We start from the raw sequence: 57671 nt of genomic DNA on the forward strand, positions 1-57671 counted from the left end.
ATGATCTAGTTTTTCCTGACTGAGAGCCAAGACCAAGACACGTGAACCTCTCTCCAAGGCCTCTCTAGCTTCAGGGACTTCAGAGTCCAACAACATCTCAGGTGCACCTAAGAAAATCGTTCCCAAACCTTCCAACTCCATAGCTCCCCACTTGCGGTCGCTAGAGAAAGGAAGATTGGAAAGCATGGGATAAGCTACCTGTCCTTGGAAACGCTGGCGAATGGCTTGAGCTGTAGGATTTTTATCCTCACTATGAGATATATAGCTGGTCAGAATGCTTGCAATAGTCTCTTCACCATAAGTTTCTGTCAGTGGAAGAACAGCCTCCACCTGCATCTTTCCTTGGGTGATGGTGCCCGTCTTGTCCAGACAGAGCATATCCACGCGCGCCAAGGTCTCAACAGAGTACATCTCCTGAACCAAGACCTTTTTCAAACCCAGCTTAATCACCGCTGTCAAGAGCGAAGTGATGGTCAAAAGGGCAATTCCCTTGGGTAACATTCCCAAAAGGGCTGTCGACGAATTTACAACGGACGACTTAAGAGGCAAACCTTTTAACATCAAGGCTTCTAGCAGGAGAGCCAGACCAAAGGGAATGATAATCTTCCCAGTAAAACCTGCTAGCTTGTCCAGCGATTTCATGATACGAGAGTTGATCGGTTTAACGGTCTTGGCTTCCAGCATGAGTTTGGAAGCATAGTTTTCTGCCCCGACATGATGGACACGAGCCAAAACTGACCCACTGGCTAAGAAACTTCCTGACAAAAGCAAGGCGTCAACTTCCTTTTGCACCAAATCACTTTCCCCCGTTAACATGGCTTCATTGACCTCCGCAAAGCCTTCCAAAACCAAGGCATCACTGGGAATCTGCTCTCCAGCAGACAGACGAATCACATCTCCTAACACCAATTCTTCTGGATCGAGGGCAACTTCCTGACCATCACGGATGGTTTTGACCTTTTCCTTGGTCATGAGATTGAGCTTATCCACCATGTGTTTAGCTCGCAGCTCGGTCACAATTCCAGAAAAAGCGTTAAAGCAGATAACAGCAAAGAAGACCAGATTGCTCCAAGCCTGCACAAAGGCTAGTGCCAAAGCAATGGCAAAGTTCAAAGCGTTAAAAAGGGTAAAGACATTTCGTTTAACGATTTGCCAAGTGCTAGTACTGGCCGATGCAGTAAAATCATTGACCAAGCCCTTAGTCTGTCTTTCCTTGACTTCTCTTTGGGTTAATCCCATAATCTTATTTTTATCCATAAATTCTATCATATCATTTTTTCTAAAAGAATTCTAATCTCATCCCAAATATGCACCTAGTCAAGGGAAAAGTTTGCCAGCCCTCCTTTGATAAGGTATAATAATAACAAGAAAATAATCGAAGGAGATCGCATGTTTTATACTTATTTACGTGGATTAGTTGTATTGCTCCTATGGTCCATCAATGGCAATGCCCATTATCATAATACTGATAAAATCCCTAGTAAAGATGAAAACTATATCCTGGTCGCACCTCACCGTACCTGGTGGGATCCTGTATATATGGCCTTTGCGACCAAACCAAAACAATTCATCTTTATGGCCAAAAAAGAACTTTTTAACAACCGCATCTTTGGCTGGTGGATCCGTATGTGTGGGGCCTTTCCTATCGACCGGGAAAATCCTAGCGCTTCTGCTATCAAATACCCTATCAATGTCCTCAAAAAAAGTGACCGTTCCCTTATCATGTTTCCTAGTGGTAGTCGCCACTCGACAGATGTCAAAGGCGGAGTTGCTCTGATTGCCAAGATGGCTAAGGTCCGTATCATGCCAGTTACCTATACTGGTCCCATGACCTTGAAAGGTTTGGTTAGCCGTGAACGTGTGGATATGAACTTTGGAAATCCTATCGATATCTCAGACATCAAGAAAATGAATGATGAAGGAATCGAAATGGTTGCAGACCGTATCCAAGCAGAATTCCAACGTTTGGACGAGGAAACCAAGCAATGGCACAATGATAAAAAACCAAACCCACTCTGGTGGTTTGTCCGCATCCCTGCCCTCATTCTTGCTGTGATTGTTGGTATCCTAACGATTATCTTTACTTTCGTCGCAAGCTTTATCTGGAATCCAGATAAGAAGAGAGAAGCTCTTGGTTAAAAAATACAATTATCCCTTGGCTTTTGCCAAGGGATATTTCTTTTATTCAATTTTCCATTTTTGGGCTAACCAGTTGGAAAAGGCTAGGAATCGTTCAGCTACTTGTTCATGATGCCCATAGGGATCAAAGACAAACTGACCATTCGGATAGCGTTTCTGAAGACTGGTATGGATCTGCGCAGCATAGACTAGTGCTTGAGCCAAGCGATTGGTATGATTAGCTCCTTCTGTTTGGCCATTCTGTAAATACAGTAAACAGTCCAAATTTTTCACCTTTTCTTCCCTGCAATAAGTCGTAAAATCAGGATACCAAAAGGAACCGCAGATAGAGAAGATACAGGAGACCTTATCAAAACGGAAAAGACTGTATACTGCCGCCAAACCACCTAGTGAGTATCCTCCATAGGCAAGGCGATTTTTGTCCAGGCGATAAAGCGACTGCAACTTGTCTAAAAGACCTCCAAATAAATGACCATGATAGGCATTTGCCTGACCGCCAAAATCTTGAGCTCCATCTCTCAGAGCAGCTGCCTTCCATGGAGTGTAGTCGTCTAGGCGATTTTTAGAGGTCAAGCCCACTAAAATCACAGATTCTGAAAGGGATGATAGGAAATCCAAGTTTCCATCATTCAAGAGAATAACTGGATAGGTTTGACTGGGATCATAGGTCGAAGGAAGGCTGACCTTGACTTGGATCCCTTCCCAATCAAACTCATTATTTATTGATAAAGTCATTGATTTTCTCAAGAGAATCAATCACTGCTGGACCATAGTCCATCAACTCATCGTAAGAAATGGTCATGATTTTTTGATTCTTAATTGCAGGAACGTTTTCTAAAACTTCATTTGCCTTCATCAACTCTACTGCATTGGCATCCAATTTTTTATTGCGGTCGCTGGTCACATAGATAATCAACTCAGGATCCATTGACACGAGATTTTCCAAGGTCAAGCCTGATGTTCCCGTTGCAACGTTGGTATAACCAAGTTGATTCAACAAGCTCTCTTGCAAAGCAGACTTGTAAGCACCGAAGGTTTCGTCATTATAAGCAACCATAATCAAAGCCTTTTTCTTTTCACCTTGGATTGCTGGGTTTGCTTTCTTAACAGCGTCAATTTTAGCTTGTAATTGGGTTGCGTATTCATTAGCCTTGTCCTGAACATTGAAAATCATTCCAAGATTTTTAACATCTTCTACAATATTTCCCAAATCTTGCTGAATCGTTGAAAGAGAAGCTTTTTGCGTATAGACTGGGATTTTGTTTTCATTCCAAGTGCTAACTGTTCCCAAGGATTTTTCAGAAAACATCATGTTTCGACCCATTACTGCGTCCGGTTCATAAGAAAGGACTGTCTCTTGTGAGACTGTTTTTTTATCACCGATTTGAGGAATCGTCGCAATCGCGTCCTTGTATTTGTCCGTCACAGCATTATCAGGGTTAAGCATGCCAGCAATTTTATCCTTCAAGCCTAACTCCAATAAGATTTCAGTGGTTGACAGATTGTTGGTGATAACTTTTTCAGGTGCCTTCTCAAAAACTTGTTCGACTTCATTCCCCTTAGCATCATAGGTCTTGACCGTTAACGGATAAGTCGTCTCTGTGCTGGCTTTTTGACTTGTTTCTGTGCTAGACTGTGTGGTAGTTTTTTCTGTAGTAGTATTTCCACAAGCCGCCATGGTTAGGGTAGCTACTGTTACGAGTAAAATGCTTAGTGTTTTTTTCATCTTGTTTTCCTTTTCATTCTTATAAATAGTGAATCATAGCTTGCTGATCCTCGGTCCAAGTAACCTGACTTTGAACTCCGTATACAGTTTGCAATGACTCAGGGGTGATGGTCTCTTTTGGAGTCCCTTGGTAAAGGATTTCTCCCTCTTTCATCAGATAGAGATAATCCGAATAGCGACAAGCAAGTTGAATATCATGTAGGACAGCTAAAACATTGACCTTGAGATTCTTCACAATGGCCAACAAGTCTAGCTGATACTTGATATCCAGGTGATTGGTTGGTTCGTCCAGGAGCAAGAGAGTCGGTTCTTGCGCCAAGGCGCGGGCTAATAAGACTCGTTGTTTCTCCCCCCCTGACAGGGACGAATAGAGACGAGTTTTCTTCTCAAGCATATCCACCTTGACGAGAGCATCTTGAACGAGGGCATAATCCCTTTCCTTTTCCTTCTGTAAAAAAGAGAGGTGGGGAGTTCTTCCCAGCAAGACGATTTCCTCAACTGTACAATCAAACTGCAATTGATTAAACTGGGTGACAACTGCCATTTGCTTGGCTGTTTCTTTGAGTGACCAATGCTCCAGTGGCTTTCCATCTAGGCTTATCAAGCCTTTGTCCGCCTTTTCCTGACGATAGAGGAGTTTAAGCAGGCTGGTTTTTCCACTTCCATTTGGTCCTAGTATCGTGTGAAATTGATGCCCTTCAACCTTAAGAGAAACTCCCTTGAGGATTTTTTTCTCTCCTATTCCAAAATGGATATCCTGACAAATCAAGTCCATATCAGACCCTCACCTCCCTTCGCCTACCTCCAACAATGTAGATAAAGAAAGGAGCACCTACTAAGGCTGTGAAAATACCAATAGGCAACTCAGCATTTGGAATGATGATACGGGAGAGTACATCGGCCCAGATGACAAAGAGGGCACCCAGCAAGGTTGCAACGGGAAAAAGTCTCCTGTAATTTGTTCCTACTAACCCTCGAGCTAAATGTGGAGTAATCAGACCGACAAATCCAATAATCCCACAAGTTGCCACTAAGACAGCTGTCAGTACAGCCACAACGGTCACGTAAAGATACCAATAGAAGCGTAAGGGAATTCCCAAAGTTAAAGCAGCCTCATCTCCCATCATCATCGCATTGAAAACACGATACTGGGTAGCGAAAAATAGAAAGGCTATTCCTACCACCATAGTTGGCAAGAATAAGTCAGACCAGGTAGTCCCTGCAAGCGAACCCATGGTCCAAAACTTAATGGTCATCACACTGTCCGCATTAGCGCCAACAGAGATAATAAAGTTGGAAAATGCCAGAAAGAGAGCGTTGACCACCGTTCCTGATAAAATCAGACTGGAAGTCGTCATCCTTCCCTGCATAGAGGCAATGATAAGGACAGCGATTGTTGCCAAAATAGCTCCAAGGAAAGCTCCAAGGCTAATCACCAATTTTAAACCAAGAATGATGCTCAAAGTTGCCCCTAGAGTTGCACCCGCAGAAATTCCTAAGACATAAGGCTCTGCGATGGGATTGTTCACTGTAGACTGCATCACGCTACCACACATAGAAAGACCAGCCCCTACTATCAGACCTAACAATACTCGGGGGAATCTCATGTTCCATACAATGGCAAGAGTGGACTTGGAAACCTCTCCTATCTCAAGAGGAAATCCCAACCTGCTCAAAATGATCCGATAGGTATCTCCTAAGTCAATTGCTACGGACCCCATAGAAACAGCTAAAAAAAGTGAAATTCCTAAAACACTTAGCAAAACACCCAAAAACAACACAAATTGCAAATCTTGTCGGCTTCCAGAAAATTTGGAAAGCATGCAATCCTCCTTTGATAGAATCTTAAAAATTTAGAAAATTCTCATGAAAAGTATACCATATTTTCAACAATGGAACAAGATGAGAAAAATAAATATAGTTGGTCTTACAGTGCTAATAATCGTAACCGAAGATTATACTTGGGTATATCGAGGTAAAGTGACAACATAAAAAGCCCTCTAAAATTAGAGAGCTGATTTGAGCCCGGGCTAAAATCCTAGTGAAACAAAAAAATCTACACAATCAGAAAAGTCTCTATCGTGCCATTTTCATACATGATGTATAGTCCAAGTAGAATGAATACTATGGGCACAATGATTCGCTCGTATTTTTCAATTGTCTCGAATATTAACGGAATAGAGGATAACATCCGACTAATCTCGCAAAAGATAATTATGCCGATTACAAACACAAGCAACGCCACGAGGGTCTGTGACCAATCTAACGAAGCAAAATAAGGTATATAGATACCTAAATTATCTCCGCCAGACGCAATTGTCAGCAATGTAACTGTCCAAAACAGTTGATTTGCCTTGCTTTGTTCTAATCTTTCAATAATTTCTTCCTCTTCTTCCTCACCTTCTCCAACAATTGCAAAGCGAATCCCTAAATAGATAGGGATTAAACCAAGCAATCCAACCATCCATTCTTCAGGCACGAAATTAACGACATAAGCAGCAACTAAACTCGCCCCTACAAGTAAGCCTGTGCCTAGATATTGCCCCGCATAAATATGCCATTTCTGTTTATTCTGTGATAGCTGTGCAAATAAAATAATTAAAATAATTAAATAATCGATACTGGTGGAAATATAAACACCAATAGCAGATATGATTGTCTGTCCCATAAAAACCTCCTGTATTAGTCAGTAATAAATCAGCAGATTTTAGGAGAGCACAGACACATTAATTTAGCTATCGCTAGTGGGTAATGTCGAACGTAAGAAAGCATTTTACTCCTCCTCAAAACGTAGTTACAAAGTAATTTCTAACTGGAATTCGGTGACTACTTCCATGTAGAGTATAACATACTATACTTTACTTCGTAAAGTGTGGGCTCTCCGAGGGGGCTTGCAGACAGTTACTCGGCTTGAAAAGCCGAGTAACTGCGCACCTTTATGGTGTAATTAGCTGATACCATTTGAGGTTTTTGTAGTCTCCAAAATTGTGACCGATAAAACCGGTGTAGGAATTGATTGAATATCTTGTAGGTTTTTGTAGTCTCCAAAATTGTGACCGATAAAACCCAACAATAGTGGGTAGCGTTCATGACAATGTTTTTGTAGTCTCCAAAATTGTGACCGATAAAACCTCAATAAAAAAGCCCTCTGAAATCTGAGAGCTTGATTTGAGCTCGGGCTATAATCCTAGTGAAAAAGATGAAACTCCTTGTGTTCATCGAACACTGCGTCGTTTCCCTATTTTCATACGGATTTTTGGCGCCCTTAGCATCATAATTCTTGTTGGATAAAACGTTTATAGACAAGGCGACAAGCCGAAGATTGTACAAAAATTTTAGTGAAACAAAAAATCTCCCCGAAGGGAGATCATCCTGGTTTATTTTACCTTACAGTGCTAGGAACCGTAACCGAAGATTATACTTGAGTATATCGGGGTAAGGTGACAACATAAAAATACCTCTAAAGTCCGAGAGCTGATTTGAGATTGGGATAAAATCCATACAAAAAAGCTACCCAATGGAGTAGCTTCATTATCAAGATATACTTAATTGAACACGGACTAAGTAAATTGATAAAACAAAAAAGCCCTCTGAGATCAGAGAGCTGATTTGAGCTCGGGCTAAAATCCTAGTGAAAAAGATGAAACTCCTTGTGTTCATCGAACACTGTGTCGTTTCCCTATTTTCATACGGTTTTTTAACGCCCTTAGCATCATGATTAACGACGAAGTCCTAGAGAGTTGATTAACTCACGGTAACGGTTAACGTCGTTCTTACGCAAGTATGCAAGCAAGTTACGACGGCGACCGATTTTTTTCATCAATCCACGGTAAGTAGCGTGGTCTTTTTTGTGTTGTTTGATGTGTTCGTTAAGGTGGTTGATTTCCCAAGTAAGGACAGCAACTTGAACCTCTACTGAACCTGTATCACCTTCGTGACGTGCATATTGTGCGATGATTTCATTTTTTTTCTCTTTTGAGATTGCCATGATGTTTCTCCTTTTTATTTGGCTTCATCCGAGTGACAGGTTGGCATGCCTGCAACCAAGAAGAAGTTATTTGTCTTTACGACAGTTCTTATTCTACCAAGAAGCAGAGACTTTGTCAACTGATTTACTGTTTAAAACCTTGAATTACTCTACTGATTTCAGGGCTTCGAGCATATCCACCTTTCTCAAGTGGTGATTGACAAAGAGGCCCAGTAAGGCTAAGATTACAGTCACTGCTACGATTGGAAGAGCATAGACTTCCCAGCTGACTTGTGGATAAAAAAGTATGGTGGCCGGTGAAATCATTTGAATCAAAAATTGATGTAAATAGTGGCCAGCTACCAAACCGAGAGCAATTCCCACAAGGGACAGCACCATAGTCTCACGGTAGATATAGAGGGTCACTTCTTTATTATGGAAACCGAGAACCTTGATAGTGGAAAGTTCACGGATACGTTCTGCCACATTGATATTGGTGAGATTGTAAAGAATGACAATGGCTAGTAAAACGGAAACAAGGACAAGGATGGCCATGGTTTTATTGAGCGAACTAGCTACGGATTCAAAGAGATGGATGGCCGTCGCATTTTGGACGACCCCAGAAACAGCTGCTTTTTCCATAAAGATAGCAGCTTCTTTCTCCGTATTGGAAGGTGTTGGATCTTTTAATTTTACTAGGTAGGTATTGTCTTGTGGACTGGTACCGTAGACTTGTTCGTATGTCGCTCGGTTGAGATAAACAAAGTGTCCAACATAGTTTTCAGAAATAGCTGCGACCTTGATTTCCTTCCCATCAAGCTCCAGCTCGTCCCCAACCTTAACATTTGCTAGTTGAGCTAGTTTTTGACTCACGACCGCTCCAGCAGTAATCTCCACCTCTTGGCCATTTTCCTCTAATGCGATAAAGGGCTTGAAGTCTTCTCCACTAGTAACCATCATGGTGATGGTTTGAAGTCCTGCTTTTCCTTTGAAATCTTTTTCAACGGATTTTGAGTAAATCTTTTGATAAGCATGGATAGATTCAGACTGCAAGGCACTTTCCAGATCTGCTTTTTCTTGCTCCGTCGCACTGCTCTTTTCCGCTACAATCATCTGGTATTGCTGGATTTGTTCAAATTGACGATCGACAACTCCTCCTACAGAAGACCGAATGCCAAGACCTGCAAATAGGAGAGCAACCGAACCCGCAACTCCAAAAATGGTCATCAACATCCGTTGCTTATAACGGAAAATATTTCGCGCCGTAACCTTATGAGTAAAACTCAAACGACTCCAAATAAAGCTCAGTCGTTCCAGCAAAATCTTTGATCCCTTAACGGGAGGTTTGGGAAGTAAGAGTTGGGCTGCTTCATCGTGTAATTCCCTCCGCGCTACCAGATAAGCCGGCAAAACGCTGGATATCCAACTTAAAGCTAGGGCAAGGAGACTATAAGACCAATAGAAATACTCGTGACTTTTTCCAACAACCATCCCAGCTGTTATAACATCCGAAATCACGCCTGCAAGGAGATAATGTCCTAGAAGCGTTCCTAAAATGGTTCCTACAGTTCCTGCAAGAAAACCATAGAGGACAAACTTGGCAATTATATCTTGATTCCGGTAACCTAGGGCCTTGAAAATACCGGCATTGGTACGTTCTTCATCCACAAAGCGAGTCATAGTTGTAAAGGTCACCATTGCAGCGACCATATAAAGCACAACAGGGAAGATATTCCCGACAGAACGAATGCTTGCTGAAGCGTTACTGTACATGAGATAGCCTTGACCCCCTGGCATGGTTTGGCGATTGTATACGTGATATTTCGGCTCTGCCAGTTCATCAAGCTCTTTCTGACGCTGTTCAAGCTTCTCTTTTTCCTTGGCTAGATTACTCTCTGTCTGAGCCAGTTTTTCTTTTTCTGTAGCCAATTCTTCCTTAGCTTTTGTCAATTGCTCCGTGACTTGACTCTTTTGAGGCTCAGGCAAAACAGTCGCTTGTTCTTCTTGGGTTTTCAAGCGACTTTCAGCCTGCTCTAACTGACTATTGCCATTTTGAAAGTTGCTTTCAGCAGTTTGGAGCTGTTCTTTCCCCTCTTCCAAGCTCTTTTGCCCATTTGCTTTGATACCTGCCAATCTTTTTTGACCATTATCGGCTAGTAAATCTTGCAACTCTTCCTGATGTTGGGTTCGTTTGGTCTTATAGTCTGATGAAAAAGCATCCAGATTTTTTAAATCATCATAGCGCACACGCGCAATACTATAAACATCTGAATCAAACTGGCTGGGCAAAATCACTCCATAGCCAGCCAAGCTTCCATTTCCACTGCTAGCACTCCCTAAGTCTTTTTGAGAAAGCATCTCACCCGACTGAACAAATCCAGTAATTGTAAAAGTTTGGGATTTTAGGACGGACTTCCCTTCTTCTTTCTTAGTAAAGGTAATGGTCTGCCCAATCTGATAGCGGTCTTTCCAGAAGTCGGCTAGGGCAATTTCCTCATCAGCCTCTGGCAGTCGCCCTTCTGTCACTTGGAAGGTTGAAATCCCCTCTGGCTTGGAATAAAGTCGAACCGCTTCTTCACTATTTTCAACGGTTAGGTCTGCCATATAACCAAACTCAACACTTGCTCCTTGAAGGGCCTTTAATTCGTCTTGGTCTTCTTTGTCCAAGCCATAATCAGCTATCACTGCCAGATCTAGGGTATTGGCTTTACGGAGATAATCCCCTGCCGTACGTTCCATATTTGGACTGGCCACTTTGAGACCAACAAGGGCTAAAGAACCCAGCATCATCAAGGTCAGGATAGAAACAAAGCGTCCCTTTGAAGCCGTCACTGACTGAAATAGGTCTTTCCGATACGTTTTTTTCATGCTAATACTCCAATGTATCGATATCCTGCGGATGCTCATTGACCGTCATGCTCTTAACCGTGGCATCGCGCATGTGAATCACCCGATCTGCAATAGGGGCTAGCGCGCCATTGTGGGTCACGATAATCACCGTTGCTCCTTTTTGACGAGACATGTCTTGGAGAATCTTCAAGACTTGCTTCCCCGTCTGGTAATCCAAGGCACCTGTTGGTTCATCACAGAGGAGAATCTTAGGATTTTTGGCTACAGCGCGTGCAATGGAGACTCGCTGTTGCTCCCCTCCAGAAAGCTGGGCTGGAAAATTATTAAGACGATGAGCCAGACCTACATCTGTCAAAACCTGCTCAGGATCCAAGGCATCTGTCACGATTTCTGAAGCCAGTTCCACATTTTCCTTGGCCGTCAGATTAGAGACCAGATTGTAAAATTGAAAAACAAAGCCTACATCTTCACGACGATAGTTTGTTCGTTGGTGCGAACTATAGTTGGCAATATTGGCACCATCAATCCAAATCTCCCCCTCATCATTGGTATCCATACCTCCTAAAAGATTGAGAACGGTTGATTTTCCAGCACCTGAAGCGCCAAGTATGATAACCAGCTCCCCTTTTTCAATTTCAAAATTCACATCACGATTAGCCACAATCTCTGTATCCCCAATCTGGTAACGCTTGTAGCTGTGTTTCATCTCAATATAAGCCATCAGACACACCTTCTCTCAAACAAATTACTTCCTATTATCATTATAACGCTTTTTCAACTAGTTGGAAACCAGAAGCAAAAACAAAAAGCCTAGGAATCCTAGGCTTTCTGTTTATAGATTATTTTCCAAGATAGTATTCTTTTACGACGTTCAATTTTTCGTCGAATTCGAATACCAATGGTGGGAAGTTAGGGATTTCTACACCCATGATTTCATCATCTGACAAGTGTTTGATGTGTTTTACAAGGGCACGGATTGAGTTACCGTGAGCTCCTACGAATACGTTTTTACCATCTTTAAGTGCTGGAGCGATTTTATCTTCCCAGAATGGAAGGGCACGTTCCAAAGTCACTTTCAAGTTTTCAGCATCTGGAATGACTGAATCGTCAAGTGAAGCGTAACGACGGTCAGTATGTGCTGAGTATTCGTCATCATGAGGCATTGCAGGAGGCAATACATCGTATGAACGGCGCCAGATATGAACTTGCTCATCACCAAATTGTTCAGCAGCTTCAGCTTTGTTTTTACCAGTCAAACCACCGTAGTGACGTTCGTTCAAGCGCCATGATTTTTCAACTGGAACCCAGAGTTGGTCAGCAGCTTCAAGAGCCAAATTTGTTGTTTTAATCGCACGTTTCAATACTGAAGTGTAAGCTTGGTCAAATTCGATACCAGCTTCCTTGATCAATTTACCAGCGTCAATCGCTTGTTGTGTTCCTTTATCAGACAAATCAACATCAGCCCAACCAGTGAAAAGGTTAGCTTTGTTCCATTCAGACTCACCATGGCGAGCAAAAACCAATTTTACCATTAGATGGATTCTCCTTTTATTTTTCGAGGTTTCCCTCGTTTATCTATTCTATTTTACACAATTTTTCACAAAAAAGCTAGTTAAAATCAACTAAAAAGAGAAGAGCTTATCAGTCTTCTCTTTATCGCACTATCATAATTGTTCTCGATAGAGGATGAAATAGTCCCCAAAAAATAATTGGAAAACTACTACTCTTCAATTACAAATTTTTTCAATGTTCCAAAATAAAGTGAACCACCAATAATGGTTAGAATTCCACCTACCCATCCCAAAAATGGAATCAAGCCGACCGCACCACCTACAATGAGCAAAACAGAAGGTGCATTCGTAACACGTTCATCATCTTTATAATAAACAATAGCCACAATTCCCAATACTAAAACAGCAATTTTAACCAATGACAAAATAATTGAGAGCCCTGTCAATGTCCCAACCGTTACATCTGCGTCTTCAGTTGCCGCAGCAGCTCCAACAGCCATGATAAACATGATAACTGGCGCTAAAAGCAATATAATTCCTGAAATAAGACCAAAAATAGCGTTAACACGAGCAAGTGTATTTGTTTTCATAATAATCTCCTTAAAATTTTTATAGGTATTATTCTATCATAATTTATCTAAAAATTAAACAATCTTATAAAATTTTATAATAAATATTGATTTTCAAAAAATAATTTTAAGTTCTATAGTCTCTTTATAATTAGTAGAAATATAAAATTATGAGAAAACTGAATAGTTGATTATGTTAATTATCTACACGGACAGGCCAGGAATAACTTCATTTGAAGAAATGGACTAGTAAATTTTCCCATGATAAAACGCATAATATCAAAGCACTTGAACTCTTGATATTATGCGTTTTTTATGATTTTAGCGACCTTTCTCAGTCTATTCTGATTATTTCGCTTCAAATCCTTCTGCGACTGCATCTGCAAAGTTTTCTTCTACGATACTTGCACAGTGGTCACAGATAACTGCATGGTAGCTACGTTCTGCAGTAGTTGGATCGATACGACGGCAGCGGTCACATACTTCACCTGCAGCGCGTTCAACTGTAAAGGCAACATCTTCAAAGCTTACTGCACTCTCTGGAGCTGTACCTTCAGCAATGGTCAATTCTGACACGATCAAAAGTTGAGCCACATTGCTATCCAATGCTCCAAGAAGCGTTCTCACCACTTCATTTGGATAAACTGTCAAGTGGGCTTCGAGTGATTTACCGATTACTTTTGCATTACGAGCTGCTTCCAAGGCTTTTTGAGCCTGTCCTCGGAAGTCCATGAAGGCTACCCATGTATCCAAGATTTCTTCTTGGTTGGCAAAGGTTTGAGCTTCTGGTAGTTCTGATAATTGAACGAAGTCTTCAGCTTCAAACTCAAGATAGGACCAGATTTCTTCCGCAGTGTGAGGAAGGATTGGTGTCAAGAGTTTGGTGATTTTGACAAGAATGTCATAGAAGACTGTTTGCATTTGACGGCGTTCGAGTGATTTGGCACCTTCGATGTAAACAACGTCTTTGGCGAAGTCAAGGTAGAAGGCAGACAAGTCAACGTTAATAAAGTTCACCAAGGCCTTGTAGATGGTTAAGAATTCAAAGTCAGCATAAGCATCACGAATCGTTTTCACAAGCTGGTTAAAGCGAATGGTCATGTACTTATCAACAGAACGAAGCTCATCGTAAGCCACTGCGTCTTGAGCTGGGTTAAAGTCAGATGTATTGGCAATCAAGAAACGAAGAGTGTTACGGATCTTACGGTAAGTTTCAGAGACTTGGCTCAAGATATCCATAGAGATACGCACGTCGTTGCTTGAGTCAACACTTGTCACCCAGAGACGCAAAATTTCCGCACCAAATTGTTTTTCAACATCACTTGGAGCAATGGTATTCCCAAGGGATTTAGACATCTTCTCACCTTTACCATCAAGGGCAAAACCTTGTGATAAGATTTGTTTGTATGGCGCTACGCCATGGTTGGCAACAGATGTGATGAGTGAAGAGTTGAACCAACCACGGTATTGGTCAGAGCCTTCTAGGTAGAGGTCCGCTGGATATTTGAGTTCTGGACGGTTGACCACTACTCCATTCCATGATGAACCTGAGTCAAACCATACATCCATGATGTCTGTTTCTTTCTTGAACTCGCCATTTGGTGAACCTGGGTGGCTAAATCCTTCTGGCAAGAGTTCTTTGGCATCACGTTCCCACCAGATGATAGAGCCGTATTCCTCAAAGAGTTGAGCCACGTGCTCGATCGTTTCAGCTGTCATGATTGCTGTACCATCTTCAGCATAGAAGATTGGAAGTGGAACACCCCAAGCACGTTGACGAGAGATAACCCAGTCGCCACGGTCGCGAATCATGTTGTAAAGACGAACTTTACCCCATTCTGAGTGGAATTTCACTTTTTCAATTTCATCCAAGATTTCTTGGCGGAATTTAGATACAGAGGCAAACCATTGTGGTACTGCACGCCAGATGATTGGTTTTTTCGTACGCCAGTCAAATGGGTATGAGTGGGATATTTCTTCTTGAGCAAGGAGCAAATCACCAAGTTTTTCGATAACAGTTGGTACAACCTTGTCATAGAATTGACCTTCAAAGTCAGAGCCAGCATTGGCCATCATAATACCGCGTTCGTTAACTGTTACAGCAACTTCAAGGCCGTTAGCAACACCGACATTGTAGTCGTCCTCACCAAAACCAGGGGCTGTATGGACGATACCAGTACCAGAGTCTGTCGTAACATGGTCACCAAGGATCACCAACTCATCTACAGCCGTATCCCATGGGTGAGCTGTCACGATTTGGTTCAATTCTTGACCACGGTAGGTCGCCAAGACTTGAACATCAGCCCAGCCAAATTTCTCAGAAAGACTATTCAGTAATTCTGAAGCAACCACAAACTTACGAACTTCACCAGCTGGTTGTACAACTACGTAATCGATATCCGCACCAACAGTCAACCCACGAGATGCTGTGATGGTAAATGGAGTAGTTGTCCAAACAACGATGTAAGTATCTGTATCTAGGACACCTTTTCCGTCTTTGACGCGGTTAGCATAGTAAAGGGAAGTTGAAAGCAAGTCATGATACTCAATTTCTGCTTCTGCAAGAGCTGACTCAGAAGACCATGACCAGTAAACTGGCTTGGCACCACGGTAGATATAGCCTTTTTTAGCCATTTCACCGAAGACACGGATTTGAGCCGCTTCATAGTCTGGAGTCAAGGTCACATAAGGATTTTCCCAGTCACCAGAAACACCCAAACGTTTAAAGTCTTCTCTTTGTTTATCAACTTGAGAAAGAGCGTACTCGCGGCAAAGTTTCAAGTACTCAACCAAGTCCATTTCTTTGCGTTTGACACCTTGTTTTGCCAAAACTTGTTCGATTGGCAGACCATGTGTATCCCAACCAGGAATATAAGGAGCATAAAATCCTGACATAGACTTAGAACGAACAATAATATCTTTGGAAATCTTGTTCATGGCATGTCCAACGTGGATATTTCCGTTTGCATACGGAGGTCCATCATGCAAGGTGAAATGTGGTTTTCCTTGGTTCAATTCTTGACGACGTTGGTAAAGTTTTGCATCTTCCCATTCCTTTTGCCAAACTGGCTCTTTGGTAGGAAGTCCTGCACGCATTGGGAAAGCTGTTTTCCCAAGGTTAAGGGTATCTTTGAGTTTCATGGTATCTCCTTTATAAATATTAACAAATTAAAAACCACGACTTCCAAAAAGGACGAAAATCGTGGTACCACCTTTGTTCGAAAAAAGACAGTGTCTCTTTTCCTCTTTTCCCGTAACGTGGGGAACGTCCAGTCTTACTGTTTTCAGACTGGATTCGTTGAGAGGATAATCTAACGACTAGGGATTGCAGGGCTCACACCATCTCCCGCTCGCTGAAAATATAGTTGGTTAGACTTTGTTCTCACATTTACTCTTATAGGATAAGAACAGATTCTTTGTTTGCATCTTCCTCAGTTGCTGCAGTAGTTTCTACGTCAACTGACTCTTCATGTTGTTCACTTTCATCTGTATGTTGATTTTGTTGAGCTTCAAACTCAGCCAATTCTTTATTTCCAGCCTCGATGCGAGCTTGCAACTCAGCAACCTCTTCTGGTGTGAATTGACGAGTCATATCAATTGGCTCTTCCTCTGGTTGAGAAGGAATAGTTTCACCAAGAACTTCACCCACCACTTCTTTAAAGGCTTCATCGCTTGTTTGAAGATACGTTGCTGTTGGGCGAAGAATGTCTTCCCAATCTGATGACTCAACAATAGCCAATTGACTTTCAATCGTAGACTTGAGGCGTTGATGGAATACACGACTCTTGTTCTTCAACTCTTCTGTCTCAACAGCCACTTTCTTAGCATTATCTGTTGCCTGACGGAGAATTTCATTTGCCTTGTATTTTGCTTCTTCTAGCAAACGCTGAGCGTCTTGTTCAGCTTGTTGAATAATATTGTTCGAACGTTCTTGAGCAGCCTGTTTGACACGCTCCGCAGTATCTTGAGCAATCAAAACTGACTGACTCAAGGAATCTTTCATCTCATCAAAGTAAGACAAACGTTCTTCCAAACTCTTGATGTGTGTCTCTTTGTCGTGATTACTACGAACCAAATCTTCATAGTCACGAACAACGATATCAAGAAATTCATCTACTTCTTCTGGGTCAAAACCTCTAAATCTTGTACCAAAGGTTTTATCTTTAATTTCTAACGATGTAATTGGCATACTTTTCCTCACTTACTTAATAATAATTGAATGCTTAATTTTATCTTGTCTTTTTTTGTCTGTCCATTGTCTTTGACAACTTTTAGACGGCCAAACTTTCTCACACTGATCAAATCCCCAACGGCAACCTGGTAATCAGATTTTTCAACCAGATGATAGTTTACCTGGACAGATTTTTTCTCAATTAGTTGACTGGTTTGATTTCTAGATAATTTCAAGGCACTTGATAAGAGGGCATCCAATCGAAAACTCGAAACTAAAATTTCTCGTTCTCTAAAGTCAATTTTAGATATAATCCTATCGGTAAAAGGACGTTCCTCCAGCGATACAGGAAGTCTGCCAATCTTTCTTATTCCATCCTGAAAAAGAGGAATAAAATCACGATTGACAAAAATCTGTGCTCTCTTTTCATCTACCAAGATATCACCAAATAATTTACGGTCAATTCCTAGCTGGTTGATGATTGTTCCCAATATTTTTCCATGGCTCAGCTGTTCAAACTTGCTCGGATAGCAAATTTCTAACAAGGTCATTTCAAAGTCTGATATTTCCGGTTCAAAGTAATCTGGATACAGAAGAACACGAACCGACTCCGTCGGAAGAAAATCACCACTACTTTGGCAACCCAGTCCATATGTCCCAGCTAGCACCCTCAAGATCTGTTCCTGATGGGGATTGATAAAAGGAGTAAGCACTGGTGCATAGGTATCTTCTACCCGCTTGATCCACTCTAAACCCTTATCAATAAAGGGAATATCATCTTGGGAAAAATGCTGATAAATGGCTCGATTTACTGTCATAGTAATAGCACTAGTCGTGTTAAGAGATTTCCAACAAACTGGATTAGAATCAGCGCAGCCCAAACTGTAAAATCAAGACCAGCAAATTGTAGATTGAGCTTACGAAGAGGCTCGATAACTGGACGAGCAAGTCTGATGACTAAACGACCTAGTTGACTTTCATAGGCATTTGGAAACCATGAAAGAAGAGCAAATGCAACGAGAATGATGGAGTAAATGCTAACTGCATTTTGAATTAAACGGATTAAGAAAATCATTATCTTGCTCTATTTCGTTTAATATCAAAGCCGAACTCGGCACCTTGTGATTCGTCTGGAAGTTTGATATCCTCAATATTCACGATAACGTTGACAGGCGTCAATAGATACATCGTACTCGCAACTTTTTTCATATTTCCAGCCAAGACGTGACGGGCTCCGTCCAAGTAATCAAGGCAGCGGCGCGCTTGTACTTCTGTCATGTATTGGAAATCAATCAAGATGCTTTCATTTCCAGTTAACAAATCAACAATCTCAGTTGCATCCTCATACTTTCTTGGATAACGAACATCAATCGTCACTTTCTCATCTGAGTGATGGTTTTGCTTTGCCAACTCTTGTTGACGAGCATGGAGGCGAGTAATATTCGCATCTTTTACTGATTCCGGCTGAGCAGATGCTGGTAATCCTTTAGAAGATGAGATAGCTGGGCTAACTGTTTCCTCTTGTTGAGTCTGGTAGTTAGTCGTTTCTTCCCCATCTTCTGTAAAATAATCTATAAATTTATCGAATCTATCTTTTAAAGACATAGCTCTCTCCTATTTAAAAAATGCTGTACCGATTCGAACAAAGGTTGAGCCGAACTGAATCGCTTCTTTAAAATCACGACTCATTCCCATACTTAGCTCTGTCATCGGCATATTAGGGATTTGTTTTTCTCTAATTTCTGCTTGCAGAGCCTGCGTATCCTTGAAAATTTCTTTCAATTCATCACTGCCTGCCTCAAAAGGAGCCATGGTCATTAAACCAACATACTCAATCTGATCTAACTTAGCCAATTCTGGCAAAAGTTCTAGCAATTCTTCTTTTGAAAACCCATGCTTGCTTTCTTCCCCAGAAATATTAACCTGCAAGAAACACTTGATAACATGATCTGTTCTCTTTTGAATTTCCTGTGCTAACTTTAGGGAGTCTAAAGCATGAAAGTAATCCACATATGGGATTACTTCTTTTACTTTCCGTCTCTGTAGTGTTCCTATTAAATGCCAAGTGACTGGGTAATCTTTCAAGGCCTGATATTTTTCTAAAAATTTATCAACTCGATTTTCACCGATATGATGGATGCCAAGCGGAAGCAAGGCTTCCGCTGTTTGTACATCTACATATTTTGTCACTGCGATTACTGAAACAGCATCTAGATTACGGTTGGCTTTTTGACTAGCATCAGCAATTTGCTGAAAAACTAATTCAGTGTTTTTTTTCAAATTCATTGATTAACGATTTTTGAAGAATGGAGGTGTATCCAATTCATCCTCATCTTGTGAAACTGGTGTTTCAAAGCGTTCAACTGGTGAAACAACGGGATCTGTTTGGCGAACAATTGACTCACGGCGCAAGTCCCAATCTCCAAAAGCAGATGCTTGGTTGGTTTCAAAGCGACGTGAACTTGATTTAGGCAGTTCTGCTGTCTCTTCCAAGTCGAATTGACGGTCAAATGTATGTGCTTGTGGAGTTTTAGTTGATGGTCGACCAACTGGTTGGTTGGTAGCAGACCCGACTACTTTTTCTAGTCGTTCTTGACGAACACCTGTCGCTACAACAGTCACACGGATTTCATCCTTCATGCTTTCGTCGATAGATGTTCCAAGCCAGATGTTTACACCTTTGCCAGCTGCTTGATTGACAATTTCTGAAGCTTCTTCTGCTTCAATCAACGTTAAATCAAGACCACCAGTAACGTTGACAATCACATCTTCAGCGCCATCGATAGTTGTTTCAAGAAGTGGAGAGTAAATTGCTTTACGAGCTGCTTCAACAACACGCTCTTCACCACTACCAATACCGATACCCATAAGGGCATTCCCTTTGTTTGCCATTACAGTCTTCACGTCAGCAAAGTCAAGGTTAATCAATCCTGGGTTCGTGATCAAGTCAGTAATCCCTTGAACACCTTGGCGAAGAACGTTATCTGCTTCACTAAGAGCTTCAAGAAGCGGTGTTTTCTTGTCAACAATTTCAAGTAAGTTATTGTTAGAGATAATCAACAAAGTATCAACATGCTCGCGAAGTTCATTAATTCCTTCTACAGCGTACTGACCACGTTTGCTTCCTTCAAATCCGAAAGGACGTGTCACAACACCAACTGTAAGAGCACCAAGATCTTTAGCGATACGTGCAATAACAGGGGCAGCACCTGTACCAGATCCACCACCCATACCAGCAGTGATGAAGACCATGTCTGCACCGCTGATTGCTTCCGTCAAAGCTTCTTCGCTTTCTTCTGCAGCTTTACGTCCAACTTCTGGACGACCTCCAGCACCCAAACCACGAGTCAATTTGGGACCAAGTTGGATAACGGTTTCTGCTTTCGTACTGCTAAGTGCTTGTACATCAGTGTTGGCTGCGATAAATTCTACACCAGCAACACCTTCGTCAACCATGCGGTTGATGGCGTTACCACCACCACCACCGACACCAATTACCTTAATAACTGCGCCTTGAGCTGCTGCTGTATCAAATGAAAATGTCATAATTTCTTATCCTCTTTTATTCATCAAACATGCTTCCGATTAAACCACGGAAACGTTCTGTTAGCTTCGGTTTACTTTGAGAACTTGCTTGGAATTCTTCCTTGGGAGCAACTGGAGTTTCCTGTACAGTTTCAACTGGAGTTGTCTGTGTTGGGCTTGGTTGCGCCACAGGATTCAAACGTTGATTTGGAATGCCAAAGTTGATTGGTTTTTGACGAAGGAATTCATCTCCTTTAACTGCTTTTTGAGCAAGAAGATTGACTTCAGTCAATTTACCAGCAAACTCAGATAAACTAATCACGTGAGCAAATGCAGGGTTGCGAATTCCAACCTGATTTGGAACATAGAGTTTTACTCGAACACCAAATACTTCTTGGGCTAATTCAACAACGCCCGGCAAAATTGCATTTCCACCGATAAGGACGATACCTCCTGGCAAATCCAACAAGTGTCTTCTTTCCAACTCTTGTTTGATTTGGTCAAAGATATGTTTGATACGTGCTGAAATAATTTCTGCCAAGTAGCTTTCTGTCACTTCAACAGGTTCTACTTCGCCAATTACTTCAACTTGGAAAGTTTCATTACTTGCAAGTGGAACGTAAGCTTCACCATAGTTCAGTTTCAAACTTTCTGCAATCTTTTGAGATGTTTTCAAGACTTTAGAAATGTCTTTTGTAACGTAATCTCCACCTTCTTGGTAGATGTTGGTGAATTGCAATTCTTGGTTGCGGATAGTCGCTACAGTAGTCTGACCTCCACCCATGTCAATGACAGTCGCACCAAATTCACGTTCGCCTTCATTGAGAACGGAGTTCACAATCGCCAAAGGTGAAATAATCACATTATCAACCTGGATACCTACACGTTCGACCGTCTTGCGAAGATTGTGTAGAATCGTACGAGGACCTGTGTAAAGCAGACCACGCATTTCCAAACGGACACCCATCATACCACGAGGGTCACGGATTCCTTGGAAACCATCCACGATGAACTCTTCAGGAATGAAGGTAATCACTTCACGATCAGGAGTCATGCTCTTTGTCAAAGCTGATTTAACAACATCTTCAACATCCTGATCTGTGATTTCTTTTGTATCTGATGTTACAGGAATCATTCCTTGTGTTGGTTCGACCTGCAGAAGATTTGCTGGAAGACCAACGTTGACAGACTTGATAGAAATGCCTGCTTTCTCTTCTGCCTGTGTGATTGCGGATTTGATTGCCGAAGCAGCCGCTTCAATATCAACAATAATTCCGTCTTTTACACCTTTACTTTTGGCATTACTAACACCAATTACATTTACTTCGCCATCTCTATGCTCAGCAACTAACACCTTAATGGAGCTAGTTCCGATATCTAAGCCTGTAAAAAAACCATCTCTAGTCATTACATCGCATCCTCTCTATCTTCCAAGTTTCTCACTTCTATTTAATAACTATGTTTGGGCATAGCTATTCGAAGAATATTATAACACAAAAAAACTAATCATGCTTAGTTTTTCGTAAATTTCCTGCATGTTTTTTGAGAAAATATTAGAAAATTTTTCTTCTGGAAAAAGTTTTTGATGTTCTTGTCAACAATTCGATAATATTTATAACCCATCAAAAAAAGAAGGTCTTTTTAGACCTTCTCTTGAATAAATTCTTCCGATTTTTGCTGTAAAAAAATCTCTAGCAATTTTGCTGTTACGCAAATTGCTATCACGATAACGCTCGAAACAATAAGGTAATTCAAAAGTTGTCCGTGATTTCCAACAAGTGGCGGTCTCGTTAAGAAACCATAATCCCCACTGACAACTAAATTAACAACCCATATCAGAGCGTTCAAGGTGAAGGTAATCATCGCTACATTTTTGAAGTTGAGCAGGGAAGCTTCATAATTCTTAAACAAGTATAGGAGCGCATTCCCCAAAAGTGCCACGTGCCCGATGATAAAGGACAGGATGGTCACGTGCGGAAACGGATAAGGGTCAAAGAGTGGGTATGCCAGAGCAACGGTTGCTCCAAAAGTTCCTAGAAGGGCAAAGTATTGCTTGTACTTGGATGTCCCTGGAATCAAGAGCATCACAAACATGGCGATACGGCAATGATAGAAGGGCAAACTTTCTGACAGAGGCATGAGATTGCCCCAATACCAGCTATACAGAACAATCAGTTGAACAGACTGAAGGATCTGAATAAAACGCTGGTAAGCCACTTTATCGCGAAAACGATAAGAAGCATAGAAAGTAAGAGCCAGTAAACATAACAAACCAATGTACCAGTGGAGTTCAAACTGGGGCGGTTCTGATATCTGTGTGGTAAATAATTGTTCCCACAAATTCATATTCTATTCCTCGTTCATCTAGCCAGAGGCAGTAAAAAATTCACTTTCCCCAGCTTTTAAATTTTTTGAAAAACTTGATTCCATGCCATGCATAGAATACTTGCGTCTTAAATTCGCAACCTATTATATCATTTGTATTGCAGAAATGCACCTTGCAGATACCCTTTTTTGATTTGTCGACTTCTCTAGCATAAACTAATCAACATATTGGTCTCTTTGTCCTTTATAAACTTGCCAAAGAATCTCCATTTGCTCCTTGGTGATGCGTTTTTCAGATAAGACTGGCAATTGGTCAATGGCAAAAAATTGAAGCTCAGCAATTTCTTGATTCTCTTGAAATTGTCCATCAAGAAGCTTACATTCAAAGACAAACTTTGCATATTGTTTGCTCTGTAGTTGGAAACGATTGGTATCAAAAACCGCAAGTAACCTTTCAGTTTTTGCTGTAAAACCGGTTTCTTCTTCAATTTCTTTAAGAATATTTTCGATTGGAGAATAGCCAACTTCACCAAAACCACCTGGCAAAGCCCAACTATCCTCTCCTTTTCCTCTAACTAAACATACTTTTTCATCCTCAACAATCCAAGCACGGACGTCCATCAGAGGAGTTGCATAAGCGGAAGTTGGTTTCAAGACTTCTGCAACTTCTTCTGCATCGAGGTCTGATACCTGATTCAACATTTCAGATAACAGACTTCGCAAGTCCTCGTAGCGCTCACGGTCGAAAGGATCTTTTGTAAAGGTTAATCCAGTATCCGTAATGGCTAGCATTCTTTGCAGATACTTGGCAAAATCACTTGCATTCATTTTCTAAACTTTCGACCAACTTGGCTAGATTCATGGAGTTAGAGCCTTTGAGCAAGATTTGGTCATTGGCACCGAGGCTTTCCTTAACCTGCTTGACTAGGTCTTCAAATTGGTCCTCATTGGCTGTTTTTTTGAAGTAATAAACGTGGCCGATTGGGAACATTTGACTAGCCAGTTGTGCCAATTCGGCAATGTCTTCTCCGTAGAAAATAACGGTATCCAGCACATCTGGGGAAAGACTTAAAATCATCTGGTTATGGAGTTGAACAGACTGGCTACCTAATTCCTTCATATCCGCCAAAACTGCTATTTTCTTTCCTCCCTCGTTGGCTGGAATGGCAGAAAATGTCTCCAAAATCAACTTCATAGCAGTTGGGTTGGCATTGTATACGTCAGACAGAATATCTGCTCCATTTGCTGCTTTCTTCCACTCGGTGCGGTTACGCGTCAATTCTAGGTTCTGGAAAGCCTGACGAATCTGTTCCTCTGAAACTCCTTCTTGTAGAGCCACATAAGCAGCAATCATAGCATTGGTGGCATTGTACTTACCAGTCACTGGCAAATCGAGGGGTTGTCCCAAGAAATTAGCTTTAAAGGTCAGACTATCCTTGCGCTCAATCAAGTCTGTGATTTCTAACTCAGCTCCTTGCCCAAAACGGACCACTTTTTTATCAGTGGGCAAGTAGTCCTCTACAATCGGGTCAGCTGGTACCAAGAGCAAGGAACCTGGTGCCATACCATCAGCAATTTGCATCTTCCCTTTAGCAATCTCTGAACGGTCTTTGAAAAAGGCCAAATGAGCTTCTCCAACCAAGGTCACGATGGCTGTCTTAGGATGAGCCAATTCAGACAAGAGATGGATATCTCCCAAGTGATCCTGTCCCATCTCCAAGACCAACTTTTCTGTTCCTTCAGGCATATGAAGAACCGTGTAGGGAAGGCCAATCTCGTTATTGTAATTGCCTTGGGTTTTGTAGGTCTTGTAGGTTGTTGATAGTAAATGTGCCAACATATCCTTGGTCGTTGTCTTGCCATTTGAACCCGTAACAGCAAAGACATCAACTGCCGCTTTTTCAAGATAGTAGGCTGCGAGGGTTTGAAAGGCAGACAACACATCGTCTACTAGAATGTAGGGATGATTTGCAACCTCTTTCTCAGACAGGGTTACTGTTGCACCATTTTCAAAAGCTGTTTCGATAAAATCGTGGCCATCACGCGCACCTTTGAGGGGCACAAATAAGTCTCCTGCAGCAATCAAACGACTGTCAAACTCAGCTTTTTCTAACTGAGCATCCGCAAAAAGACTGACATCATTTTTAGCTCCAACAGCTTGGGCAACTTCATGGATTGTTAATTTCATTTCTACTCCTTTAAAAAGGGTTGAAGTCCGAGAACTCTAATCACCTACAGTGAAGGTTCGGGCTTCTACCCCTTCTTTCATTTTTATAGCAAATGCGCTTCGTGCTTGTTAAAGCTCTCCTTAGCAAGGTCAACCAAACGCTCGATTAGCTCTGGGTAGCTGATTCCCATATTGTCCCAAAGTAGTGGGTACATAGACCACTGGGTAAAACCTGGCATGGTATTAAGCTCATTTAGGAAAATCTCGCCCTTATCTGTATAGAAGAAATCACAACGAGACAGACCGAGACCACCAATCGCACGGAAGGCTGTTTCTGCATTTTGACGCATGACAGCTACCACATCATCACTGATCCTAGCCGGGATATCCATGGTAATCTTGTTATCGATATATTTGGCATCATAATCATAGAAGGCAACATCCTTGACAACTTCTCCTGGCAAAGTGCTCTTGACATCGTAGTTCCCCAAGAGACCAACCTCGATTTCACGCGCATTCACACCTTGCTCTACCAAGACACGGCTGTCATATTGGAAGGCAAGTTCCAAAGCTTGGCGGAGTTCTTCTTGGTTTTCAGACTTAGAAATACCGACACTTGACCCCATGTTTGATGGTTTTGTGAAGACTGGATAAGTCAATTTTTCTTCAACTTCAGCGATTTTAGCAGTCACATCATCACCTTCGACGACGGCCACATAAGGAACTTGGGCAATTCCGACAGATTCTAGAACTCGCTTGGTCGTAATTTTATCCATGGCAAGACTAGATGACAAGATATTGCAACCTACGTAAGGCATTTTTAAAACTTCCAAGAATCCTTGAACAGAGCCATCCTCTCCCATTGGGCCATGAAGAACTGGAAAGACCACTGCACCTTCTTCGTAGATGGCACTTGGTGCAACTTTCTTATTCCAATCAATCGTTTCATTGGTCATGAGACGATCCTCTTGACCTGGAGTCTGGCTAAATTCCTGAGTCTTGATAAAGTCACCTGACTGGCTGATAAAGAAAGTCTTGACTGTGAAACGGTCGTAGTTGACCGCACGCATGACACTTTCAGCTGACAATACAGACACCTCACGTTCTGCACTGCGTCCGCCGTATAAAAGAATAATCGTTTGTTTCATATTGCTTGTCCTAATTCTAATAGAATACTCGTTCTTTAGTATATCATATTTACTTTTTTTTTAAAACTTGAAGCTAATACTGATCTTCAAAAAACATAAAAAGAGACCGATAAAAACAAAGTCGGCCTCCTTGATTTTTTGTATAGATGAATGGAGTTAGTAAATTGGTCTACACTTACAACTCTGTCCGATTTTCAATGGCTCGTAAGAGTGTGACCTCATCCGCATACTCGATATCTGCTCCCACGGCTAGTCCTCGTGCTAGACGAGTGACTTTGATCCCAGCTGGTTTGAGCAAACGAGAGAGATACATAGATGTCGCTTCCCCATCAGCCGTCGCATTGGTTGCCACGATCACCTCTGAAACCTCACTATCCATGAGACGGGTCATGAGACTCTTGAGATTGATATCGTCTGGACTGATGCCATTCATCGGAGAAATGAGGCCATGCAAGACATGATAGAGTCCGTGGTATTCTTGGATATTTTCCATAGCAGCCACATCGCGACTATCCTCTAGCACCAAGATGGTTGTCTGGTCACGAGTCGGATCTGTACAGATCGAGCAAGGATCATCATCTGTCAAGCGACCACAGATGGAACAATAGGTCAATTCCCGCTTGGCAGATAGAAGGTTTTTTGCAAATTCATTGACATCGTCATCAGACATTCCAATGGTATAGAAGGCGAGGCGAGTAGCCGTTTTGATCCCGATACCTGGAAGCTTCGAATAGCTATCAATTAACTTGGCAATAGGTGTTGGATACAGCATAAGTTCCTTTCTAATTCATTGGATGTTGTTGGTTATAAAGATTGATGATATCACGCGCAATTGAAGGTCCGACACCATTTGTTAGGTTGGTGTTATGAGGAAAGACAACTGCGACCGCGATTTGAGGATTATCGGACGGAGCATAAGCAACTGCGTTGGTATTATTGGCCTTTTGACCGCCATTAACATAACTTTCGGCCGTCCCCGTTTTCCCGCTTATGGAAACGGCTGCGCCATTTGAAAAGGCACGACCAGTTGTCAGAGCGCTCGTTCCATGCGAAACTTGATAGAAACCTTGGTGCAAGAGGGCCATATCCGCTTCTGAGATATTGATCTTGTTCAGTTCCTTGGTGGCTGTTTCTTGAACTAGATTACCTAAGCCACCTTGTTCATTGTTTCCATAAACTCCCTCAACGATGTGAGGAGCCAATCGTACGCCATTGTTTGCAATGGTTGCGACATACTGGGCTAACTGCATAGGTGTGTAGTTATCAAACTGGCCAAAGGCGTTATTAATATAGTTGGCCAAATCAAATTCTTTTGGTGTAAATCCTGTAGATTCATCTGGGAGGTCAATCTCTGTTGAAGCTCCAAGTCCATATTCCCCAAAGGTTGATCGCAACTTGCCCATTGCAGTTTCTAACTGATCAGTTGCGACTATCATATTTGGCTGGTAGGACTGCCCCATGATCCCTAGCGCAGTCTGAACCATGTAGGTATTAGAAGAGTACTCTAGAGCCTCAACTGCTGTGATAGGGAAGGAGCCATAGGACAAGGTATACCATGAATTGATCGGAGCCGAACCTTGGAAAACAATCGGCTGATCTGTCAAGGTTTGATTGCCTGACAAGACCCCATTTTCCCAACCAGAGCTAAGGGTTGCCGCCTTAACGACAGACCCCGGTACAAAGACATTGGTTATCGTTCCAAGCGAATCTGAACTTAATTCACCGGATTCGACATCATGCTTGACACCTGACATAGCTAGAACTGCACCGGTTTTAGGATTGAGGGCTACAGCGTAGACTCCTTCAGAGTATTTGGCTCCACCGTTACCCAACTCTGAGTTGAAGTAGCTCTTGAGTAGATCATCCACACCATTCTGGAACGCTAGGTCAACCGTTAACTTGATATTGTTTCCTTTGCTTCCTTCTTCGATATTTTCCACACTTTCCATATTTCCGTGTTTGTCGAGGTGGATTTCCTTGACGGAGCGTTTGCCTTGAAGAACATCTTCATATTGCTTTTCAAGATAGGAAGTTCCCACTCGGTCATTGAGAGAATACCCTTTTTTGAGATAAGAGTCCACTTCCTCTGCTGGAAGACCCGATTTTTCACTTGATACACTACCTACAATTGAAGACAAAGAAGTGTCTAGGACTTTTCTATCCCATGAGGTTGAAATACTGATACCTGGTAATTCCTTGGACGCTGATGCAACGAGAGCAACTTGGGTATCATCTAAGGCATCCGTAGAAATGGTTCCTGTCGCAAAATTTTCAACGGCATTGAGCTGACTAAAGAGATAGATTTCCTTTTTCTGGTCATCTGTATAATTGAGTTGACTCGCGTCAATACTTTCAACCGCATTATTGTAGAGGGTCGCTTCAGATAAGCGGTTCCCATCTGAATCTAGGCGTTTATCACTTGGCAAGGATTCGACTGTTTTTTTGTAAACGTCCTGGTCCGCCAAGTAGTAGTCTGCAATCTGACGGTCTGTCAAATTAGGGGAGGTTACATTCACATATGTGAGAAGTTTCTTGGCTGTCTCCTTCAATTCTGCTGCCGTCATTTTATTGTTTCGTGTGAAAGAAACGACTTGCTTGACAGTGTTTTCTACCAAGGGTTTCCCTGCTGCATCATAGATTTGCCCACGAGCTGAACTGGTTGTTACCCTTGTCTGGCTGGCTGAAGCCAATTTTGTTTCATAGAAATCTTTATTGAGCACCTGCATGTATAACAATCGACCAATAATGGCCATAAACAACAGGATAACAATGGCAAACAGCAAATTAAGCCGAATAGGAATCGAATGGCTATTGAATTTTCTCATACAACTAAGACTCTTTTCTAGAAAAATTTCCGATTTTCACCTTTATTTACATATAAAATAATAGAGCAAACAGGTGATGTTCAGTACATTTCATTGTACCATATTTTACGGAGAAACTCTTGGAAAAGTCGAAGCATTTTTTGACTTTCAACTGAAAATGCCTTTTTATTTTGTTATCCTAACTTCTATGATATAATGATAGTAATAGTTAGGAAAGCGTTAACTTTTAAGACTTTGACTCATAAAAAGGAGCCTCATGAATAAGCCAGATATCGCAACCATAATCGATCTCCATTTTGAAGAATTAACCGAGCTCGAGCAAGAAATCGCTCGCTATTTTTTGCAGTCTGATACGATCCAAGACGATCTTTCTTCTCAGCAAGTTACCCAGAAATTACATATCTCCCAAGCAGCTCTGACTCGCTTTGCCAAAAAGTGTGGTTTTACAGGCTACCGAGAGTTTGTCTTTCAATACCAGCATCAGGCTAGTAAACCGGACACTCATTCCCACAAACATAGCCCTTTGACCAAACGTGTTCTTAGAAGCTACAGCATCATGAGGGAACAAACACAGGATTTGATCGACGAAGAACAACTGGAACGCGTCGCCCAATTAATCGATGACGCTGAACGTGTCTACTTCTTTGGAACAGGTAGTTCCGGTCTTGTCGCTCGTGAAATGAAATTGCGTTTCATGCGTCTGGGTGTGGTCTGTGAGGCCTTAACCGATCAGGACGGCTTTGCATGGACGACCAGCATCATGGATGAAAATTGTCTAGTACTCGGTTTCTCACTTTCTGGTACAACTCCTTCTATTTTAGACAGTCTATTAGACGCAAAAGAGATGGGGGCCAAGACCATCCTCTTTACCAGCGCTCCAAACAAAAATAGTCAGGCCTATACAGAAACCGTTCTTGTTGCTAGCCACAGCCAGCCTTCCTACATTCAACGGATATCTGCTCAACTCCCCATGCTCTTCCTTATAGATTTGGTTTATGCCTACTTTTTGGAAATCAATCGTGAAAGCAAGGAGAAAATCTTTAATAGCTATTGGGAAAATAAAAAACTCAATGGCTATCGTAGACAAAAACGCGTTAGAAAATCCTAGTTTGGTTGAACCAAACTAGGATTGTTTTGTCTTGAAATGATAATAGGCTCCCAACATCCCTGCTGTATTTTGGTGATGGGCAAATTCTAATCTCGTCTTATCAGCTAGACTTGGCACCAAGGCATCTTTTAAGGCTGTGCGGATCTTTGGCTTGAGAATAGCCTCTTGCCCCATGATGCCACCACCGAGAATGACTACTTCTGGATTGGCCACATAGCAAATATTTGCCAGACCTTTTCCTAGATAGTCTACCATACGGTCAATACCAGCCATACAGATTTTGTTTCCTTCGGTAGCTTCCTTAAAGATGCGTCGGCCATTCCACTGATCAACTGAATCTCCATGAGCTGTTGCTACATACTCAACCAAGGCTGTCGTAGAAGCAAGATCCTGAAAAGCTCCATCCTGCATGTGCATGTAACCGACTTCGCAAGCTGAGTTGCTAAATCCATGGAAGACTTTCCCATCCATAATCAAGCAACCACCGATACCTGTTCCAATGGTCAAGCAAAGTGTGACACTCGCTCCCTTGCCTGAACCAGATACTGCCTCAGCAAGGCCTGCACAGTTGACATCATTTTCAATCTCACAAGGAATATTAAAGCTAGTCTCGATTTCCTTTTTGAAGTTGGTTCCTGCGTAGTTAGGAATTTGAGGACCAGCATAGAAAATCTCACCCTTATCAGGATCCACCATTCCTGCAGAAGAAATGGCAACACCTGCTACTGGGCCTTTTTCTAAATAACTGGCTACGATGTCTTTTGTCTTTTGTAAGATATGAGGACCACCCTTATGCGCCTCAGTTGGCATTTCATGCGATTCAACAAGTTGGCCTTCTTGGTCAATCAAACCATATTTGATATTGGTTCCACCGATATCAATTGCAACGTAGTGTGTCATAAATACCTCCTTATGGATTAGAGGAAGCGCTCCTTGGTTTCACGAATCAATTGCGCTGCTGCTTCTACAACTGGTCGATCTTCTTCAGTCACTGGTGTCAATGGTGAACGAACTGATCCAATGTTAAGTCCTTCATTGATCTTCAAGACTTCTTTGATCACACCGTACATATTTCCATGAGCAGAAGTGAGCTTACCAATGATTGCGTTGATAGCATACTGCAATTCACGCGCTGTTTCCAAGTCTTTCTCAGCAATCAACTGATTGAGTTTCAAGAAGAGTTCTGGCATCGCACCATAAGTACCACCGATACCAGCCTTAGCGCCCATGAGGCGACCACCTAGGAACTGTTCATCTGGACCATTAAAGACGATGTGGTCTTCTCCACCAAGGCTGACAAAGGTTTGGATATCTTGAACTGGCATAGAAGAGTTCTTAACACCGATAACACGAGGATTCTTCAACATTTCAGTGTAAAGGCTTGGAGTCAAAGCAACACCTGCCAATTGAGGAATGTTGTAAATCACATAGTCTGTGTTTGGAGCTGCAGAACTGATATCGTTCCAGTATTTGGCAACTGAGTACTCAGGCAAGCGGAAGTAAATCGGCGGAATTGTCGCAATGGCATCTACACCCAAACTTTCTGCGTGGCGAGCAAGTTCCATACTATCCTTTGTGTTGTTGCAAGCTACGTGAGCGATGATGGTCAATTTTCCTTTGGCAACTGCCATAACTTCTTCCAAAATCAATTTGCGGTCTGCCACACTTTGGTAGATACATTCACCAGAAGAACCGTTGACATAGAGACCTTGAACTCCCTTATCAATGAAGTATTGAACCAAGGCACGCGTACGCTCTGGACTGACTTCTCCTTGATCATCGTAACATGCGTAGAAGGCTGGAATGACACCTTCATATTTTTTCAAATCTGACATAGATTTTCTCCTAAGATTTCTTTTTTCTGCTGAGAGCAGTTCTATTTTTTACAAGTTTAGTATACACCTTGTGAAAATCGCTTTCAATATCTTGTATACACTTAGATTTTAGTTTCTACTTGTATTTTAGAAACTATAACGATTGAAAGTAGTTTCAGAAACACCTCAACCTACTGGTATTTGGCGAAGATTTTCTCCATCAAACCTGCTTGGAGAAAGACTAGCAAACCAAAACCAAAGAGGATAAAGGCTGACCCACCCAAAAGGAGCGTGAAGGCGGATAGATAAAGAACCATCACAATGAGAAAGAGAATGGCTAACATGAGGAAGAACCATGGAAAGTTAAAACTTGCCAAGATAAGCCCTTTTTGCAGCACTTCTTTCCAAGACAAATCATAGCGCGCAGCGATGGGATAACTAGCCAGCATCACCAGAGTGAGGAAGATGAGAATCCCCAAACAAATAGCTTTCACAATCTGAAAAGGTAAAGCTGTCTGGCCCCAGAAAAGATAGAGATCTAGAAAGCTTAATGACACAATGCCCAACTCCAGCAAACCTAACTGGAAACCCAGTTTCAGATTTTGCTTGAAAGCTCTCAGATAGGTTCTGAAAACAGGTACTCGCCTGCTTCTCTTAATCTCAAACATAGTTTGGTAGAGGCTGATTTTCGCCACTCCAATCGTCACGATGGGCAAACAAGAGACAACAAAAAGAAGATTGGCTGTCACGATATCCAAGACCTTCTCACTGAAACGCATGAGAAAATTATCTGTATCAAATGCTGCCTTGATCAAGCTTACTCCTTTTTGTGCCATGTTTGCTCCTCCTGATTCTTTTAATCAATCAAAATTTTAAAGAGATATTTGCGAACCTTTTCTTCCATCCCTGCGTAGCCATTTGGCTGGTGAGGTTCTCCTGGGAAGAAAATCGCAAAATTGTGATAGCCCAACAATAGCGGGTAGTTTTCATGACAATGGACAAAACCAATGTCGCTCGCTTCATCGAATGCTACCGCCTCGTCTTTGATACGTGAACCGTAGCTCGAATATTCGTGTCCTTCTACCAGCAAATGCAAATCTGCATAGTTCTTATGATGTTCAAATTGATCATTTTCAGCTTGATTGAGGACATTTTCCTGCACAACTAGAAAGACCTTGTCCCCGTCAATCTCATACTTACCGAGTTCGAAAGAATCCTTACGGTGCTGATAGAGATAGTCGATAGCCTTGTCTAGATTGGGATGGATTCCCTTGTAAAAGGCGATGTTTTTCAAATCGTCAAAAATCATACTGTTTCCTTCGTTTCTGATAATTACTAGTTTTCAGTTTCGAATTATCCTTCCTCTATTTCCCTGTAACAGTGCGGACGGAAGCAAATTCCTTCATCGTCAGTCTCAAAAATTCCGTCTAAGATAACCGTAAGATGCTTATCTTAGATACCACTAAAGCGAGAAATAGTTACCATAAAACGAACCTACTCTAACTAGTATCTTGAAAAGAGTTCATTCTTAAGTTTATAAGTGTCTTACAAAACTTCACGAAGTAACTGCATACTCTCCATTTTGTAGACACTTATAACTCTATATTCTCTTATACTCAATGAAAATCGAAGAACAAACTAGAAAGCTAACCCCAGGCAATACTTAAGTATGGCAAGGTGATGCTGACGTAGTTTAAATTCGATTTTCGCAAGATCTTAACCTTTGACAGCTCCCATAGTAATCCCCTGAGTGAAGGATTTTTGGAAGACAAGGAAGACGGTTACGATTGGCACGGCTGCAAGAGCTGCACCCGCCATGATCAAACCATAGTTGGTTGCCATTTCGGCCTGCATGGTCGCAACCCCGAGTGAGATGGTCAAGTTTTGACGTGAAGTCAACATAACCAACTGCATAAAGTAGTCGTTCCAAGTATTGATGAAGGTAAAGATTGCAAGGGCTGCAAATCCTGGTTTCACGATAGGGAAGGCTACGCTCCAGAAGGTACGAATCTCACCACAACCGTCGATTTTAGCTGATTCAAGCAATTCAGTTGGGATATTTTCACTGAACTGTTTCATGAGGAAGACCCCAAATGGCCATCCGATCAAAGGCAAAATCACTGCCCAAAGTGTATCGTGAATTCCCATGAAATTGACGATACGTACCAATGGTACAAGGACAACTTGTTTTGGAAGAGCCATGGCAGCGATAAAGACTGCAAAGAGGATGCGTTGACCATAGAAACGTTTCTTAGCCAAGACATAACCTGCTAGAGAAGAGGTTGCACAGACTAGGAACATAGTTACTAGTGAGATAAATACAGAGTTCCACATCCACTGCATAGCAGGGTTTTGCACCATGAGTTGTTGGAAGTTCTCCATGGTTGGCATTTTAGGGAACCACTGTGGCGGAATCATAATGGTATCAGGCTGTGATTTGAAGGCCCCTGTCAAGATCCAGTAGAATGGAAAGATGAACAGTACGGTCAACAAGAGCAAGATAATCGTTGAAATAACAGTGAAAGCTGTTAAGGGTTTCTTTTGTGTAGGTTGCATAACTGTCTCCTTTCTTTAGTATTCTACGTCGTTTCCGAGGATCTTGAATTGAGCGAAGCTGACAATCGCAATCATAATTGCCAAGAAGACACCGATAGTGTTTGCATAGCCGTATTCTGTCAATTGGAAGGCTTTTTCGTAAAGGTAGTACATCAAGGTACTTGTTGAGTAGTTTGGACCACCAGATGTCAACAACTGAATCAAGGCGAAACATTGGAATGAGTTGATGGTCGTAATAATCGCGATGTAAAGAGTTGTTGGAAGAAGGCTAGGCCATTTGATCTTCCAGAACACTTGGAACTCAGTCGCACCGTCAACTCGCGCTGCTTCAACTAGTGAGTTGTCAATATTTCCCATGGCAGCGATATAAAGGATAATCGGTTGACCAACAGATGTTGTCAAAAGGATGATCATAATCGCTAGCAAAGCCCAGTTTTTATCACCCAACCAAGAAATGTTTTGGCTGATGATATGACTTGACTTAAGGACAAAGTTTAGAATCCCTGATAGGGGGTCATAGATCCATTTCCATACAACCGTTACGGCAACACTACCTGTTACAACCGGTAGGAAGAAGACGAAGCGATAGAAAGATCGAGCAATAGCATTTTGATGATAGGTTTGAGATGCTACAAAGAGCGAGAAGAGAACCACAATCGGAACAGATCCGATAACCAAGATAACGGTATTAATCAAAGACTTCATAAAGACAGGGTCTTTAAACATGCGAATGTAGTTGTCCAAGCCCACAAACTCAAATTTAGTCATGGAGTAGTTAAAGAAACTTGTAATGAATCCCATAATCATAGGAGCCAAAACAAAGATGACAAAGAAGAATAACACTGGTGCTAGGAAAGCGTAGGAAATCACTGTTTCCCGCATACGAATTTTATTGACTTTCACAGTCGGCACCTCTCTTTCAAATAGAATAGTTTTTGATTTTCTTGAACTGTTTTAAAACCAAAATGAAATTTTTTAAGATTCGCTTATGTAAGAACTTCATTTTAATTTCGTGACAGTTCCTACCATTTCAAACAAAAGTCCCCCCTTTTCTTACACCATAGTGCACAGGGAAAAGGGGGGAATCAATCTGACTTAGTGCTTATTGTTTTGTAGCTTTTTTGATTGTTTCGTTAGCTTTTTCAGTGAAGGCTTTCAAAGCATCCGCTGGTTTTTCGTCACCATTTGACACAGATTGCAACATTGGGAACCAAAGTGTTCTCATTTCAGCAAAACCGTCAATTGTGTTGTAGTAAGGTGAGTAGTATTTAGTCCAACCACTGATTGTTTCCATACGTTTGTCTTCATAAAGTTTGCCAAATGAAGTACGAACTGGGAAGGCACCTGTACGAACAACATCTTTAGGACCCCATTCTTTGTCATCAGCGATGAATTGAACGAATTTCTTAGCAGCTGCGACTTTCTTGTCGTCTTTGTTGTTAAATACTGCAAATCCGTTTACAAGGTATTCAAGAGATGGTTTACCTGAGTCTGATGGGAATGGTACTTCTACCACTTCTACCTTACTTGCTTCCAAGAGTTTAGCTTGGATACCGTTTTGAGCTGGCGCCCAAAGGATTGTATATGAAGTTTGACCGTTCGCAAAGTTTTGGATATCTGCTCCACCGTCAAATTGTGAACCGTTGTTCAATAGACCGTCTTTGATCCAGCTAGCAGCTTTTTCAAGACCTTTGACGAATTTAGGATCGTCTGTTGTATATTTGGTTACGTCTTTGTCTGTTACAGAACCGCCATAAAGGTTTGCGATGAAGGCACGTGTTCCTTGGTCTCCCCCTTGACCAGAACTGAACAATGAACCTGGAGTGTAGCCTTTATCTTTAAGCGCTTTCAAAACTTTTTCAAAATCATCAGTTGTCCAACCTTCTTTTACAAGGTTTGCAACTCCAGCATCTTCCAACATTTTCTTGTTCATAGCCATGTAGAATGGAGCTGAACTGATTGGATACATGTAAGCTTTGTCGCCAGCCTTACTTGCTTGTACGATGTTTTCGTTGTTAACATCCTTGACGAATTCGTCTGTGAAGAGGTCGTTCAACTCAGCCAATTTACCATTTTTACCGTATTGGATGATACGCCCTGGTGCGTCAAAGAGTACGTCTGGCGCTGTCCCTGCTTCGATGGCTGTTGTGATCTTTTCAGGACCTGACTTGAAATCGATGGTTTCCAATTTCACTTTTACATCTGGGTTTGCTTTTTCGAAAGCTTCGATGATTGATTTTTCATAAGTTCCAACACCATCGCCAGTCTTTTCTTGTGTGAAGACTGGGAATGCCCACCAAGTGATTTCTGTTTTTCCGCTATCGCTACCAGATTTTCCAGCATCCTTACTTCCACCAGAATTCCCACAAGCAGCAAGGCCAAGAATCGCAGCACCTGCAAGTACTGTACAAGCTAGTTTTCTAAATTTCATTTGTATTCTCCTAATTAATAAGCGTGTCCATATTGGATAGTGAGTAAGCTTCTATTTGTATACGTTTTCATTTCATCCGACGCATCGACCACTCTCCTCTGTTTTGAGATTATGTTATTTAAGACCGGCAACAAAGCGTTCCGTGATCTCTTTTGGTCTAGTAATAGCTCCACCGACAACAATGCCTCGTACCCCATATTCAAGGATTTGTTTGGCTTGTTCTGGTGTATGAATTTTTCCTTCAGCTATGACATCCACACCGGCATCGCAGAGTTTTTTTATTAGTTCAAAGTCTGGACCATCTACTTTCGGACTATAAGAAGTATAACCTGATAGAGTTGTTCCAACAAAATCAACACCTGCTTCAACTGCTGCAATTCCTTCTTCAAAAGTACTGGTATCAGCCATCAAGAGTTGATGCGGATATTTTTCTTTGACTTGTCGGATAAAGTCCTGAATTTCCAAACCATCATAACGTTCACGTTTGGTACAATCCAGAGCAATGACCTCAATGTCTAGTTCAGCCAGCTCATCAACTTCTTTCATAGTAGCTGTAATGAATGGCTCCTGCGGCGGATAGTCACGTTTGATAATTCCGATAATCGGGAGTTTCGTAACCTCCTTAATCTCCTTGATATCGCGAACACTGTTTGCTCGGATACCGACTGCTCCACCTTGCTCAGCCGCTTTGACTAGCAAGGGGATAACCCCTCCCGCTTCTGTATAAAGCGGTTCATGAGGAAGTGCCTGGCAAGAGACAATGATTCCATCTTTGATTTGTTCAATCAAGGCTTCTTTGCTAATCTGTGGCATCCTCTTTCCTCCCTTTCTTGTTCTTATGGGCTTATTATATATCATTTGTTAAGCGCTTTCAATAGTTTGTAGTGGAATAGATTTCAGTTTCAAAACTATTTTATAGAACAGACTATCCTGAAAGTAGTTTCAGACATCTTATGATTTCGAATCAACCTGAATGTCATCAAAAAAGATAGCAGGCTTGAAAACCTGCTACCTCTTCTGAAACTTGCTACAATAGCTCTTGCTTATTATTCTTTTCTCTTTTTTCCAAATGCAAAGAGTGATAAGAGGACGCCCGCAAGGCCAAGGGAAATTAGTGAGCTGGTTTCCTTGCTTCCCGTATTTGGAAGTTCATCTTGTTTAGCTGCTGGCGCTTGATAGGTCACATCTTGGCCTAGAGACAGTTTGTTGTCTGCAGCTGCTAATACTAGATTGGTGTCTTCCTTGTACTCTGGCACTTTATGGACTGCTGCCTCAGCGCCATTGACACCACCCTTATATTCTGGCAGGTCATTTGAAGCTGCCAAGACAAAGTTAGCACCTCCGCTATATTCCGGAACCTCATTTGAAGCCGCTTGAACTGCATTGACACCACCCTTGAACTCTGGAATCTCATGGACTGCTGCCTCAACTGCATTGACACCACCTGTGAATTCTGGTTTTTCTACCGTTGGAGCCGGTTCTTCACCTACCGTTGCCAATGGATCGGTGTACTCTGGTACCTCTGCTACAGCCGCTTCTTCTGCATTGACACCACCCGTAAATTCCGGTTTTTCTACTGTTGGAGCTGGTTCTTCACCTGCTGTTGCCAATGGTCCCGTGTACTCTGGTACCTCTGCCACAGCCGCTTCTTCTGCATTGACACCACCTGTGAACTCTGGGACTTCATGGATAGCAGCTTCACTGCCATTAATACCATCGCTTAGTTTAGAGCCAGCTAAAGAAACTGGTAAATTGTGCATGCTTTCAATTGCACCCTCAGCTAGACCTGTAATCCTTTGTCCCATATCCTCTGGATCTATTGTGAATAAGAGAGTTTTTGTATCGTACTGGGTCATAAAGGTTGCTGTCTTGCCATTTGCCAATTGAAGGGTCGGAGCCTTGTTTACCAATACTTCCGAATCGAACTCCATGGCAATGATACCTGGCCATTTTTGGATAGCATATTTTACTTTTGCTTCTTTAGGAGAAATTCTTTCCTTAGTCAAGAAATCCCAGTTAAATTTCTTAAAGGAAAGTGTGTACGGAACTCCTCCAGGAGCATGGTGTTCATATAAAAGTCCAAATTCATCTGGCCCGATTTGTTGAAGTGAGTTATAAGCATATTCTCCTTCTTGAATCAAATGGTGGTGCAACCAAGTTAGCTGACCATCTTCTTCTACACGAGCTACTCGAATATACCCATTTTTACGACCAGGACCATTTGCATTTGCTAATAGAATATATTCTTTGCCATTTTGAACCGTGTGAGTCGCAGCCATTTGAACATAAACGTCTGGCACATCGTAGCGTTCAACATTATTGTCCCAAGTTAGACCACCATCATGACTAGTTGCAACCTGCAGATCTTCTGTCAACCCACGCATAAAGAGTTTGAGGTCCCCATTGTTTAACTGAACAACTGAAGCTTCCGTATTTTGAGCATAATAATTGCTCATGGTGCTTGAATCGACTACTGTACCATCATAAAGTGTACGATTGTCGTTGACACCACCACCCATATGCCAAGTCTTACCATGGTCGTCTGAGTAGATGATTCGAGATGATTGAGAACCATTGAGGTGGTTAGCCCGGTTGGTCGTATAGACAGGAACGACGATTCGACCTTTATGTGGTCCAGTACGAAGGGTAATCCCCACTCCAGGACCTACTCCTAGGAATTTCATCCAATCGGCTTTGACCATCGGAGTAATATCTTGTGGCGCTGACCAGGTCTTCCCGTCGTCATCGCTGTAAGACATCCATAGATAACTATCCTTGGCAATTCTAAATGGAGAAGTTTTGTTTGTTGTGAAGTAGATATTGCCTAGTAGCTGGTCACCTTTGTATAGATCACCCTTATCGCTATAGGCTGGTTTAACAGGGTCTACAACAACGCGGTAGTCTGTTGCCTTACCATCTGGAGTGTAAACTGTACCATTTTCTCGAATAGTATAAGCTTCCTTTTCTCCTTCACGATAGAGGAGTTGATAGGTTTTGCCATTGATTTCTTTGTAGGCTTCTTCTTTTTGCGAAGACATTCCAAAGATTCCTTTTCCTTCTGGGAACATGTCATAAATGGCAAAGATGCGTTTGGTTTCAGGATCTTGAGTCAAGGTCATATCAATATTCACTGGTGAACCGATTGATGGGTCAGAAGCCTTTGGATTGTCACGTAGGTTGGTAATAGTTACTCGATCTCCCCAAGTTTTACCATTATCTTCACTGCGTCTAATGACCATGCCGATATCACCCCAGTCACTCGAATGGAGACGGCGTTCATCTGCTCCTGCAATCAGTGTTCCTTTATCTGTCTTGAGAAGAGCTGGGATACGATAACTCTTGATGCCATCTTTATTTGGTTGATTGTTCCTACCACCTTCAAATACGTCTTCTTTCTCAGAGATTTTCGCACCTTCTGGAAGTTTCTGTTCCAATTCACCTCTTTCAAATAATTGACTCCGTGTTTGAACTTCATCTGGGCTTAAAGCACGATCATAAACAGTTAGGTTTCGGACTTGTAGATTTGAGGACCAAACTGTTTTCTTGCCCCGTTTGGTTGATCCAAGTTGAGCTTGATTAACATCTGGCATATCTTTGATGAAGTTCCCAGATTTTAGACTTGTTCGAGATAAGACACCGTTCACATAGAGACGAACTCGACCATGAGGTAACTCCGCTGTCGGTTGTTCGACAGTAAAGGTCACGGAATTCCATTGTCCTGGGCGAACTTTCAAAGGAGCATCTGTATACTTATCATAGAACTGTTCCCCGTTAGCGCCACGCCCTTCAATAAGAGCTGTATTATCAAGGACAGACATAGTAAAGTACTCATTTTCCTTGGTGTCACTGGATACAGAGAAGAGATTGTAAAAGCGTGGAGCTGATGCATCTGGTTTGAACTCCATGTGAACTGTAGCATTTTGAAGTTTCTTTAGTTTATCTAGTTCACTTGATAAATCAACTCTCTGACCATTTGTTGCATTGGTTTCAACATCTTCTTTTTCAAGGACAGGATTAGCATTTTTTAAATCTCTTGAGTAATAGTCACGAGGAATAGCCCCCTGATCCTCTGATTCCTCTTCCTTATTTGCTTCTTCTGCAGGGGTTCCCGTAGAGGATGGGGTTTCTGATTCTGTACTCTCATTTTTTTTCAAATAGTCTTGGTCCACCTCAACGCCGTTGTCTTGAGCTGCTGCCAATTTACCAGCCAAATCCTTATCCAAATGAGCAAGATCTCCCGAGGACGCTTCTTTTGGCAATTCTGATAAACCTTGACCAGGTTCGACAGTTTCTGTACTGGCCCCTGCTGCATTGGCTTGCTCTTGAGCTAAGACTGGATTTGCTCCAAATACCACTGTACCAATCACTACCGATGCTGCCCCAACCGCAAATTTCCGAATTCCGTATCGCTGTTTCCGATCTAAAGATTTGTAATTCATGTTTGTCCTTTCACTTTTCATAAAATAAAGCGCTTTCTTTTTCTTTAAAAATTTTTATTGTCTCTCAAGAGACAAGTTTTTACAAGAAAGTATCCAACTTAATGAGAGCTCCCAATCCTCTCCCATTTTCTGCTGAGCTCGAGTTTTTAATCACCCAGCAGCCTTTTTCCTCCTTTCACAAGTGACTTTTCCTTTATTATACAATAAAGTCTTATATTTATATCTGTGTTCCCACAGAATAGATTTTACTTTTAAGGATATTTTAATATTTTAAATTTTCTAAAAGTACTTTCAGGCTTTGGACATAAAAAAGAGAGCTCCTGGGCTCTCTCATTCATTATCTTACGTACTTAAAAGGAATCTCGCTGCCACAGAGCCAGTTATAAACTTGGTCATTGACAAAAACATTCATGGCTTCGTGAGCATACTCTGGCATGATGCGATAGGCCTTGTCACAGGTCAGACGGTTGTATATCGCAAACTGAGTAATAGGATAGCAAACATCGTCATCCAAGCCCGTAATCATCTTGACCTCACCTTGAATGCGATGGGCAAGATTTTTCACATCGATATAGGCAAGGGTCGCCATGATTTCCTCCTCTGTTTCATGGAAGGGATCGTGGAACTTGAAATATCGGAAGAGTTCATCATAGGCTTCACTGGTATTGCCAATCTCAAGCACTCGTCTAAAGTCAGACAAGAAGGGATAGATGGCAACTGTTTTCTGAATCCGAGGATTGAGCGCTGCTGCAACCAGGGCTAAAGCTCCTCCTTGTGAGGCACCATAACTAGAAAGTCGCTTCTCATCCACCTGAGGTAGACTAGCAATAATTTCGATCAACTGGTAAATATCCAGATAGACATCCTTATAAAAGAGCTGGTCTCGACCTTCAATAGCACCACGGATGATATGTCCCTTAACGGTATTTCCCAAAGGAGAGCGCAAACCATCTTGCGAATAACCTGACTGGCCTCGAACGTCCATAGAAACAACACCGTAATCAGCCACGGTGAAGGCCAGCATGTCGGCCCAGTCCCAACCACGGCCCATGTACCCATGAAAATGGAAGATTATCGGAACCTTCTCCTCAGTCTTTGGAAGGACGATTCGTGCATAGACCTTGCCTTCATTAGTTCCTTCAAAGGTCAGCTCATAACACTTGACTTGAGGAATATGAAAATCCCTTTCCTCCAACTGATAGGCAGGAAGGAATGAAACTTTTTTGACCTCTTCATCCCAAAAAGCATCAAAGTCTTCTGGAACCTCATCCCTTCCTTTATAAGTCTTGATTTCTTCTAACAAAGCTGGATGTTTCATAGTATGCTCCTTTTGATTTGTAATCGCTATCATAACTCTAGCATATCTGGGAAAGCAATGCAAGAAAGAATGGTAAACAGAAAGTGATTTTAGATTCTCCTCCCTCAAACTGATCGTCTGAAAGTAGTTTTAAAATCTTAAACTTCTAATCTTCCGTTTTACATATGATCCTTCACAGCAACTGCTACCATTTTGGCTTTGGCACGGACTTTAGTAGCCACTGTCATCTCCATAGCAATAATTGCTTTTCTTTCCCCTAATTCCTCCAGAGTAGAAGTAACCACAATTTCATCTTCAATTGGACTAGGACTAAGGTAATCAATCTCCAAGCGAGCTGTAATAAAACGTCCTATCACAGTTGATTCCGTCAGTTCCAACCCTTTTTGATGATGGGCAAACCAAGCTGCTGAGGCCGTGCCATGGCAATCAAAAATAGTCGCTATCATTCCTCCAAAGACATTTGATGGAACTCCACCAGTATAAGCATTTTCAAGCTTTATCCGACTAATACAACTATTCCCATCTATACTTGGATAGGTTTTTAAATGTAAGCCTAAATCATTCTTGGGACCACATCCCCAACAATGCTGAAATCGTTCTCCATACCTATCTTGGATAGCAATCGTTCTTGTTTCTAACATTCTTTTCACTCCTCTTTACTCAGATGGGGCAATTATATCAAGCTTCAGTCAAAGAGTAAATAGGCTTGGAGACTAATATCTTTTTATCACTCGACTAAGTTTGATTTATAGCCGATCATTTTATAAAAATAAAAAGAGCGTTTCCGCTCTTTGTGTATCAATAGGTGCTAGCTCCTTTCTCTAGTTTGACGGTTTGGAATTTCTTTTGGTAGGTTACTTTAATAGTCATGTGAGAATCCTCGTTTCTTTTTGATGACTCTAGTATAAGACCCAAACCTAAAAGCTAGCTTATAGATTTCTTAGAAAAGGCTTAATCCAGATGTTCTCTCTTCTCTAGGTGGAGAGCAATCATGCGCCATTCTGGATCCTCTTTCCAACCTTCTATCGAACTAATGTAGCTGGCAACCTTCCTAGCTTCTTCTAAAATCGGAAAATCTTCGATAATATCCGCCACTTGAAACTCTGGCAGACCTGACTGTCTGGTTCCAAAAATCTCACCCGATCCGCGCATTTTCAAATCTTCCTCAGCAAGGACAAATCCATTATTGGTTTCTGTCATGATGCGCATGCGGTCCTTCCCAGAGTCCGTCTTGGGATTAGCCACAAGAACAGCATAAGACTGCTTGTCTCCCCGACCGACACGACCTCTGAGCTGATGAAGCTGGCTGAGACCGAACCGATCAGCATCCATGATAATCATGACGGTCGCATTTGGAACATTGACCCCAACCTCGATAACAGTTGTAGATACTAGAATATCCGTTTTTCTCTCTTTGAAATCCTGCATGATCTGGTCTTTTTCATCACTCTTCATCTTACCGTGTAGAAGAGCTACTTCTGCCTTACCAGTAAAATGAGCCGTCAACTCTTCTGATAAGGCAATGGCATTTTTCAGATCCAGAGCTTCAGATTCCTCAATCAAGGGAGAGATGACGTAGGCTTGCGAACCTTTTTGGATTTCCCCCTCTAACCAAGTCAAGACCTGAGGCAACTGCTCATGCTTAATCCAACGCGTCACAATAGGCTTCCGCCCTGCTGGCATCTGATCAATAATGGAAACATCCATATCTCCAAAGGCTGTGATAGCCAAGGTTCGTGGAATGGGCGTCGCCGTCATCATGAGAACGTCAGGATTGTCCCCTTTTTCACGTAAAATACGCCTTTGCCCCACACCAAAACGGTGCTGCTCATCGATGATAATCAAGCCAAGACGAGCATAATCAACCCCATCCTGTATCAGAGCATGGGTTCCGATAATCAAATCAGCCTCACCCTTGGCAATGGTCTCTAAAACTTCTCTTTTTTCTACAGCTTTTAAGGAACCTGTCAAGAGAGCCAGTTTCAAGTCTGGAAAAAGGTTCTGTAAACTCTCAAAGTGTTGCTCTGCTAGGATTTCTGTCGGTACCATGAGGGCCGCCTGGTAGCCAGCCGTCACCGCCGCAAACATGGCCAAGCCAGCGACGACTGTTTTTCCGCTCCCCACATCCCCTTGTAAGAGACGATTCATGTGGTGGTCCGACTTCATGTCGGCCAAAATTTCCCGCAAACTCTTTTCCTGAGCTTGAGTCAGGGCAAAAGGCAGACTTTCTTTAACGGCTGTCACTTTTTCCTGAGACCAATTCAGAACCAGACCGCTTCCCTGAACTCTATTTTCAGACTTGAGCGTCTGCAACTGCATCTGAAAATAAAAGAGTTCCTCAAACTTGATACGGCGAAGGGCCTGCTTGTATTCTGCCAAATCCTTAGGAAAATGCATGGCACGGACAGCCTGACAACGGGACATGAGTTTGTATTTATCAAGTAAAGACTGAGGCAGATTTTCCTCAATCAAAAGGTCCAATCCCTGATCAAAAGCCGTCTTGATGACCTTGACCAGACTGGCCTGACTGATTCCCTGAGCCAGTCGATAAACAGGTTGGAGGTCATCTTCCACCTGAGCCAGAACCTTCATCCCAGTCAGACTGGCCTTAGCACGGTCCCATTTCCCAAAGACAGCAAGGGTTGCACCCAACTCTATCTTATCAGCCAGATAGGGTTGGTTAAAAAAATTCACCGCAAAAACGACTTCTCCCTGCTTGAGGCTAAAACGTAGGCGATTGCGCTTGAAACCATAATACTGGACACTGGCAGGGGTCACGACTTGACCAGACAGAACCGCCTTTTCCCCATCTTCCAGATCTAGCACCTGCTTGGTCTTAAAGTCTTCATAACGGAAAGGAAAGTAGAGCAAGAGGTCTTGCAAGTTTTCAATTCCTAGTTTGGCGTATTTCTCTGCTGACTTCGGTCCCACACCAGGTAAGACATGCAAGGGTTGATGTAGATTCATGCTCCACTCCTTTCTTTTTAATAATATTCTCTCGGAATGCGGTCGCTGAGGAGACAAACCACCTCATAGTTAATGGTTCCACGATAGGTCGCTACCTGAGTTGCTGTGATTTCCTTGTCGCCGTTGGTGCCGATCAAGGTTACTTTTGTTCCTAACGGATAAGGCTTAGGCAGACGAATGGTAATTTGGTCCATAGATACTCGTCCGACGATTGGGCAAGCTTGTCCATCTACCAAGACGGAGAAATTTTGCATGTCTCGTGTCCACCCGTCCGCATAGCCGATTGGAACAGTCGCGATGACTTGCTCGCTATCCGCCTGATAGGTCGCTCCGTAGCCCATGCAAGCTCCAGCTGGAACTGTCTTGACATGAACTAGGGCAGATTCCAAGGTCAAGGCTGGTTTCAAGTCATAGGGTAAGTCCAAGACCTCTCCACTTGGATTAAGACCATACATGGCATCTCCCATACGAACAGCGTTAAAAATAGTCTCTACATGCCAAAGAGTCGTTGCCGAGTTGCTGGCATGAACCAGTTCTGGAAGACCTTTCATACTGGCCAAAATAGCTTTAAAGCATTCTAACTGCTGATTAAAGTAGGTATCTGATTCCTCATCTGCAGTCGCAAAGTGGGTAAAAATTCCTTCAACGCGAGCACCATGTTGCTTGAGCAAGTCTTGAACCAAATCAGCTTCACTGGCCTCTCTAAAACCAATCCGTCCCATTCCTGAGTCAATCTTGAGGTGGACAGTCAAGCCAGTTAAATCTGCTTCCTTATCTAACAGCGCTTGAATCCACTCCAATCCTGCCACAGTCAAGGTGATGTCATATTTTTTAGCTAGGGAAACAGCTTCGATTTCAGAAACTCCTAAGATGAGGATTTTCTTGTTTATACCTGCTTGACGCAACTCGATAGCTTCATCGATATTGGAAACGCAAAATCCATCAACAACATCCTGGATCGCCGTTGCAACAGCTACCGCCCCATGTCCATAAGCATTAGCCTTGACTACTGCAAATTTGAGCGTACCATTAGGGATATGACTTCCCATTTGTTGTATATTTTGTCGAATGGCTCCCAGATATATCAGAGCCTTGGTTGGTCTATGTGGACTAGCTTTCATGATTTTCCTCCAAAATGACACTGGCTGTCACAAACTGATCTGTATGGCTGATAGATAGCCAAATTTTTCCTGAAAATGGGGACTGGCTAAAATAAGGAGCCCCTCGTTCATTGTTCAAAACTTCCAAATCCTGAAAGGTCAGTTTTCCAATGCCAGTTCCCATAGCCTTGGAAAAGGCCTCCTTAGCCGACCAACGACCTGCCAAGTATTCGATCTGTCTGCGCCCTTTGAGACTGGTAAAACGCTCCATTTCTTTAGGGGTCAGCACACGCTTGGCAAAGCCCTCACGTCGTGTAACTGCATTTTCTATCGAAGCCAATTCTTCGATGTCAATTCCGTATCCAACTATCATACTCACAAAAGGAGCTGAGATTCCCCCAACTCCATCCTTTTCACTTATTTTGTTAAGGTAGTATAAATTTCTTCTACCAAGGCTACTGTATTTTCCCAACCTAGACAAGGGTCGGTTATGGAGCAACCAAAGACCTCTGGTTGATTTTGGCGACCATCTGCTAGGTAAGATTCGATCATAAAGCCTCGAACCGTCTTTTTAATCTTTTCATTCCAATCACGATTCAGCAAGGCCTGACGAACAATGCGAATTTGTTCCATATACTGCTTGCCTGAATTGTCATGATTGGTATCGATGATAATGAAGGGATTTTCAAGTCCCATAGTCTCATAGCGATTGATGGCATTTAAGAGGGTTTCATAGTAGAAGTTGGGTTCATTTTTACCATATTCGTTCATGGCGCCACGAAGGATAACGTGGGCCAAAGGATTTCCTGAAGTTTCCACTTCTTGCCCATGGTAAAGGAAGGTTTGCTTGTTTTGAGCCGCATAGATGGCATTAAACATGACCCCGAGATTTCCAGATGTTGGATTTTTCATCCCAACTGGAGCATCAATCCCAGACGCTACAAAGCGGTGTTCCTGGTCTTCCACCGAACGAGCCCCAACAGCATGGTAGCTGACCAGGTCATCAACCAAAACGAGATTTGACGGATAAAGCATCTCATCAGCTGTTGTCAATCCAGTTTCGGTAATCACACGGTAGTGCAGCTGACGAACAGCCTGCAAGCCGTTAATCAGGCTTGGAGCTTTTGAAGTATCCGGCTGATGAACCAAACCCTTATAGCCATCTCCATTGGTACGAGGTTTAGCCGTATAGACACGCATCACGATAAAGATTTTATCCGCAACTTTTTTCTGCAAGTCTGCTAAGCGACGAGCATATTCGAGCACAGCTTCTTCATTGTCCGAAGAGCAAGGCCCAATCACCAAAAGGATTCGGTCGTCCTCACCTGAGATGATAGCTGCCAACTCTCTATCACGGGCTTCTTTTTTTCGCAATGCTTCAGCTGACAACTGGGTCGCAGCCTTGATTGCTTCAATATCAATTTCTTGACCTTTTTCGATAAATGCCATCTTACTCTCCTAGCGTTTGGTAAATTTCGCGAACAAGTGCCTCTGTGTTGTCCCATCCGAGACACGGATCTGTAATGGACTTACCAAAAACTTCGGGTTCATTTTGACGTCCATCTTCTAGATAGGACTCAATCATAAAACCACGAACGTATTTCTTGATTTTCTCATTCCAGTCACGGTTAATCAAGGTCTGACGAACGATACGGATTTGCTCCATATACTGCTTGCCTGAATTGTCATGATTGGTATCGATGATGATAAAGGGATTTTCCAAGCCCATCTTTTCATACTGGGCAATGGTATCTATCAAATTGTCATAGTAGTAGTTGGGAATATTTTTCCCGTATTCATTCAAGGCACCACGAAGAATAGCATGGGACAATGGATTCCCTGTTGTTTCCACCTCTTTACCGAGGAAGAGGAAACTCTGCTTATTTTGCGCTGCGTAAATCCCGTTAAACATAACATTGAGATTTCCAGATGTTGGATTTTTAAATCCTGTTGAAAAATCTGCTCCACTCGCTACAAAACGGTGCTGTTGATCCTCTACAGAACGAGCTCCAACAGCCATATAAGAAATCAAATCATCCACCAACGGAAGATTTTCAGGATAAAGCATCTCATCCGCTGTTGTCATACCCGTTTCAGAAATAACTCGGTAATGTAAATGACGAACAGCCTTGATTCCATTGATCAAACTAGGTGCTTCTTTAGCATTTGGTTGATGAATCAAGCCCTTATAGCCATCTCCATTGGTACGAGGTTTAGCCGTATAGACTCGCATGACCATAAAAATGCGGTCTTTGACCTCTTCTTGCAAAGCAGATAGACGCTTGGCATACTCGAGAACCGCCTCTTCATTATCAGATGAACATGGTCCTATCACCAAGAGAATACGCTGGTCTTCCCCACGAATGATGGCTTCCAATTCCTGATCACGTTGTTTTTTTCTCGCAAGAGCCGCCCCCTCTAATTTAGACAAGGCGCGCACTTCTTCAATGTTAATTTTAGGACTTTTAGCTGTAAATACCATGATTCATCTCCTTATAAAGCAAACGGACACCAAGCAAAAAATGACTTTTACCAGGTATCCGCCTGTATCTTATCTCGTATTATTGTCTCTTACCATGACAGTTCTTGAATTTCTTACCAGATCCACATGGGCATTGATCATTTCGTCCGACTTGGCTCAAGTCCACATCTTTTGGAAGCTGAGTCTGCTGCGCTGCGATATTTCGAGTCGCAGTTGTACTGATATTGTGTTCAGTTTGAGGACGTTCCTGTTCGTGGATTTGTGCTTTCATCATCAAGCGGGTCACATCAAATTCAATTGATCCAATCATGTCATTAAACATGCGGAAACCTTCTGCTTGATATTCTACGACAGGATTGTTTTGGGCATATCCACGAAGACCAACAGCATTTCGCAACTGGTCAAGAGCATCGATATGGTCTGTCCACTTGTTGTCTACAACACGTAGGATCAAGACCTTCTGGAACTCTTTCACTGCATCTTCATCACGAAGTTTGGCAACTTGGTTGTCATAAACTTTCAAGGCACGTTGGTAAAGTTCATCTTTGATGGCCTGATCTGACAGACCTGCAAAATCTGAACGGCTGATTGAATCTTCTGGAAGCAAGTTATATTTAGCAAAGTTCAAGATTGCTTCCAGTTTTTCATCTTCTTTCGAACGAGCATGTGCATCTACGATTCGGCCAATGGTACGACGAATCATAGCATGGATTTCTGGTGCCAAGTCACGATCTGCAGTAATGACATCATAACGTTGTGCATAGATGATTTCACGTTGTTCACGCATAACATCATCGTATTGAAGGACTTGCTTACGAGTGTCGTAGTTGTTTCCTTCGACACGTTTTTGAGCTGCTTCCACTTGACGCGTTAACATGCGAGATTCGATGGCTTCATCAGACATGTTGAGGCGTTCAAAGACACCTTTCAAACGTTCTGAACCGAAACGTTTCATCAAATCATCTTCAAGAGACAAGTAGAATTGTGACTCACCTGGGTCCCCTTGACGCCCTGAACGTCCACGAAGCTGATTATCAATACGGCGACTTTCGTGGCGCTCTGTACCAATGACGCAAAGACCACCAAGTTCACGAACCCCTTCGCCAAGCTTGATATCGGTACCACGACCGGCCATGTTGGTTGCAATAGTAACTGCGCCACGCTGACCAGCGTTCATGATGATTTGTGCTTCTCTGTAGTGGTTCTTCGCATTCAAGACTTCGTGAGGAACACCCGCCTCTACCAGTTTCTTAGAAAGGAAGTCACTCGTTTCAACTGCAACTGTACCTACCAAGACTGGCTGACCTTTTTGGTGACGAGCTTTTACATCTTCAACTACAGCCTTAAACTTCGCATCAAGACTGGCATAGAGAAGGTCTGAGTGGTCGATACGTTGGATTGGACGGTTGGTTGGGATTGGGATAACACGAATGTTGTATATTTCGCGGAATTCTTCTTCTTCTGTTTTACCAGTACCTGTCATACCTGCCAATTTCTTATACATACGGAAGAGGTTTTGGTAGGTGATAGAAGCTGAAGTCTTAGTTTCATCTTGAATCGGCACACCTTCTTTTGCTTCAATCGCTTGGTGCAAGCCGTCAGAGTAACGACGACCTTCCATGGTACGACCTGTAAATTGGTCGACGATCAAGATTTCTTGTTCTTCACTAACCACATAGTCGATATCAAGAATCATGATATAGTTGGCACGAAGGGCATTATCGATAAAATGGGTAAGAGCTACGTTTTCGACATCATAGAGATTTTCCAGTTTGAAATAGCTCTCAGCCTTGTCAATCCCAGAATCAGACAAACCAATCGTCTTAGACTGAATGTCAATAATATAGTCATCCTTGTCCAAAGACTTCACAAAATGATCCGCCATATGGTAGAGTTGGCTAGTCTCAACTGCATTGGCACCTGAAACGATCAAAGGAGTACGGGCTTCATCGATCAAGATCGAGTCAACCTCATCTACCAAAGCATAATTGAGTGGACGTTGTACCATGTTTTCTGCACGAACGACCATATTGTCACGAAGGTAATCGAAACCAATCTCTGAGTTGGTTGAGTAGGTAATATCACAGAGGTAAGCTTCTTTTTTCTCCATTGGAGATTTAGCTGCCAAGTTGATCCCTACTGACAGACCGAGCCATGAGTACAATTCACCCATCTCAGTCGCGTCACGTTCTGTTAGGTATTCATTGACTGTAACTACGTGAACCCCTTTACCTGCAAGGGCATTAAGGTACACCGGCATGGTCGCCGTCAAGGTTTTCCCTTCACCAGTACGCATCTCTGGAACGTCACCATGGTGAAGAACAATCCCACCCATGACCTGAACCTTATAAGGGAAAAGTCCAAGGACACGTTTTGCTGCTTCACGTACTACCGCAAAAGCCTCATATAGCAATGAATCAAGTGATTCACCCTTATTGTATCGTTCTTTAAATTCGTCAGTTTTCGCTTTTAGTTCTTCGTCTGACATTGCAGCCATTTGGCTCTCATAGTTAAGAACCTTATCAGCCATCTTTTCCAGACGACGAAGTTCTCCTTTATCATTTTCAATAATCGTTTTTAAAATATTAGCCATGATTTTCCTTACTTTTTATTCTGAATATTTTAGAATGTTCTTTTAATTTTAGCATATTTACCATTATTTTTCAAGAAAGAATCCTTGTTTTACAAGGGGAAAAGGGCTAGAAGCTAGTCTAGTCCATCAATTTTTAATATTTAATTTCCCAAGAATGCAGGCAATATCCCAAAATACCAAAAGAGATTAATCCAGAAGGCCAAGCAAAAGATGATGCCAAAGACGAGAAGACTGATTTTTTTAATCAATACGGAGTATAGGATGGATAAAACACCAAAAACCACAAAGAGTTTTTTCATAACGAAATAATACACTGAAACTCCTCCTATTTGCCAATCCCAAGGAAGAAAAAACATGAGGAACCAGAGAAAGCAAATCGTAAGGATATATCTCTTGTAGTGCGCTTCAAGAAAGGCTTTTGTTTTCTCCATAGCAAACCTCCATTTCAGTCACTGTCTCTTCCCTTTTATTATACCAAAAAAACCTGGAAAAAGCTTTCCAGGTTCGGGTTTGAAATCACTAGTCATGCTAGAGAAATCCCTTTATTCATAGGCTGATTCACTTTATTGACTTGATGAAGAGGTTCCAAAATCGACCTTAGGAACTGTCTTGGCTTCTTCTGTTTCTTTAAAAGTTTCAGCTTCTTTAAAGTTCATCATATTCGCAAAAAGCACGGTTGGAAAACTTCTCAACTTTTGATTGTACTCAGCTGCAACCTTATTATAATCCTTGCGTGCTACAAAGATACGATTTTCACTGCCTGAAAGTTCGACCATTAGTTGCTCAACATTTTGATTGCTCTTGAGTTCTGGATAATTCTCCGTCAAGGAAATCAAGCGGGAAAGAGCTGAGCTCAACTCTCCCTGAGCCTTTTGGTTTTCTTCCGAAGTTACTGAGCTACTACCGATTTTAGCTCTAGCATCAGCAATCTTGGTAAAGACTTCGGTTTCATGATTCATTTGTCCTTTAACGGACTCCACCAAGTTACCAATCAAGTCCGAACGACGTTGGAGGGCTGTCGAGACATCGGCCTGAGCCTGCTCCACTTTAGTCTGTTCACCAACCAAACCATTATAGGTCGTCACTGCGGAACAACTTCCCAGAACTAGTAGTCCAAAGAAAATCGCCACTATTGAGAGAATTACTTTATTTTGTTTCATATCAAAACCTTAACACTTTCTTTTATCAACTTTTCTGAGAAAATACTCAGATTTTAAATCAATTTCCCAAACTTTGTTTTTATTTTTAATTAAGGAGTAAACTCTTGCGAAGGAGTCACCTTACTGCATGGAGAAATCGGTTTGAGCTATCTCACCAGTCATCAGACGAACCGCCACCATCGAAGCCACCGCCGTCCCAGCCACCAGATGAGTCGGAGCCTGAGTCAGACCAAGAGGAACCTGAATCTGATGAGTCACCGCCCCACCAGCCACCGCCAGAATCATCGCCATGTGAACCGCCACCACGACCTCCAGATATAAAGCCAATAATCATCACGATGAAGTAAATGAGAATTCCAAATCCGATAACTCCGTCGCTCGAACTGCTTTTTCGATGACGTCTCGAAGAACTATTCTCACCAGCATACCCTTCAAGTTCCCTTAAGCGACTAGAGTTGGTAGTATAGTCGTAACTACTTTTAGAACTTGAAGCAGTCGTACTCGATCCACTATAGAACATGTAGTTGAGATTGTTGACTATTGAGAGAACTCCATTGTTGTAATCTCCTTTTTGAAAATAAGGGCGTGCTGTTTTCAAAAATCTATTTGTCTGATAGTCTGTGATCTTACTGGCCACATTATTACTGGTTTCAATCCGTGATTTTCTATCTTGGACTGATACCACAATCAAGACACCGTGATTGTCTCCCGAGTAGCCAATCTTCCAAGCTCTAGCTGTTTCATTGGCGACTGTTTCGATTGTTTCTCCATCTAGGCTTTTCACAACGTAAACACCCATCTGGAATTTTTCTGATTTTTTACTATTTACATTGTTCAACCCCCGAATCAGACGAATAGTCTCATCCGTTAAATAATGATCTGGGTCATAAATCCCGTACTCAGGTTTTTCAGGTGCTGTGAATGCTGACAAGAAGAGAAAGACCATCAGTAACCCAAGCAAGCGAACCAACAAACTATTTCTAAATAATCTGCTTCTTTTCATAATAACCTCCCTGATAAAGGAAAATTGATTTAAGGAATTATAGCATTTTGATTTTTACAAAGAAAGTACATTTTCATTACAAATAGATTACAAAAATTAGGAAATTGACTGAATTTTGATGACAGATTTTGTCCCCGATTTGACAAGCCTTTTTACTCCTTTGATAGAAAAAAGAAGACCTCATAGCCTTCTTTTAGTTTATTTTTGTGTGAAAACAAGCATAGCTTACTTGCGTTTTCTTGCGATCAAATGAATCGGTGCCCCTTCAAAGACGAAAGCCTTGCGGATTTGATTTTCCAAGAAACGCAGGTAAGAGAAGTGCATGAGTTCTTCTTCGTTGACAAAGATGACAAAGGTCGGTGGCTTGGTTGCCACTTGAGTCGCGTAGAAGATTTTGAGGCGTTTTCCTTTGTCTGTCGGTGTTGGATTGATAGCAATGGCATCCATGATGACATCGTTCAAGACAGCTGATGGGATACGTGTGTTTTGGCTTTCACTGATTTGCTTGATCATCTCAGGCAATTTGTGGAGACGTTGCTTGGTTAGAGCTGAAACAAAGACAATCGGTGCATAAGGCAGATATTGGAACTGCTCACGGATATCTTCTTCCCAGTTCTTCATGGTATGGTTGTCTTTGTCAAGAGTATCCCATTTGTTGACCACGATGATCATTCCTTTACCTGCTTCGTGGGCAAAACCTGCGATACGCTTGTCGTACTCACGAATACCTTCTTCGGCATTGAGGACCATCAAGACCACGTCAGAACGGTCAATGGCACGCATAGCACGCATGACAGAGTATTTTTCTGTATTTTCGTAGACTTTACCAGACTTACGCATACCTGCTGTATCAATCATGGTAAACTCTTGTCCATCAGCATCTGTAAAATGGGTATCAATGGCATCGCGCGTTGTTCCAGCTACTGGACTAGCAATCACACGGTCTTCTCCCAAAATAGCATTGATCAAGCTTGATTTTCCGACGTTTGGACGGCCAATTAAGCTGAATTTAATGACATCTGGATTTTCTTCTTCGACTTCATGTGGTAGATTTTCCACGATGGCATCCAGTACATCACCCGTACCAATACCGTGGACAGACGAAATTGGTAGAGGTTCTCCCAAACCTAGCGCATAGAAATCATAGATATCATTTCGCATCTCCGGATTGTCAACCTTGTTAACTGCTAAGATAACAGGCTTATGGGTTTTATAGAGTTTGCGAGCTACGTACTCGTCTGCATCCGTGATTCCTTCTTTACCAGAAACCACAAAGACGATGACATCTGCTTCTTCCATGGCAATTTCTGCCTGGTGTTTGATTTGCTCCATGAAAGGAGCATCGACGTCATCAATCCCTCCAGTATCAATCATACTAAAAGAACGATTGAGCCACTCACCCGTTGCATAGATACGGTCACGTGTCACACCCTCGACATCTTCTACGATTGAGATCCGCTCACCAGCGATCCGATTAAATAGGGTTGATTTCCCAACATTGGGACGTCCCACAATGGCAATAGTTGGTAAGGCCATGTTTTCTCACTTTCTACAATAACTTTTTCTTTTCAAGATTTTCTCGGGTTGAAACTTGCTCAGGTTTACCAAACTGCTCTGCTAAACGCTGACTCCAAGAGGTCGTCGCACGCGCACCAGCATAGTCTGCCTGTACTTGGTCATAGTCCAAAATCGCTTCGACTGGCTGTTCTTGGTATTCTTCTTCAAATACCACTTGGTTCAAAGGTAGTCTTGGCTTGACATCGTGTTGTTGGTTTGGCACGCCGAGGGCAATCCCAAAAACGGGGTAGGTATAGTCAGGCAAATTAAAAAGCTCTGCCACTTCTTCCGATTTGTAACGGACTAAGCCGATAATCACACCACCATATCCCAGACTCTCTGCTGCAAGCAAGGTGTTTTGACCAGCAAGCGCAGCATCCACAGACGTGATAAGGAGACCTTCCACCCCTTGGGGTTGGAAAGTATCCGTATGAAGACTTGCTCCCTTTTCAGCTCGGTTCAAGTCACCAACAAAGAGCAAAAAGGCAGCTGACTGGCGAATAGCTTCCTGAGGAACCAATTCATATAAAGCGTCTTTCTTCTCTTGACTGCGTACAAGAATCACAGAATAGGATTGGAAATTTTTCCAAGATGACGCCATTTGGGCAGCAGTCAAGATTTCATTTAAGTGTTCTTGAGGAATCTCTTGCTCCTTAAAACGACGAACTGAAGTATGAGCTTTCATCAGTTTAATGGTTTCTGTCATCGGCGATTTTCTCCTTCTAGTCTCGTTTCCTCTGCTAAATAGCGGATCCTTTCCATAACCCGTCTAGCTTCCCAAGTCTCATCATTTCCATTCTTTCCTTTGGCAAAATGTTTTTCCAAATCTTGGAAATTAAAGTTGGAAGTAAAGAAGGTCGGCAAATCTTCCTGCATGCGGTACTGAAGAATGACTTGGAGAATCTCATCACGCACCCAAGGAGTCGACTGCTCTGCGCCAATATCATCCAAGATCAAGACCTCTGCTAACTTGATGTCATCCACCAAGGTCTTCACAGAGCCTTCACCGATGGCATTTTTCACATCAATGACAAAACTTGGATAGTGGAGAATAGTCGTTGAAGCCCCACGTTTTTCAGATAAGTCGTGAGCCAGGGCCGCCATCATGAAACTCTTTCCGACACCAAAATCTCCATAAAGATAGAGGCCTTTTCGGATGCTTGGGTAAAGGTCAACAAAGGCATAGAGTCTCTCAAAAATCGGCAAGCGTCCTAGATCATCCAGGTCAATCTGAGCTAATTTCGCTTTCTTGAGACTTGCTGGTAGATTGATCAACTTGAGGCGATTCTTGATTGCAGCCTCTTTTTCAGCCGCGATTAGTTCTGGTGTTTCTTCATAAGAAACGTCCGCATAACCGTGATTCATGACCAAGATAGGCTTGTAACCACGTGCTATATAGTCCGCATCCCCACGAAGAAACTTGTCCCGTTCTGTGATATATTGATTGAACTTGGAGATGCTACGATTCAACTCCTCTGGACTGAGGGATTCTTTCTGGATAAAAGCCGCTACATCTGGGTCCTTCATGATCTGCTGGACCAGGTCCTGATACTGAAAACGACTTGTCTGACGTTTGATTACATCACCAACACTTTCCATCTAGTCTCCTCCTTCTTCTAATCGGGCTAACATTTCTTGTTTTTTACGTTCTAGTTCCAGACGAGTCTCCTCACTGGTTTGATTCTTGTATTCTGGATTACTCCACTTAGGAACATTTGTCTTAGTTGAGCTAGCCTTGTTTTTCTGTTCTTCTTGCCCTTTTTGCTGACGCTCTCGAATCCGAAGCACAGCTTCTTCTGCTGTCCGAATCTTGCGATAGGCATAGTCGTTTGCGACTTTCATAGCATATTTTTCATTGACATTGGCCGAATCAACCTTGTTAAAGGTTAAAAGTAAGACGATATTGATGACTTCGTCCAACAAGCCTAAAGACGCCATCTGGTGAAGGAGTTCTCTTTCACTTTGGGTGATGTTTCCCTTACGCGTTTGCTTGATTTCCGCTAAAAATTGCAGGGGTGTTTTATTTTTGGCTTCATTGATAATGGTCATTTCTTTGGGACTAAAGTCAGAAGACGCTGGTTTTTGTGCTATCTTTTCACGCATACGTTTGACAGAAATAACCTGAGCCACTGTAGTCGCCTTGGCTAATTGATAGGTTTCAAACCAAGTCCATTTTTTTTCATCTGCGATGGCAAACAATTCCAAAACATCCGCCTGCTC

General features: G+C 42.2%; 51 protein-coding genes (2 of these 51 only partly in view). 2 read left to right on the top strand and 49 right to left on the bottom strand.

Annotated elements, in window-relative coordinates; genetic code table 11:
• Positions 1-1257: the 5' portion of a cation-translocating P-type ATPase gene (locus tag B7725_RS02505; RefSeq protein ID WP_084874455.1), read on the bottom strand. It extends 1080 nt beyond the left edge of the window; only the first 1257 of its 2337 coding nucleotides appear in the window; it begins with the start codon at positions 1255-1257; the stop codon falls past the left edge of the window.
• Between the two features lie 132 nt (positions 1258-1389).
• On the opposite strand from B7725_RS02505, the gene B7725_RS02510 reads away from it, so the two are divergent.
• Complete coding sequence (locus B7725_RS02510; protein ID WP_084874397.1) at positions 1390-2139, top strand: lysophospholipid acyltransferase family protein; 750 nt, start codon at positions 1390-1392, stop codon at positions 2137-2139.
• A gap of 42 nt (positions 2140-2181) precedes the next feature.
• Here B7725_RS02510 and B7725_RS02515 read toward each other — a convergent pair whose 3' ends face one another.
• The 24 genes from B7725_RS02515 to pbp2b all read right to left on the bottom strand — a co-directional run bounded on the left by B7725_RS02515 (position 2182) and on the right by pbp2b (position 28923).
• Positions 2182-2874, bottom strand: a complete 693-nt coding sequence (locus B7725_RS02515) for an alpha/beta hydrolase-fold protein (protein ID WP_084874399.1) — start codon at positions 2872-2874, stop codon at positions 2182-2184.
• Positions 2855-3865: an ABC transporter substrate-binding protein gene (locus B7725_RS02520; RefSeq protein WP_084874401.1), complete on the bottom strand. Its 1011-nt coding sequence runs from the start codon at positions 3863-3865 to the stop codon at positions 2855-2857. The genes B7725_RS02515 and B7725_RS02520 overlap by 20 nt, the downstream gene beginning before the upstream one ends.
• A gap of 19 nt (positions 3866-3884) precedes the next feature.
• A complete protein-coding gene (locus tag B7725_RS02525) occupies positions 3885-4640 on the bottom strand; it encodes an ABC transporter ATP-binding protein (protein ID WP_084874403.1) in 756 nt (251 codons plus the stop codon).
• Position 4641: 1 nt separating this feature from the next.
• Positions 4642-5688 carry a FecCD family ABC transporter permease gene (locus B7725_RS02530; protein WP_084874404.1) on the bottom strand — a complete coding sequence of 349 codons (1047 nt, stop codon included), beginning with the start codon at positions 5686-5688 and terminating at the stop codon, positions 4642-4644.
• A 233-nt stretch (positions 5689-5921) separates the two neighbouring features.
• The gene (locus B7725_RS02535) at positions 5922-6533 is read right to left on the bottom strand and encodes a CadD family cadmium resistance transporter (RefSeq protein ID WP_000531728.1); all 612 of its coding nucleotides are present in this window, start codon (positions 6531-6533) and stop codon (positions 5922-5924) included.
• A gap of 1050 nt (positions 6534-7583) precedes the next feature.
• A complete protein-coding gene (gene rpsO, locus B7725_RS02540) occupies positions 7584-7853 on the bottom strand; it encodes a 30S ribosomal protein S15 (RefSeq protein WP_001018251.1) in 270 nt (89 codons plus the stop codon).
• Positions 7854-7997: 144 nt separating this feature from the next.
• Positions 7998-10706 (bottom strand): ABC transporter permease, encoded by a 2709-nt coding sequence (locus B7725_RS02545; protein ID WP_193431819.1) that lies wholly within the window; start codon positions 10704-10706, stop codon positions 7998-8000.
• Positions 10702-11403, bottom strand: a complete 702-nt coding sequence (locus tag B7725_RS02550; RefSeq protein ID WP_084874407.1) for an ABC transporter ATP-binding protein — start codon at positions 11401-11403, stop codon at positions 10702-10704. Before B7725_RS02550 ends, B7725_RS02545 begins: the two co-directional genes overlap by 5 nt.
• A gap of 118 nt (positions 11404-11521) precedes the next feature.
• Positions 11522-12214, bottom strand: a complete 693-nt coding sequence (locus B7725_RS02555) for a phosphoglycerate mutase (RefSeq protein WP_000240120.1) — start codon at positions 12212-12214, stop codon at positions 11522-11524.
• 188 nt (positions 12215-12402) lie between these two features.
• On the bottom strand, positions 12403-12783 hold the full coding sequence (locus B7725_RS02560; RefSeq protein ID WP_000856374.1) for a hypothetical protein: 381 nt from the start codon (positions 12781-12783) through the stop codon (positions 12403-12405).
• A 327-nt stretch (positions 12784-13110) separates the two neighbouring features.
• A complete protein-coding gene (gene ileS, locus B7725_RS02565) occupies positions 13111-15903 on the bottom strand; it encodes an isoleucine--tRNA ligase (RefSeq protein ID WP_084874409.1) in 2793 nt (930 codons plus the stop codon).
• Positions 15904-16156: 253 nt separating this feature from the next.
• Positions 16157-16951 (bottom strand): DivIVA domain-containing protein, encoded by a 795-nt coding sequence (locus B7725_RS02570; RefSeq protein WP_001123186.1) that lies wholly within the window; start codon positions 16949-16951, stop codon positions 16157-16159.
• Between the two features lie 8 nt (positions 16952-16959).
• Positions 16960-17751, bottom strand: coding sequence for a YlmH family RNA-binding protein (locus tag B7725_RS02575; protein WP_000217811.1), 792 nt, complete (start codon positions 17749-17751; stop codon positions 16960-16962).
• Positions 17748-18008: a YggT family protein gene (locus B7725_RS02580; protein WP_000576501.1), complete on the bottom strand. Its 261-nt coding sequence runs from the start codon at positions 18006-18008 to the stop codon at positions 17748-17750. Before B7725_RS02580 ends, B7725_RS02575 begins: the two co-directional genes overlap by 4 nt.
• Positions 18008-18538, bottom strand: a complete 531-nt coding sequence (locus B7725_RS02585; RefSeq protein ID WP_000053369.1) for a cell division protein SepF — start codon at positions 18536-18538, stop codon at positions 18008-18010. The genes B7725_RS02580 and B7725_RS02585 overlap by 1 nt, the downstream gene beginning before the upstream one ends.
• Positions 18539-18547: 9 nt before the next feature.
• Positions 18548-19219: a YggS family pyridoxal phosphate-dependent enzyme gene (locus tag B7725_RS02590; RefSeq protein ID WP_001049622.1), complete on the bottom strand. Its 672-nt coding sequence runs from the start codon at positions 19217-19219 to the stop codon at positions 18548-18550.
• A 3-nt stretch (positions 19220-19222) separates the two neighbouring features.
• Entirely contained in the window at positions 19223-20479 is a 1257-nt protein-coding gene (gene ftsZ, locus B7725_RS02595) for a cell division protein FtsZ (RefSeq protein WP_000144259.1), read from the bottom strand.
• A gap of 16 nt (positions 20480-20495) precedes the next feature.
• Positions 20496-21866: a cell division protein FtsA gene (ftsA, locus tag B7725_RS02600; protein ID WP_000196341.1), complete on the bottom strand. Its 1371-nt coding sequence runs from the start codon at positions 21864-21866 to the stop codon at positions 20496-20498.
• A gap of 233 nt (positions 21867-22099) precedes the next feature.
• A complete protein-coding gene (locus tag B7725_RS02605) occupies positions 22100-22804 on the bottom strand; it encodes a YwaF family protein (protein ID WP_084874410.1) in 705 nt (234 codons plus the stop codon).
• Positions 22805-22999: 195 nt separating this feature from the next.
• Complete coding sequence (locus B7725_RS02610; RefSeq protein WP_084874412.1) at positions 23000-23611, bottom strand: NUDIX hydrolase N-terminal domain-containing protein; 612 nt, start codon at positions 23609-23611, stop codon at positions 23000-23002.
• Complete coding sequence (locus tag B7725_RS02615; RefSeq protein ID WP_084874414.1) at positions 23598-24971, bottom strand: UDP-N-acetylmuramoyl-tripeptide--D-alanyl-D-alanine ligase; 1374 nt, start codon at positions 24969-24971, stop codon at positions 23598-23600. The genes B7725_RS02610 and B7725_RS02615 overlap by 14 nt, the downstream gene beginning before the upstream one ends.
• A gap of 83 nt (positions 24972-25054) precedes the next feature.
• Positions 25055-26098: a D-alanine--D-alanine ligase gene (locus tag B7725_RS02620; RefSeq protein WP_084874415.1), complete on the bottom strand. Its 1044-nt coding sequence runs from the start codon at positions 26096-26098 to the stop codon at positions 25055-25057.
• 175 nt (positions 26099-26273) lie between these two features.
• Positions 26274-26870: a recombination mediator RecR gene (gene recR / locus B7725_RS02625; protein ID WP_000966754.1), complete on the bottom strand. Its 597-nt coding sequence runs from the start codon at positions 26868-26870 to the stop codon at positions 26274-26276.
• Positions 26871-26880: 10 nt separating this feature from the next.
• Positions 26881-28923, bottom strand: a complete 2043-nt coding sequence (gene pbp2b / locus B7725_RS02630; protein WP_084874417.1) for a penicillin-binding protein PBP2B — start codon at positions 28921-28923, stop codon at positions 26881-26883.
• Between the two features lie 256 nt (positions 28924-29179).
• Here pbp2b and B7725_RS02635 point away from each other — a divergent pair, with 256 nt between their 5' ends.
• Positions 29180-30031: a MurR/RpiR family transcriptional regulator gene (locus B7725_RS02635; protein ID WP_084874419.1), complete on the top strand. Its 852-nt coding sequence runs from the start codon at positions 29180-29182 to the stop codon at positions 30029-30031.
• Between the two features lie 15 nt (positions 30032-30046).
• On the opposite strand, the gene B7725_RS02640 is transcribed toward B7725_RS02635, so the two are convergent.
• From B7725_RS02640 to B7725_RS02760, 24 genes are all read right to left on the bottom strand, one after another.
• Positions 30047-30931, bottom strand: a complete 885-nt coding sequence (locus B7725_RS02640; protein ID WP_084874420.1) for an ROK family protein — start codon at positions 30929-30931, stop codon at positions 30047-30049.
• 17 nt (positions 30932-30948) lie between these two features.
• Positions 30949-31866, bottom strand: coding sequence for a dihydrodipicolinate synthase family protein (locus tag B7725_RS02645; RefSeq protein WP_084874422.1), 918 nt, complete (start codon positions 31864-31866; stop codon positions 30949-30951).
• A gap of 170 nt (positions 31867-32036) precedes the next feature.
• Positions 32037-32681: a YesL family protein gene (locus B7725_RS02650; protein WP_084874423.1), complete on the bottom strand. Its 645-nt coding sequence runs from the start codon at positions 32679-32681 to the stop codon at positions 32037-32039.
• A gap of 20 nt (positions 32682-32701) precedes the next feature.
• The gene (locus B7725_RS02655; RefSeq protein ID WP_084874425.1) at positions 32702-33154 is read right to left on the bottom strand and encodes a NanQ anomerase/TabA/YiaL family protein; all 453 of its coding nucleotides are present in this window, start codon (positions 33152-33154) and stop codon (positions 32702-32704) included.
• 407 nt (positions 33155-33561) lie between these two features.
• Positions 33562-34401, bottom strand: coding sequence for a carbohydrate ABC transporter permease (locus B7725_RS02660; protein WP_001183243.1), 840 nt, complete (start codon positions 34399-34401; stop codon positions 33562-33564).
• 15 nt (positions 34402-34416) lie between these two features.
• On the bottom strand, positions 34417-35283 hold the full coding sequence (locus tag B7725_RS02665) for a carbohydrate ABC transporter permease (protein WP_162278999.1): 867 nt from the start codon (positions 35281-35283) through the stop codon (positions 34417-34419).
• A 220-nt stretch (positions 35284-35503) separates the two neighbouring features.
• Positions 35504-36832, bottom strand: coding sequence for an ABC transporter substrate-binding protein (locus tag B7725_RS02670; protein ID WP_084874428.1), 1329 nt, complete (start codon positions 36830-36832; stop codon positions 35504-35506).
• A 114-nt stretch (positions 36833-36946) separates the two neighbouring features.
• Positions 36947-37645, bottom strand: coding sequence for an N-acetylmannosamine-6-phosphate 2-epimerase (locus B7725_RS02675; protein ID WP_084874430.1), 699 nt, complete (start codon positions 37643-37645; stop codon positions 36947-36949).
• A 233-nt stretch (positions 37646-37878) separates the two neighbouring features.
• The gene (locus B7725_RS02680) at positions 37879-41271 is read right to left on the bottom strand and encodes an SIALI-17 repeat-containing surface protein (protein WP_084874431.1); all 3393 of its coding nucleotides are present in this window, start codon (positions 41269-41271) and stop codon (positions 37879-37881) included.
• A gap of 337 nt (positions 41272-41608) precedes the next feature.
• A complete protein-coding gene (locus tag B7725_RS02685; protein ID WP_084874433.1) occupies positions 41609-42589 on the bottom strand; it encodes an acetylxylan esterase in 981 nt (326 codons plus the stop codon).
• Positions 42590-42747: 158 nt separating this feature from the next.
• On the bottom strand, positions 42748-43230 hold the full coding sequence (locus B7725_RS02690; RefSeq protein ID WP_000894826.1) for an acyl-CoA thioesterase: 483 nt from the start codon (positions 43228-43230) through the stop codon (positions 42748-42750).
• Positions 43231-43540: 310 nt separating this feature from the next.
• Positions 43541-45583 (bottom strand): ATP-dependent DNA helicase RecG, encoded by a 2043-nt coding sequence (gene recG, locus B7725_RS02700; RefSeq protein WP_275655508.1) that lies wholly within the window; start codon positions 45581-45583, stop codon positions 43541-43543.
• Positions 45574-46677, bottom strand: coding sequence for an alanine racemase (alr, locus tag B7725_RS02705; protein WP_084874436.1), 1104 nt, complete (start codon positions 46675-46677; stop codon positions 45574-45576). The genes recG and alr overlap by 10 nt, the downstream gene beginning before the upstream one ends.
• Positions 46667-47029 (bottom strand): holo-ACP synthase, encoded by a 363-nt coding sequence (gene acpS, locus B7725_RS02710; RefSeq protein WP_084874437.1) that lies wholly within the window; start codon positions 47027-47029, stop codon positions 46667-46669. Before acpS ends, alr begins: the two co-directional genes overlap by 11 nt.
• A 44-nt stretch (positions 47030-47073) precedes the next feature.
• Complete coding sequence (locus tag B7725_RS02715) at positions 47074-48105, bottom strand: 3-deoxy-7-phosphoheptulonate synthase (RefSeq protein WP_057489320.1); 1032 nt, start codon at positions 48103-48105, stop codon at positions 47074-47076.
• Between the two features lies 1 nt (position 48106).
• Complete coding sequence (locus B7725_RS02720; protein ID WP_000232180.1) at positions 48107-49138, bottom strand: 3-deoxy-7-phosphoheptulonate synthase; 1032 nt, start codon at positions 49136-49138, stop codon at positions 48107-48109.
• Between the two features lie 79 nt (positions 49139-49217).
• Positions 49218-51731: a preprotein translocase subunit SecA gene (gene secA / locus B7725_RS02725; RefSeq protein WP_084874439.1), complete on the bottom strand. Its 2514-nt coding sequence runs from the start codon at positions 51729-51731 to the stop codon at positions 49218-49220.
• 140 nt (positions 51732-51871) lie between these two features.
• Complete coding sequence (locus B7725_RS02730) at positions 51872-52162, bottom strand: hypothetical protein (RefSeq protein ID WP_000415953.1); 291 nt, start codon at positions 52160-52162, stop codon at positions 51872-51874.
• 132 nt (positions 52163-52294) lie between these two features.
• A complete protein-coding gene (locus B7725_RS02735; protein ID WP_000812473.1) occupies positions 52295-52891 on the bottom strand; it encodes a LemA family protein in 597 nt (198 codons plus the stop codon).
• Positions 52892-53042: 151 nt separating this feature from the next.
• Positions 53043-53894 carry a TPM domain-containing protein gene (locus B7725_RS02740; protein WP_084874441.1) on the bottom strand — a complete coding sequence of 284 codons (852 nt, stop codon included), beginning with the start codon at positions 53892-53894 and terminating at the stop codon, positions 53043-53045.
• Between the two features lie 225 nt (positions 53895-54119).
• A complete protein-coding gene (gene der, locus B7725_RS02745) occupies positions 54120-55430 on the bottom strand; it encodes a ribosome biogenesis GTPase Der (RefSeq protein ID WP_084874442.1) in 1311 nt (436 codons plus the stop codon).
• A 13-nt stretch (positions 55431-55443) separates the two neighbouring features.
• Positions 55444-56157, bottom strand: coding sequence for an NADPH-dependent oxidoreductase (locus B7725_RS02750; RefSeq protein WP_084874444.1), 714 nt, complete (start codon positions 56155-56157; stop codon positions 55444-55446).
• Entirely contained in the window at positions 56154-57050 is an 897-nt protein-coding gene (gene dnaI / locus B7725_RS02755; protein ID WP_000446483.1) for a primosomal protein DnaI, read from the bottom strand. Before dnaI ends, B7725_RS02750 begins: the two co-directional genes overlap by 4 nt.
• Positions 57051-57671, bottom strand: the 3' portion of a protein-coding gene (locus B7725_RS02760) for a DnaD domain protein (protein WP_084874445.1). Its footprint extends 543 nt past the window's final position; 621 of the gene's 1164 nt are visible here — the last part of the coding sequence; its start codon lies beyond the right edge, outside the window — the gene reads right to left on this strand; its stop codon occupies positions 57051-57053.

Source organism: Streptococcus oralis subsp. tigurinus, assembly GCF_002096275.1.
GTDB lineage: Bacteria > Bacillota > Bacilli > Lactobacillales > Streptococcaceae > Streptococcus > Streptococcus oralis_CN.

Bases quoted from the DNA above. Each gene is read 5' to 3' on its own strand.
- B7725_RS02510 (WP_084874397.1), top strand. From the start codon at position 1,390: ATGTTTTATACTTATTTACGTGGATTAGTTGTATTGCTCCTATGGTCC.
- B7725_RS02515 (WP_084874399.1), bottom strand. From the start codon at position 2,874: ATGACTTTATCAATAAATAATGAGTTTGATTGGGAAGGGATCCAAGTC.
- B7725_RS02520 (WP_084874401.1), bottom strand. From the start codon at position 3,865: ATGAAAAAAACACTAAGCATTTTACTCGTAACAGTAGCTACCCTAACC.
- B7725_RS02525 (WP_084874403.1), bottom strand. From the start codon at position 4,640: ATGGACTTGATTTGTCAGGATATCCATTTTGGAATAGGAGAGAAAAAA.
- B7725_RS02530 (WP_084874404.1), bottom strand. From the start codon at position 5,688: ATGCTTTCCAAATTTTCTGGAAGCCGACAAGATTTGCAATTTGTGTTG.
- B7725_RS02535 (WP_000531728.1), bottom strand. From the start codon at position 6,533: ATGGGACAGACAATCATATCTGCTATTGGTGTTTATATTTCCACCAGT.
- rpsO (WP_001018251.1), bottom strand. From the start codon at position 7,853: ATGGCAATCTCAAAAGAGAAAAAAAATGAAATCATCGCACAATATGCA.
- B7725_RS02550 (WP_084874407.1), bottom strand. From the start codon at position 11,403: ATGGCTTATATTGAGATGAAACACAGCTACAAGCGTTACCAGATTGGG.
- B7725_RS02555 (WP_000240120.1), bottom strand. From the start codon at position 12,214: ATGGTAAAATTGGTTTTTGCTCGCCATGGTGAGTCTGAATGGAACAAA.
- B7725_RS02560 (WP_000856374.1), bottom strand. From the start codon at position 12,783: ATGAAAACAAATACACTTGCTCGTGTTAACGCTATTTTTGGTCTTATT.
- ileS (WP_084874409.1), bottom strand. From the start codon at position 15,903: ATGAAACTCAAAGATACCCTTAACCTTGGGAAAACAGCTTTCCCAATG.
- B7725_RS02570 (WP_001123186.1), bottom strand. From the start codon at position 16,951: ATGCCAATTACATCGTTAGAAATTAAAGATAAAACCTTTGGTACAAGA.
- B7725_RS02575 (WP_000217811.1), bottom strand. From the start codon at position 17,751: ATGACAGTAAATCGAGCCATTTATCAGCATTTTTCCCAAGATGATATT.
- B7725_RS02580 (WP_000576501.1), bottom strand. From the start codon at position 18,008: ATGATTTTCTTAATCCGTTTAATTCAAAATGCAGTTAGCATTTACTCC.
- B7725_RS02585 (WP_000053369.1), bottom strand. From the start codon at position 18,538: ATGTCTTTAAAAGATAGATTCGATAAATTTATAGATTATTTTACAGAA.
- B7725_RS02590 (WP_001049622.1), bottom strand. From the start codon at position 19,219: ATGAATTTGAAAAAAAACACTGAATTAGTTTTTCAGCAAATTGCTGAT.
- ftsZ (WP_000144259.1), bottom strand. From the start codon at position 20,479: ATGACATTTTCATTTGATACAGCAGCAGCTCAAGGCGCAGTTATTAAG.
- ftsA (WP_000196341.1), bottom strand. From the start codon at position 21,866: ATGACTAGAGATGGTTTTTTTACAGGCTTAGATATCGGAACTAGCTCC.
- B7725_RS02605 (WP_084874410.1), bottom strand. From the start codon at position 22,804: ATGAATTTGTGGGAACAATTATTTACCACACAGATATCAGAACCGCCC.
- B7725_RS02610 (WP_084874412.1), bottom strand. From the start codon at position 23,611: ATGAATGCAAGTGATTTTGCCAAGTATCTGCAAAGAATGCTAGCCATT.
- B7725_RS02615 (WP_084874414.1), bottom strand. From the start codon at position 24,971: ATGAAATTAACAATCCATGAAGTTGCCCAAGCTGTTGGAGCTAAAAAT.
- B7725_RS02620 (WP_084874415.1), bottom strand. From the start codon at position 26,098: ATGAAACAAACGATTATTCTTTTATACGGCGGACGCAGTGCAGAACGT.
- recR (WP_000966754.1), bottom strand. From the start codon at position 26,870: ATGCTGTATCCAACACCTATTGCCAAGTTAATTGATAGCTATTCGAAG.
- pbp2b (WP_084874417.1), bottom strand. From the start codon at position 28,923: ATGAGAAAATTCAATAGCCATTCGATTCCTATTCGGCTTAATTTGCTG.
- B7725_RS02635 (WP_084874419.1), top strand. From the start codon at position 29,180: ATGAATAAGCCAGATATCGCAACCATAATCGATCTCCATTTTGAAGAA.
- B7725_RS02640 (WP_084874420.1), bottom strand. From the start codon at position 30,931: ATGACACACTACGTTGCAATTGATATCGGTGGAACCAATATCAAATAT.
- B7725_RS02645 (WP_084874422.1), bottom strand. From the start codon at position 31,866: ATGTCAGATTTGAAAAAATATGAAGGTGTCATTCCAGCCTTCTACGCA.
- B7725_RS02650 (WP_084874423.1), bottom strand. From the start codon at position 32,681: ATGGCACAAAAAGGAGTAAGCTTGATCAAGGCAGCATTTGATACAGAT.
- B7725_RS02655 (WP_084874425.1), bottom strand. From the start codon at position 33,154: ATGATTTTTGACGATTTGAAAAACATCGCCTTTTACAAGGGAATCCAT.
- B7725_RS02660 (WP_001183243.1), bottom strand. From the start codon at position 34,401: ATGCAACCTACACAAAAGAAACCCTTAACAGCTTTCACTGTTATTTCA.
- B7725_RS02665 (WP_162278999.1), bottom strand. From the start codon at position 35,283: ATGCGGGAAACAGTGATTTCCTACGCTTTCCTAGCACCAGTGTTATTC.
- B7725_RS02670 (WP_084874428.1), bottom strand. From the start codon at position 36,832: ATGAAATTTAGAAAACTAGCTTGTACAGTACTTGCAGGTGCTGCGATT.
- B7725_RS02675 (WP_084874430.1), bottom strand. From the start codon at position 37,645: ATGCCACAGATTAGCAAAGAAGCCTTGATTGAACAAATCAAAGATGGA.
- B7725_RS02680 (WP_084874431.1), bottom strand. From the start codon at position 41,271: ATGAATTACAAATCTTTAGATCGGAAACAGCGATACGGAATTCGGAAA.
- B7725_RS02685 (WP_084874433.1), bottom strand. From the start codon at position 42,589: ATGAAACATCCAGCTTTGTTAGAAGAAATCAAGACTTATAAAGGAAGG.
- B7725_RS02690 (WP_000894826.1), bottom strand. From the start codon at position 43,230: ATGTTAGAAACAAGAACGATTGCTATCCAAGATAGGTATGGAGAACGA.
- alr (WP_084874436.1), bottom strand. From the start codon at position 46,677: ATGAAAGCTAGTCCACATAGACCAACCAAGGCTCTGATATATCTGGGA.
- acpS (WP_084874437.1), bottom strand. From the start codon at position 47,029: ATGATAGTTGGATACGGAATTGACATCGAAGAATTGGCTTCGATAGAA.
- B7725_RS02715 (WP_057489320.1), bottom strand. From the start codon at position 48,105: ATGGCATTTATCGAAAAAGGTCAAGAAATTGATATTGAAGCAATCAAG.
- B7725_RS02720 (WP_000232180.1), bottom strand. From the start codon at position 49,138: ATGGTATTTACAGCTAAAAGTCCTAAAATTAACATTGAAGAAGTGCGC.
- secA (WP_084874439.1), bottom strand. From the start codon at position 51,731: ATGGCTAATATTTTAAAAACGATTATTGAAAATGATAAAGGAGAACTT.
- B7725_RS02730 (WP_000415953.1), bottom strand. From the start codon at position 52,162: ATGGAGAAAACAAAAGCCTTTCTTGAAGCGCACTACAAGAGATATATC.
- B7725_RS02735 (WP_000812473.1), bottom strand. From the start codon at position 52,891: ATGAAACAAAATAAAGTAATTCTCTCAATAGTGGCGATTTTCTTTGGA.
- B7725_RS02740 (WP_084874441.1), bottom strand. From the start codon at position 53,894: ATGAAAAGAAGCAGATTATTTAGAAATAGTTTGTTGGTTCGCTTGCTT.
- der (WP_084874442.1), bottom strand. From the start codon at position 55,430: ATGGCCTTACCAACTATTGCCATTGTGGGACGTCCCAATGTTGGGAAA.
- B7725_RS02750 (WP_084874444.1), bottom strand. From the start codon at position 56,157: ATGACAGAAACCATTAAACTGATGAAAGCTCATACTTCAGTTCGTCGT.
- dnaI (WP_000446483.1), bottom strand. From the start codon at position 57,050: ATGGAAAGTGTTGGTGATGTAATCAAACGTCAGACAAGTCGTTTTCAG.